Here is a 57671-nt window from a genome sequence, read left to right as displayed (position 1 = left end):
CGCGTTCGCGATGGTGCGGGCGGTCCGCGAGGTCCCGGCCATGACCAACACCTACGTCGAGGTGGAGGGCAAGCCGTCGGTGGCCAAGCCCGAGCACTTCGGGCTGGGGCTGGCGGTCGACGTCGCCAAGGACGACGGGACCCGCACGCTGCTCGTGCCGGTCATCCGGGACGTCGACACCCTCGGCTTCGAGGACTTCCTCCGGGCCTACGAGGAGGTCATCCGCAAGATCCGCACCGGCAAGCTCAGCCCCGACATGTTCGCCGGGGCGACCCTGACGGTGACCAACCCCGGGACGATCGGCACCGTGCACTCGGTCCCACGGCTGATGCCGGGCCAGGCCGCGATCCTGGGTGTCGGCGCCATCAACTACCCGGCCGAGTACCAGGCGGCCGACCCCGCCACCATCGCGCAGCTGGGGATCTCCAAGGTCATCAGCCTGACCTCGACCTACGACCACCGGGTCATCCAGGGGGCCGAGTCGGGCATGTACCTGCAGCGGGTGCACGAGCTGCTGCTGGGCGAGCACGACTTCTACGACGAGGTCTTCCAGTCGATGGAGCTGCCCTACGAGCCGGCGCGCTGGCGCACCGACTCGGGCGCGCTGGACGCCACCGACATCCTCCACAAGCAGATGAAGGTCGACCAGCTCGCCAACATGTACCGGGTCCGGGGCCACCTGATCGCCGACCTCGACCCGCTCCGCCAGGAGAAGGCGACGATGCACCCCGAGCTCGACCCGACCTACTACGGGCTGAGCATCTGGGACAACGACCGCGAGTTCCTCGTCGACGTGGGCAGCGGTCCGGTCATGAAGCCGCTCGGCACGATCATGGGCATCCTCCGCGACGCCTACTGCCGCACCATCGGGGTGGAGTTCGGCCACGTCCTCGACCCCCAGCAGAAGCAGTGGTGGAAGGAGCACCTCGAGGGGGTCGACGACGAGCCGTCGACCACCGACAAGCGCTGGATCCTCGACCGGCTGAACGCCGCCGACGCCTTCGAGTCGTTCCTGGGCACCAAGTACATCGGCCAGAAGCGCTTCGGACTCGAGGGCTCGGAGTCGCTCATCCCGCTGATGGACTCCCTGCTGGAGGCGGCCGCCGACGACGCCGCGGTCAGTGACATCGTGATGGGGATGGCCCACCGTGGCCGGCTCAACGTCCTGGTCAACATCATGGACAAGGACCTCGACAAGCTGTTCCGGGAGTTCGACGGCGACATCGACCCCGACACCGTGCAGGGCTCCGGCGACGTCAAGTACCACCTCGGCCAGGAATCCACCTACACCGCCCGCTCCGGCAACGAGCTGGCGCTGCACCTGCCACCCAACCCCAGCCACCTCGAGGCGGTCGACCCGGTGGTCGAGGGGATCGCGCGGGCGATGCAGGACACCTACGACGTCCACAGCGAGACCGGCACCTACCCGGTGTTGCCCCTGCTGCTGCACGGTGACGCCGCGTTCGCGGGCCAGGGCGTCGTCGGCGAGACCATGAACCTGTCGATGCTGCGGGGCTACCGCACCGGCGGGACGGTCCACGTCGTCATCAACAACCAGGTCGGCTTCACCGCCTCGCCCGAGGCCGCCCGGTCCAGCTTCTACGCCACCGACATCGCCAAGATGGTCCAGGCGCCGATCCTGCACGTCAACGGTGACGACCCCGAGGCGTGCGTCCGGGTCGCGAAGCTGGCCTTCGCCTACCGGCAGACGTTCCACCGCGACGTCGTCATCGACCTGATCGCCTATCGCCGGCACGGCCACAACGAGGCCGACGACCCGTCCTACACCCAGCCCGGGATGTACAAGATCATCGAGAACCAGCGTCCGGTGCGCAAGCTCTACACCGAGCGGCTGGTGCGGCGCGGCGACATCTCGATCGACCAGGCCGAGGAGTTCCTCGAGGACTTCGAGGAGAAGCTGCGCACGGCGTTCGACGAGACCCGCGCCTCCGAGGAGGCCGACCCCCCGACTGCCGCCGTGCCACCCGAGACCCGGGGTCCCCTGCCCCACGTCAAGACCGGTGTCGCGCGCGACCTGCTGGACCGGATCGCCTCGGCCCAGTTCGACCTGCCCGACGGCTTCACGCGCCACCCCAAGCTCGACCGGATCTTCGACAAGGCCAGGCAGCGCTACGACAAGGGCGAGATCGACTGGGGCCTGGGCGAGACCCTGGCGCTGGGCTCGCTGCTCGCCGAGGGCTTCGACGTCCGGCTGTCGGGCGAGGACTCGCGACGCGGGACCTTCTCGCACCGCCACGCCGTGCAGGTCGACTACGAGACCGGGGCGGAGCACCAGCCGCTCAGCCACCTGGACGAGGACCAGGGTCGCTTCTTCATCTACGACTCGCTGCTGAGCGAGTTCGCGGTGCTGGGCTTCGAGTTCGGCTACGCCACCGAGGCGCGCGACACGCTGGTCGCGTGGGAGGCCCAGTTCGGCGACTTCGCCAACGGTGGGCAGGTGGTCATCGACCAGTACATCGTGGCCTCCGAGGACAAGTGGAACCTGACCTGCGGCCTGGTCCTGCTGCTGCCGCACGGCTACGAGGGCCAGGGCCCGGAGCACTCCTCGGCCCGCATCGAGCGCTTCCTCACCCTCTGCGCCGAGGACAACATCCAGGTCGCCAACGCCACCAATGCCGCGCAGTACTTCCACCTGCTGCGACGCCAGATGCACCGCGACGTCCGCAAGCCGCTGGTGGTGTTCACGCCGAAGTCGCTGCTGCGTTCCCGCGACGCCTACTCCGACCTGGACGAGTTCGTCGAGGGCACCTTCCAGGAGGTCCTCGACGACCCCGCCTTCGTGGCGGGCGACCGCGACCGCGCCGACGTCGAGTCGGTGGTGCTCTGCTCCGGCAAGGTCGCCTACGACCTCATGGCCGAGCGCGACGAGCGCGACGCCGCCACCGCCGTGGCGCGGGTCGAGCAGCTGTACCCGTGGCCCGAACAGCAGGTCGCGGACCTGCTGGCCTCCTACCCGAACGCCCGCGACGTCGTGTGGGCCCAGGAGGAACCCAAGAACATGGGGCCGTGGGGCTTCGTCGACGGCCGCCTGTGGAACATCCTCAACGAGCTGCCGTCGCCCGAGTCCGGCGACCGCAGGCTGCGTCGGGTCAGCCGCGTGGCCTCCGCGTCGCCGGCCACCGGGTCGCACGTCGTGCACCAGCAGGAACTCGCCCAGTTGCTGGACCAGGTCTTCACCCTGCCCGAGCTGTCCGACGACTGAGTCGTCCACGTCGAGTGTGCGCTTCGCGGCCGCACGTGGCCGCGCGCAGCACACTCGACGTCCCGAGATGGAGAAGGATCGTTCGTGGGCACCCATGACGCACTGCCGGATCCACGCAACGCCGACGTGCTGGTGTGGATCAACGGTGAGTTGGTGCCGCGGGAGCGGGCCGTGGTGTCGGTGTTCGACTCCGGCTTCCTGGTCGGCGACGGCATCTGGGAGGGGATCCGGCTCCACGACGGCGGGTTCGCCTTCCTCGACCGCCACCTGGACCGGCTCTTCGGTGGCCTGGCCGCGACCCGCATCGAGCTCGGGATGTCCCGCGCGGACGTCGTGGCGGCGCTGCGCGAGGTGGTCGACGCCAACGAGATGGACGACGCCGTCCACGTGCGCCTGATGGTGACCCGTGGGGACAAGACGACCCCGTCCCAGCACCCCTCCAACCTGGTGGGCGGCCCCAACGTCGTCATCACCGCCGAGCACAAGGTCGCGGACCCGGGGGCCCGGGAGCGGGGGATCTCGCTGTTCACCGCGACCGTGCGCCGCCCGCCGCCCGACACCCTGGACCAGCGGCTCAACAGCCACTCCAAGCTGCACGAGGTCATGGCCCTGCTCCAGGCGACCTCGGCCGGGGCCGACGAGGCACTGATGCTCGACCCGACCGGCGCGGTGGCGACGTGCAACGCCACGAACTTCTTCTGTGTCCGTGACGGTGCGCTGTGGACCTCGACCGGGCAGTACAACCTGCCCGGCATCACCCGGGCCGTGGTGCTGGAGGTGGCCCGCGACGCCGGCATGGAGGTGCACGAGGCGCCCTTCACGCTGACCGACGTCTACGCCGCCCAGGAGGTGTTCGTGACCGGGACCTTCGGTGGCCTGACCCCGGTCGCGACGGTGGACGGTCGCGCGATCGGCCCCGGCGCCGCCCGCCCCGTCACGACCGACCTGCGGGCGCGCTACGACGCCGCGGTGGCCGCGTCGGCGGCGGCCGACGCCCGACGCCGGGCCCAGGCCGTGGCCCCGCGCAGCAGCGGTGGTGGCTGCCTCGAGGAACGGGCCACCTCGTGAGCGACGGGCAGACGGCGCGGATCTCGCTGTGGAGCGGGCCGCGCAACGTCTCGACGGCGCTGATGTACGCGTTCCGGTCGCGGTCCGACACCACCGTGGTCGACGAGCCGCTCCTGGGCCACTACCTGCGGGTCACCGGGGTCGACCAGCCCGCCCGTGACGAGGTGCTGGCGACGTTCGACCTGGACGGGGACCGGGTCGTGCGCGAGCAGTTGCTGGGGCCGTGCCCGACCCCGGTGCTGTTCGCCAAGAACATGGCCCACCACCTGGTCGACCTGGACGACGACTTCCTCGACGAGGTCCGCAACGTCGTCCTGACGCGGGACCCGCGCCACATGCTCCCGAGCCTGGTGCAGGGGATCCCCGACCCCCAGCTGTTCGAGACCGGTCTGCCCGGCCAGGTCGCGCTCGTTCGTCGCGAGCTGGCCGCCGGCCGGACACCTGTGGTGGTCGAGACCGCGACCCTGCTGGCCGACCCCCCGGGAGTCCTGGCCGAGGTCTGTCGACGCTGCGACATCCCGTGGGACCCGGCGATGCTGTCGTGGGAGGCGGGCCCCAAGCCCGAGGACGGTCCGTGGGGGGACTTCTGGTACGGGTCGGTCCGTGCGTCGACCGGGTTCGGGCCGCCCCGGACGAGCACCCGGCCTGTCCCCGACCACCTCGAGGACCTGCTGGCCGCGTGCGTCGACCTCCACGACGAGGTCACCGCCCACGCCATCGACCCAGCTGGAGCCTGATGCCCGCCGAGACTCAGGCCAGGTCGGAGCGCATGGGTGGGTCGGCGCCGACGCGGGAGACGGTGATGGCGGCGGCGCGGGCGGCGAGCTCGCCGATGGCGCCCAGCTCGTCGGTCTCCAGGGACTCCAGGGTCGCGCGATCGGTCACCTCGGCGTCGAGCAGCCCGGCGAGCACGCCGGCCATGAACGTGTCACCCGCGCCGACCGTGTCGGCGACCGTCGTCGCCGGAGCCGGCACGTCGACCCGGCCGGACGGGCCGGCCAGCGTGGCGCCGTCGCGACCCCGGGTGACGGCCACCAGTGCCACGCCACGCTCGAGCCACCGGTCGACCGCCTGGTCGATCGAGGTGTCCGGCAGGACGAAGTCGAGGTCCTCGTCGGAGATCTTCACGAGGTCCGCCACGTCGCACAGGTCGCGCAGGCGTGCCCGGGGCTCGGGTCCGTCACCATGCACCATCGTGCGGACGTTGGGGTCGCACGCGACCAGTCGGCGACCACCCTCGCGTGCCACCAGCGCGGCGGCCACCGCGCCCGAGTCGGGCAACGCCGCCGCCACCGACCCGACCTGGATCCAGTCCACGTCGTCGAGGTCGGCCGGCAGGTCGTCGAGGGTCACCACCCGGTCGGCGGTGTCCTCCCACAGGAAGCGGTAGACGGCGCTGCGGTCCTCGGCCAGGTCGACCAGCGCGATCGCGGTGGGTCGGTCCGAGCGCGGTGCACGATCGACCTCGACCCCGCCGGCCGCCAGGTGGTCGGCCAGCAGGCGTCCCCACCGGTCGGTCGACAACCCGCCAAGGAACACCGCTCGGTGGCCCAGGCGCCCCAGCGCGACGGCGATGTTCGCCGGCGAGCCACCCGGTGCGGCCCGGAAGGTGCGGTCGCCGTCACCCATCAGGTCGACCAGCGCCTCGCCCAGGACCGCCACGCCACTCATCGACGCCCTCCCGGCTGCGACGTGCACACGCCGTGCCTCACGCGTCCTCCTCCAGCACGACCAGGGCCGTGGTGTCGCGGCCGAGGGCGAGGTCGGTGCCGGTCACCGCGGCGTCGTCGCTGCTGGCCACGGCGAGTCGGCCGGTCCCGGGGAGGTCCAGGTGCGTCGCGGATCCGAAGTTGCAGGCCACCACGACGTCGCCACGCCGCAGCGCCAGGACGTCGTCACCGAGGTCGAGCCAGGCCACCTCGTCGGTCGCCAGCATCCCCACGAGCCCACGTCGTGCGGCCAGGAAGCGTCGCATGCGGTGCAGCGGCGAGTCCGGGTCACCCTCCTGCACGGTCACGGTGTCGTCGGCACCGCGGTTGCTCCCCAGCGGCAGCCAGGGTTCCACCTCGCTGAAGCCCAGGTTGGGCAGGTCGGGGTCCCACGGCATCGGGGTGCGCGACCCGTCCCGTCCGTCCTCGCGGTCGGCGTTGCGGGTCGTGATCGGGTCCTCGGCGTCCAGTCGGGCCACCTGGCCGTCGTCCAGGCCCAACTCGTCCCCGGCCAGCATGACCGGGGTGCCGGGCAGCGCGCCGACCAGGTGGAAGAACGCCATGGCCCGGCGCCGGCCGCGGTCGCCGCCACCGAACCGGGAGCCGGCACGGGGGTCGTCATGGGACGACTGGGGCCAGGCGAACCGGCCCTGGGCCACCTCCACGGCGCGTCGGAGCCGGGTCGCGACCTGGTCGCGGTCCCACGTGGTGTGCTGCAGCGGCAGGAAGAACGCGCGGTGGAGCCGGTCGTCGGTGATGTAGGTCGCGACCACGTCGGGGTCCGACAGGTAGACCTCCCCCAGGAGCAGGGCGTCGTAGGAGTCGGCGATCCGGCGCCAGCGTTCGTACAGCTCGGGGGTCTCGGGCCGTCCCATGTAGCCCGAGAACCGCAGGTCGGCCGCCTCGTCCGGCGGCAGGTCGGGGTCGATCTCGGGGATGTCGGTCCAGTCGGGGTCGGCCAGCATCCCCTGCGCGACGTCCACCCGGAACCCGTCCACGCCCCGTTCGAACCAGAAGCGCAGGATGTCGTCGAAGGCGTCGCGGACGGCCGGGTTGCGCCAGTCCAGGTCGGGCTGCTCGGGCAGGAACCGGTGCATGTAGTACTGGCCGGAGTGGTCGTCGAACTCCCAGGCCGGACCGCCGAAGACCGATTCCCAGTTGTTGGGTGGCCCCCCGTCCGGTGCCGGGTCACGCCACACGTAGAAGTCGCGGTACGGGGCGTCGCGACCCTGCCGGGCCGACCGGAACCACGCGTGGGTGTGGGAGGTGTGGCCGGGCACGATGTCCATCAGCATCCGCACGCCACGGGCGTGCAGGGCGTCGCGCAGTTCCTCGAACGCGGCCATCCCCCCCATGTCGTCGGCGATGTCGCGGTAGTCGGCGACGTCGTAGCCGTGGTCGAATCCCGGCGAGGGGTACACCGGGTTGAGCCACACGAAGTCCACGCCCAGGTCGGCGATGTGGTCGACGTGGGCCAGCACACCGGGCAGGTCGCCGATGCCGTTGCCGGTCGTGTCGGCGAACGAGCGCACGTAGACCTGGTAGCCGACGGTGTCGTCGTACCAGCGTCGGGGCGAGTGGGGGGCGGGCGCGGTGGCCGGGGCGTCCTGGGTCTGGTGCACGGATGTCTCACGGATCGTGGGGCGGCGGCGATGTTCCAACCTACTCGCCGGCACCGCCACGACCGGTTCGCTCCCAGCCCCTTCGTCAGGGGGAGGTGACGGCCTCGGCGGCACGGAGCAGGACGGTCGTGTCGCGGCCGATCGACACGCCGTCCCGGTCGTCGACGACCGCGTCGTCACTGCTGGCGACCAGCAGTCGGCAGCGCCCGACGTCGACCGTCGTGGACGGGCCGAAGTTGCACACGACCACGACGTCGCCCCGGCGCAGGCCCAGCAGGTCGGGGCCGAGGTCCAGCCAGGTCACGTCATCGGTGGCCAGCATGCCGGTCAGGCCGCGACGCGTCTCCAGCAGCCTCCGGGTCCGTTGCAGGGGCGAGCCGGGGTCGTCGCGCTGGTGCGCGACGGTGTCGGCCGCGGCGCGGTTGGCTCCCAGCGGGAGCCACGGCGTTCCGGTGGTGAAGCCCATGTTGGGACGCTCGGCGTCCCACGGCATGGGGGTTCGCGAGCCGTCACGGCTGGCCACCAGGGTCTCGCCCCGGCCACTCACGGGATCCTGGGCGAGCCCGGCGGGGATCAGTCCGTTCTCCAGGCCCAGTTCGTCCCCGGCCAGGATCACCGGGTTGCCCGGCAGGGTGGCCACGAGGTGGAGGAAGGCCAGGGCCCTGCGAGTGCCCGTCGCGCCACCCCCGAACCGGGTGGCGGCGCGTGGGTCGTCGTGCGAGGACTGGGGCCAGGCGAAGCGCCCACCGCCGGCGGCCACGGCCCCGACCAGCATCTCGGCGATCTCGTCGCGGTTCCACCCCGTGTGCTGCAGTGGCAGGAAGAAGGCCCGGTGCAGGAGGTCGTCCGACAGGTAGGCCGCGACCGCCTCGGGCGAGCTCAGGGCGACCTCGCCCAGCAGCAGGGCATCGTGGCGATCCGCGATCCGACGCCACGAGCGGTACAGGGCCGGTGTCTCCGGACGCCCCATGAACCCACTCAGGCGCAGGTCGTTGCCCTGGGCTCGGGGCATGTCCGGCGGGACGTCGGGGACGTCGGCCCATTCGGGGTCTGCCAGCAGCCCCTGGGCAACGTCGACGCGGAAGCCGTCGAGCCCTCGCTCGAACCACAGCGACAGGATGTCGTCGAAGGCCGCGCGCACGGCAGGGTTGCGCCAGTCGAGGTCGGGCTGGTCCGGCAGGAACCGATGCATCCAGTACTGGCCGGACCGCTCGTCGTACTCCCAGGCCGAGCCGCCGAACACCGACTCCCAATTGGTGGGCGGCCCCCCGTCGGGGGCGGGGTCGCGCCACACGAAGAAGTCACGATGCGGGGCGTCCCTGCCACGCCGTGCGGACACGAACCAGGGGTGCGCCGAGGACGTGTGGCCGGGGACCACGTCCATCACCAGCCGGATGCCGTTGTCGTGCAGGGCGTCGCGCAGTGCCTCGAATGCGGGCATGCCGCCCATCTCGTCGGCGATCGTGGTGTAGTCGCTGACGTCGTAGCCGTGGTCGAGCCCCGGCGACGGGAAGACGGGGTTGAGCCAGACGTAGTCGACGCCCAGGTCGGCGATGTGGTCGACGTGGGCCAGCACGCCCCCCAGGTCGCCGACACCGTCACCGGTCGAGTCGGCGAACGACCGCACGTAGACCTGGTAGCCGACCGCACCGGACCACCAGCCGGTCGTGGTCGTCGGCGGCGGGGGCGGGTCGTCCACGGCTCGTCCTCGTCGCTGGTCGAGGGCCTACCGTAGTGCTGTCGTGGCCGTCAGCGGGTCGTGAGCCCAGGCTCCTGCGACGACCGATCCACGTCCGATCCACGTCCCATCCTCGTCCGATCCACGTCCAGGGGGAGCGAACCCGGTGCCAGCCACCATCGACGACGTCGCCGCGCTGGCCGGCGTGTCCACGGCAACGGTGTCCCGGGCCCTTCGTGGCCTGCCCAACGTCGCCGTCGCCACCCGCGAGAAGGTGCAGCGCGCCGCCGACCTGTTGGACTACGTCGCCGACCCGGCTGCGAGTGCCCTGGCCGCGGGGCGGACCGCCACCCTCGGCCTGGTCGTGCCCGGGATGGGCCGGTGGGCCCATGCGCGGATGCTGGAGGTCGTGCAGGACCGGGCAGGGGCGGCCGGCTACGACGTCCTTCCGGTCACGCTGGCGTCCGCCGCCGCGCGCGAGTTCTTCCTGACCCGCCACCCTTTCCGACGGCGCGTGGACGGCCTGGTGGTCGCGGAGGTCCCGCTCGACGGCGCCGAGCTGCTCCGGCTCGGCGAGGGGCGGCCGGTCGCGGCGATCGGGCTGGACGCCCCGGAGGTCGACACGGTCGTCGCCGACGACGCGCGCGGCATCGCCGAGGCCACGACCCACCTGCTGTCGCTCGGCCACGTCGACATCGCCTTCATCGGCGGCGGCAGCAGTGATGCGCGGCTGGTGGCGCCGGCAGCCCGCCGCTCGGCGTTCACGTCCACCCTGGCGACGGCCGGCATCGAGGAGGTGGTGCACCGGGTCGTGGAGTCGCAGGCCTCGTCGACCGGTGGCGCCGCCGCGCTGAGCCTGCTGCTGGACGAGGTCGACCCGCCCACCGCCGTGATCGTCGCGTCCGACGAGATGGCGCTCGGCGCGATGGAGGTCGCCCGGTCGCGAGGACTCGACCTGCCCGGTGACCTGTCGGTGGTGGGCGTCGACGACCAGCCGGTCGCCCAGTTCGTGGGGTTGACGACGGTCCACCGCGACGTCGCCCGGATGGCCGCCCGGGCCTGTGACTGGGTCCTCGAGCGACTCGACGGCTCCGACGTCCCCGCTCGCCACGAGGTCGTCGCGACCTCCCTGGTCAAGCGGGGCTCCACCGCGCCACCACGCACTCGCTGAACGGGGCCGGGCACGCGCCGCGACGTGGGCAACCCGGTTCTGCAAGCGCTTGCATGAAAGCCCTTGCATTCCCGGGCAGCGGACTGCACGCTGCAGGCACACGAACGAGTCCGTCCACGTCCCAGCCGCGACCAGGGAGTTGCCATGGCCAACGTCGAGTTCCGCGACGTCAACAAGTACTACCCGGATGGCTACCACGCCATCACCGACCTGACGATGAGCATCGACGACGGCGAGTTCGTCATCCTCGTCGGCCCGTCCGGCTGCGGGAAGTCCACCGCGCTCCGCATGGTGGCCGGCCTCGAGGAGATCACCAGCGGGGAGTTGTTGATCGGCGACCAGGTCGTCAACGACATGACCCCGAAGGAGCGGGACATCGCGATGGTGTTCCAGTCCTACGCGCTGTACCCGCACATGACGGTCGCCGAGAACATGGGCTTCTCGCTCAAGCTCTCCAAGACCCCCAAGGACGAGATCGACAAGCGGGTCAACGAGGCGGCCGACGTCCTCGGGCTGGACGAGCTCCTGCATCGCAAGCCCAAGGCCCTGTCGGGTGGACAGCGCCAGCGGGTCGCGATGGGGCGGGCGATCGTGCGCCAGCCCAAGGCCTTCCTGATGGACGAGCCCCTGTCCAACCTCGACGCCAAGCTGCGGGTGCAGATGCGGGCCGAGATCGCCGCGCTGCAGAACCGGCTGGGTGTCACGACCATCTACGTCACGCACGACCAGGTCGAGGCCATGACGATGGGCGACCGCGTGGCGGTGCTCAAGAAGGGCGTGCTCAGCCAGGTCGACTCGCCGCAGGCGCTCTACGAGAACCCCGACAACCTGTTCGTCGCCGGGTTCATCGGGTCCCCGGCCATGAACCTGGGGGTCGTCGACGTCGTTGAGGGGAGCAGCAGCCCCGTGGCCATCAAGATCGGTGGCAGCACGCTGGACATCCCCCAGGCGGCGCTGGAGAAGTACCCGGGAGTCACCGATCGGGTCGGCAGCGACGTCGCCGTGGGGCTGCGGCCCGAGCACTTCGACCGCGAGACCGGTGACGGCGTCAGCAACCGGATCGACGACCTCGAGGTCGAGCTGGTCGAGATGCTGGGGGCCGAGATGCTGGTGCACCTCAAGACCGACGTCCCGCCGGTCATCAGCGAGCAGATGCGTGCCGCACTGGACGACGACGACGCCTTCGAGGAGCTGGAGCGGCAGGCCAAGGCCGGTGGCCAGACCTTCGTCGCCCGGTTCGAGCCGGGTGCGCCGCCCAAGCTCGGCTCCAAGATCTCGGTCGGGTTCCGCACCGACCGCGCCCACTTCTTCGACCGCGAGTCGGGACTCGCACTGCGCTGAGCCACCTGGCTGCGCCCCGGGTCCTCCGGGGCGCAGCGATGGATCGAGCGACCCCGCCATCGTCGTGGGCGGCCCATTCGGGTCGCCCACGAGCCGTTCTCGGCCATTTTCGCAAACCCCTTCCTTCCGGCCAGTGTCCGACTACCGTCGTCGCAGGTGGGTGGCGTAACGCAGGAACGGCCTGTGCCCGCCGCCCCCGTGCAGGAGGACGAACGATGAAGCTCAGGTCACGACTGGCAGTGCTCGCCACCGTCCCGATCGTCTTGGCGGCGTGCAGCATCAACGTCTACGAGGAGGGATCCTTCGCCGGCGGCGGAGGCGGCGGCGGCGGCGAGGGCGCTGCCGTCAACCAGGAGCCGGACACGGGCGAGATCGCCATCGCCGGAGCGGCCTCGGGTGACGAGGCCAATGCCATCCAGGGCGTGATCGACGAGGGCGTCAACGACGTCCAGGACGAGTTCACCGCCACCTACACCGGGTCGGACTCGTTCGAGCAGAACGTGATCATCCAGATCGAGGGTGGCACGCCACCCGACATCGGGTTCTTCCCGCAGCCCGGGACCGTCATCGAGCAGGCCGCACAGGGCAACGCCATCGCGCTGGAGGACATGGGCTTCGACATCGCCGACCTGGAGGCCCGCTTCGGTGAGTACCTGATGTCGCTGGGCGAGTACGAGGGCAAGCACTACGGGATGCCCGACACCGTCAACTTCAAGAGCGCCATCTGGTACAACGTGCCGGCCTTCGAGGATGGCGGCTACGAGATCCCCGAGACCTGGGAGGACCTGATCGCGCTGTCCGACCAGATGGTCGCGGACGGCCAGACGCCGTGGTGCATCGGCACCGGGTCCGAGGCTGCGACCGGGTGGCCGGCCACGGACTGGATGGAGGACATCGTGCTCCGCCAGGCCGGCACCGACGCCTACGACGCCTGGGTCGCTGGTGAGCTGCCGTTCTCCTCGCCGGAGATCACGGCCGCGGCCGAGTCGTTCGGGGACATCATCTTCACCGAGGGCTACGTGTTCGGCGGCGCCGAGAACATCTCCAGCACCGACTTCCGGGACGCCCCGGACCCGATGTTCAACGACCCGCCGAACTGCCTGATGCACCGCCAGGCGACGTTCATCCCGGCGTTCTTCCCCGACGGGGTCGTGCCCTTCGAGGACTACGACTTCTTCCCGTTCCCGACCATCGACGGCAACGAGGGCGTCCTGATGGCCGGCGGCCTGGCGGCGATCTTCAGCAACCGCCAGGAGATCGTGGACTTCTTCGACCTCTACACGAGCGCCGACGTGCAGTGCCTGTACGGCAAGCAGGAGAACACCACGACCATGGGCGCCAACGTGGACGTCAGCCCGGACTGCTACACGCAGAACGAGCTCATCGGCCAGGCCTCGATCCCGCTCGCAGAGGCCATCGCCGCCGGGACGGCGCGCTTCGACGCCTCCGACCTGATGCCGCCGGCGGTCGGTTCCGGTGAGTTCTGGAACGGGATGAACGAGTACACCAACGACGGTCCGGACAACCTCGAGCAGGTGCTGGCCGACATCGACGCAGCCTTCCCGTCCGACGGCGGCGGCGGTGGCGAGAGCGAGGCCCCCTCCGAGAGCGAGGCCGCCTCCGAGAGCGAGGGATGACCCCGACGACGAGGAGCGCTCACCAGAAAGGTTCGTCATGTCCGACGTGCTGAGCCCGCAACAACAGGCGGGGACCGACGAGGAAGAGGTCTACCGACCTCCCGGTCCTCGCCGTGGCAGCGGGATCGTGGTGTTCATCCTCGCGGTGATCGCCGCGGTCGCGATCCCGGCCCTGTTCTTCGTCGCACTCGAGGCCACCTTCGAGTTCATGGAGAGCCAGAACCTCTCCCCGATCCTGACCGGCTTCGTGGCCATCCTGATCGCCGTCTTCGGCGTCTTCGGGGTCTACACCGCCGTCGACCTCGCGATCCGGCGGTTGCCGGGGACACTCAGCGAACGGGTCCGGCCCTATGCCTGGGCCGGCCCGGCCGTGGTCATCCTCCTGATCTACCTCGTGTACCCGGCGGTGAACACCATCCAGCTGTCGTTCCTCGACGCGACCAGCACGAACTTCGTCGGCTGGGCCAACTACGAGTACGTGTTCACCGATCCGGCCATGCTGCGCTCGCTGCGCAACACCCTGGCCTGGATCTTCGTGGTCCCGGTCTCCGCGGTGGCGATCGGCCTGGGCTTCGCGGTCCTGGCCGACAAGCTGCGCCGGCTCGAGTCGCTCGCCAAGTCGATGATCTTCCTGCCGATGGCGATCTCGTTCATCGGTGCGGGGATCGTGTGGCGGTTCGTCTACGCCTTCCGGATCGAAGGCTCCGGTGAGCAGATCGGGATCCTCAACGCGGCCTGGACGAGCCTGGGCAACGCGCCCGTGGACTGGCTGTCCATCAACGGGTGGAACAACCTGCTGCTGATGGTCATCATGGTCTGGCTGCAGACCGGGTTCGCCATGGTGATCCTGTCGTCGGCCATCAAGGGTGTCCCGGAGGACATGCTCGAGGCCGCTCGCATCGACGGTGCGACCGAGGTGCAGGTCTTCTGGCGTGTCGTGGTGCCCAACATCATGTCCTCGATCGTCGTGGTGTTCACGACGATGGTCATCGGGGTGTTGAAGGTGTTCGACATCGTGTGGGTCATGACCGGTGGCCAGGACGGCACCGAGGTGATCGCCGAGCGGATGATCCGCAACATGTTCACCTTCCGCGACTTCGGCCGGGGGGCCGCCATCGCCGTGTTCATGTTCATCGCGGTCATCCCGATCATGATCATCAACATTCGCCGGTTCCGCGAGGAAGAGAGCATCCGATGAGTGCGACTTCCCCTCCCGTGGAGGACACCCAGTCCGGCAAGGGCATCAAGGGCACCGAAGGTGGCGTGACCAACACGGGGTCTCGCAACCTCGTCCGGGTCATCGTGCTGGTGATCGTGTTGATCTGGCTGATCCCCGCGATCGGCCTGCTGATCACCTCGCTGCGGACCCCCGCCGCGATCGAGTCCAGTGGCTGGTGGACCGTCTTCGCCTCGATCGGGGACACCAGCCAGTGGACCCTGCAGAACTATCGCGAGGTGCTCGAGTCCAACGGCTTCGCCGGCGCGTTCCTCAACACGCTGGTCGTGTCCGTCCCTGCGACGATCATGCCGATCGTCATCGCGACCTTCGCGGCCTACGCCTTCAGCTGGATGGAGTTCAAGGGCCGGTTCCTGATGTTCGTGTTCGTCGTGGCACTGCTGGTCGTGCCACTCCACGTGGCGCTCATCCCGATCCTGCAGCTGTACAACGGCGGTCCGCTGTTCGACGTCAGCTGGCTCGCACCCGTGGTGTCCTTCCTGACGCCGTGGGAGGTGGTGACCGTCGAAGTGGGCATCCCGTTGGATCTCAACGGGACCTTCCTGGGCGTGTGGCTCGCACACACCGGTTTCGGCCTGCCGCTGGCCGTGTACCTGCTGCGCAACTACATCGGATCGCTGCCGTCCGAGCTCATGGAGTCGGCCCGGATCGACGGGGCCGACCACTACGCGATCTTCACCCGGCTGATCATCCCGCTGTCGGTGCCGGCACTGGCCAGCTTCGCGATCTTCCAGTTCCTGTGGGTCTTCAACGACTTCCTCGTGGCGCTGGTGTTCCTGGGTGAGACCGCCGACGTGCGGGTCCTGACGATCGCCCTGAACGCCCTCAACGGACAGTTCCAGAACTCCTGGCACCTGCTGACGGCGGGCGCGTTCATCTCGATGGTCCTGCCCATGGTGGTCTTCTTCAGCCTCCAGCGCTTCTTCGTGCGGGGCATGACCGCAGGGGCGGTGAAGGGCTGAAACCTGGCGCCTCGTCGACGCGTCGCTGGGCTGGCATCAGCCTGGCGACGCTCGTCGTCGTGGTCAGTTTCTGGACCACGGCGTACGGACTGACCGTGCTGACCAGCGGGCTGCCCAACGGCGGCGGCGAGGAGCAGCAGGTCTCGACCGGGCTGCTCGCCCTGGCGGTGGGCCTGTCGTTGGTGCCCGCCGCCATGGCCGCCGCCGCGTTCGTGTCCCGCCGCGACGACCCCTTCATCGGGGTGCTCGCCGGCATGGGCCTGGCGGTGGCGGTCGGCCTCCCGACCCTGCTGTTCCGCAACCCGGTGGCGTCATTGATCGTCGGCTATTCGGCGGGAGCGGTCGTGGCGGTCTCCCGCCCCTCCGGCACGAGCTGGCACGCCCGGGCCGTGGCCGCCGCGGTCGTCTCGGTGATCGCCGTGGTCGGGATGTCGGTCGCGTTCGTCCCGACGGCGGTCATCGCCCCGGCGTTGCCGTTCACCGCGGCCGGCGTCGGTGACCTGTTCGCCAAGCGTGATCCGTGGGCCGAGGACGGCGACTGACCGGTACTTCCGACGCCCCCGGCACCCGTGGCACCGGGGCGTGACGGAAGGTCCCCGGGAACCGCTGCGTTGTCCGGCGTGGCAGCCGGCGTGGCAGGATCACGATGGACCAGCGCGATCGTGGAGGCTCTCCAGCAGGGCGTGCGCGCGGCGACGAGGACGTGGGCCCGCCCGGCACGGTGTCGATGGTGGTCGGGGACGCCGGTTCGGAACCGCCGGTGGAGCGCGACCCGCGGCCACGAGGGCGCGTGGGACGCCTGGGACGGCTGGGCGTCGTCATCGCCACGGTGGCCGTGGTCGCGGTGGTCGCGGCGCTCGGACTGTCGCGACAGCGCGCCGACCCGGTCGGACCACCCGGCGCCCCGACCGCGCCCGTCACGTCGCGCTGGTCGGTGGTCGTCGAGGGGGCGTCGGCGGTCGTGCCCGGCACACCTGGCCGGGCGACCGTGGGGCCCACGCTCGAGGTCGTCGACGGGGTCGTGGTCCACACCCTGCGCTCGCGCGTCGGGCAGGTGACGGCCGTGGTCCAGCGGTCCACGGCGACCGGCCAGGTCGGTTGGCGGCGCGACATCGACAAGGGCGTGCAACCGGTCGTCGTGGCGTCGTCGGGCGTGGTCTCCGGGCCGTTCGGCCGCTGGCTGACGGCTCGCAACGGCGACCGGGGGCTGGTCGGACTCGCGGTCGCGGACGGGACCGACCTGTGGGAGGAGCCGGTCGGTGCGGACTTCGCCGGGTGGGTGGACCCGAGCGGATCACTGTTCGTGTCGGGCAACAGGCGCTGTGGCTTCCTGGATCCCGCGACCGGGCTGCCGCTGTTCGTGGAGCCCGGGCGGACCTGCGTCCCCGCGGCCCAGGGCCTGGCCCTCGACTCGCCCGACGGGTGGACCGTCCTGGACACCCACGGCCAGCGCGTCGCGGTGGTGGACCCGGCCGGCGTCGCGCCCCGGGTGGTCCGCCATCGCGTGGTGGCGACTCGTGGGCAGGACGTGCTCGTGATCACCCGTGACGGGCGGGAGACGACCATCCCCGGGCCACGCCTCGACCGGTTCGCGGACACGGCCGTCGACGCCGGCCACGTGGCCGCCTTCGCCGGGGTGGAGCAGTACGTGATCGACCTCGACACGCCGGGCCTGCTGGGACCGTTCGCCCCGTCCGCCGTCCCTGTCGTGGTGGACGGCGACGTCCGGGTCGTCGACGACGGATCGTTCCCGGTGCCCGAGCTGGTGGCCTCCGGCACCTGGTCACGCTCGCCCGACGCCAACGTCGTGCGGGTCCTCGATGGTGACGGCAGCGTCCTGGCCACGCGACGGATGGTGCTCGCCCCACCGATGCTGGCGACCGCGGACGGGGTCCTGCTCTGGGAGCAGGTGGGGACGGACTGCACGCTGGGGCTGTACGGCTACGACGACCTGGAGCCCGTCTGGGAGGTGTCGTTCCGCGGCACCCCCCTGGCGGGCATGGCCAGCTCGAGCGACCTGGTGGTCGCGTCCTACCTCGACCGACGCGGCCGCGTCCGACTGGTCGGCCTGGGAGCGGCCTGACCCGAAATCACGTGGTGCCCGAGGGCGCGTCCCCCCCGTCCTCGGCACGGCGCGGGCCGACGACCGGCAGCCGCTGGCGACCGGTCGACGGGGCCGGGCCCAGGCCCAGTTGGCGTCGCAGCGCGCCCCCGAGGGCGCCGATGCGCTCGGGGGCGAGTCGGTACAGGACGTAGTGGCCGTCGCGCTCGGCCGCGAGGATCCCGGCCCCCGCCAGGGTCTTGAGGTGTCGTGACACCGACGACTCCGACAGGCTCAGCAACTGGGCGAGCTCGGTGGTGGACCGGGGCTCGGTGGCGACCAGCCGGCTGATCTGCAGCCGGGTCTCGTCACCCAGCGCTCGCAGCCCGGCCGCGACCTCGCTGTCGCTGGGCTGGCGCTGCTCCGGGGACTGCAGGGCGCGGATCGGGTGGATGATGGCCACCGACCACGGCGGGTCGATCTCGACGGCGACCCGCGGCCAGCCGTAGACGGTCGGGACCAGGCTCAGCCCACCCCGGGCGGCAACGTCCACGGTGACGTCACGACGCTTGTCCAACACGATCGCCCAGCCGTCGGGGTCCCACGTGGCCTCCGGGACGAGCTCGTCCACCAGCGCCCCGGGCCCGCCGGAGACCAGGAGCCGTGAGCCCTCCGCGATCTCGGCGTCGAGGCGATCCTGCACGCGCGACCACTCACGGGCGAACGCCTCGTCCCAGTAGCGCCGAAGCATCGTCGCGATGCGTGTCCGGATCGCCGCCGGGTCGACGAAGGCGGCCGCCAGCACGTCGGCCTGGCGCTCGTCGACCACCCGCGCGCGCTCGAGGACCTGGTCCTGGAACCACGACTCGTGGACGGCTGCCGGGGTCGGGTCACCGCTGAAGGCGACCGACTGGGTCGCGCAGTCCCATCCCCCGAACGGCATGGTCAGCTCGAACAGCACCACGTCGTCGTCGAAGGTCTCGATGCGGTGGAGCTCGTCGTCGATCGTGGGGTGGTCGCCGGTCAGCCCGACCTCGAACACGCCCGGGAGGTAGTCGCGGAACGTGAACGACAGGAGCTCGATCTCGGCACGCAGGTCGGGGGACAGGTCGCGCGTGCTGCGTGACCAGGGCAGGTGCATGGGATGGCGCTTGGGATCCACGACGGCGCGCAGCGACAGCGCCGCCTCCATGGCCGGCGAGTAGGCGAACCCGACCTGGCCGAAGACCTGGCCCGGTGGGAAGGCGAGGCGAAGTGTCATGTGGGGATCCTCCTCCGAGCCCGCCGAGAGAGCTTTGATTCGTACTTTGGCGAATCAATTGATCTTGCGATCCTAGCAGGTCACGCTCGATCCAACGAGCAGAGGAGAACGCCATGCACCCCGAACACAGTGCGATGATGAGCCGACTGGTCATGGAGGAGCGCCACCGCGAGGCGTCGGCGTGGCGCCTGCAGGCGATGGCGCGACCCGCCACGTCGGCGGCCTGGCGGGCGCGCCTCGGTGACCTGCTGGTGCGTGCCGGGACCCGCCTGGGGGAACACCGGGCCATCCCGGCGGCGCGGCGGGCGTGACCGCTAGATTGACATCGATGTCATGTTCGCCGATCCGACGCCGAGGGCCCGGTGGCACTGCACTTGTTCGCCCGGACCGGGCACCCCGACTTCCTCGACCTGCCGTGGGACGAGCCCCTCGACGAGTGGGACGACCCACGGCTGGTGGACATCCCGGCCGGGCTGCACCGACACGTGGTGCGCTTCGTCCGCTACGACCAGGGCCTGTACGTCTTCAAGGAACTGCCGAAGCGATACGCCGAGCGTGAGTACCGCTTCCTCACCTTCCTCCGGGAGGAGGGCGTGCCGGTGGTGAAGGCGGCCGGGGTCGCGACCGACCGGCACCGCGACGGCGAGCCGCTCGAGTCGGTGATCATCACCAAGCACCTGCCGTACTCGCTGCCCTACCGACTGCTGTTCTCCCGACGGTCCACCCACGACCTGGTCGACTCGATGCTCGACGCGCTCGTCGACCTGCTCGTGCGCATCCACCTCGTCGGGTTCATGTGGGGGGACTGCTCGCTGTCCAACACCCTGTTCCGCCGGGACGCCCGTCGGCTGGCCGCCTACCTGGTCGACACCGAGACGGGCGAGCTCCACCCCAACCTCACCGACGGCCAGCGGGGCTACGACCTCGACCTCGCGATGGAACGCACGGCCGGCGAGCTGCTCGACCTCGAGGCCCAGGGGCTGGTCCCGGACGGGCTCGACCCCGTCTGGTTCGGCGACCAGCTGCTCGAGCGCTACACCCACACGTGGGACGTCCTGACCGCCCAGGAGACCTTCGCGGCCTCGGATCGTGACCGCATCCGGGCACGTCTCAACGCCGTGAACGCCCTGGGCTACGACGTCGGCGAGGTCGAGGTGTCGGCCGAGGACTCGGGTGCCGAGAAGCTGCGCATGGCGCTGCACGTCGTCGAGCCCAACCGGCACCGGCGACTGCTCTTCGAGCGCACCGGACTGCGTGCCGAGGAGTCCCAGGCACGGGTCCTGCTGGCCGACATCGATGGGTACGGAGCCTGGCTGAACGAGACCTACGGCCACGACCTGCCCCGCGACGTGCTGGACCGTCGCTGGTACCAGGACTCCTACCTCAACGCCCTGTCCCGTGTTCCCGACGACCTGTGGGGTCGTCGCGAGGGCCCCCAGATCTTCGCGGAGTCGCTCGACCACTGGCACTGGATCATGGGCGAGCAGGGTCGGGAGATGCCCTTCGAGGAGGGCGTCGACGACTACGTGCGCGAGATCCTCGCGCCGGCCGAGGTCGAGGAGGTGGTGTCGGCCGAGGATGCCTTCACGGCACCCGACCCCGAGACGGGCCCGCTGCCGATGCCGGACGAGGGCCCCTGAGGCGGGGTTCAGGTGCGGGTCGAACGCGACGGCTTGCCGGTGACCAGGGCGATCACGATCCGCACGAACGCTCCGAGCAGGATGCCGACGGCCACCAGCGTCACGGGCAGGAACCACGCCCGCGCCGCCTCCGTCTCCGGCAGGACGGTCTCCCAGCGGGCACGGGGCTCGTCCGGGCTCGCGGTGGTGCCGATCCGGTCCCACGATCCCGGGGTGGGGGAGGTCACGGCGACGGTCGGCTCGCACGGCTCGCCCCGGGTCAGCGTTCGGACGTGCCGCCCACCCTGGCGATCGAGCCACAGCACGTAGCACTCCGGTCCTGCCTCGGCGGTGAAGGCCACGAGCGTCTCCGAGACCCGGGCCGCGAGCACGCCGTCGACCACCTCGTCCGGCTCGTCGGTGAGCGTGACGTCCTCCGACACGACCACCTGCCATGCCGCCTCGAGCTCCTCCGTGACGGCCAGGGCGCGCTCGTACTGGGGGTTCGGCACGGTCCGCAGGAGGGTGGCCACCGTGACGACGAGGCTCGCGACGACGATGATCACGGTGTCGCGCACCAGATCGCGTCGCCGGATCCGCTGCTGGCTGACCTCGAATGCGCGGAACGTCCCGGGCTCCGGCCCCTCCCCGCTCACGGGTCTGGGCGGGATCTCGCCCGGATGCCGTCGGCGGTGGCGGCCGGGGTCGATCGCTGGCCCTGCCCGTCGCCCAGTCGACCGGCCACGACGTCGACGACCGTGTCCGGCGCCTCCTCCTGGGGCGTGTGGCCCGTCGGAACCTCGACGAGGTCCGCGTCCAGGGCGGCCGCCGTGCGCTGGTTCCAGCGGGGGCGGATCGTGCGGTCGTGCGTGCCCGCGACGACGGTGACCGGGACGTCGATGGCCCCCAGGCGACCGTTCAGCCGGGGCGGTTCCTCGACCGTCATCACCGCCCAGATGCCGGCCGCCCAGCCGGGCAGGCGGGTCGGGTCGCGGTAGGCGGCGACGTCGTCGGGACCGGCGGTGGACGAGTCGACCCACCCGCCGGCGACCCGTTGGAGGTCGATGTCGCGTGACAGCCGATCGACCAGCGGCCGGACCGCCCGTCGCACCGGCGCGGTCCGCAGCAGCGGTCGCAACGGTGGCGGCATGCCGACGTCGCCGGTGAGGGCCGGTGACAGCAGGACCAGCCCGTCGACGCCGTCCGGGCGGGCGATGGTCGTCTCCAGGGCGAGCGTGCCCCCCATCGACGATCCGACGACCAGCACTCGGTCCATCCCCCGCTCCGCGGCAACGGCACGCGCCGCCTCGGCCGCGAACCGGCGGGTGTAGACCTCGGGGCGTCGCCCGGGTGCGGGTCGTTCGGTCCAGCCGAAGCCGGGACGATCGACGGCGATCGCGTGCACCCCGCGGTCGCCCAGGCCCTGCAGCACCCGCCGCCAGGTCGCGACGTTGCCGTAGAAGTGGTGCAGCAGCAGGACACCGGTGTCGCCGTCGACGGCCGATCCGACCTCGGCAGCGTGGATCGCCACCCCCTCCACGTCGGTGAAGGACGTCCTGATCCCTTCCAGGGCGGGCGTTGGTCGGTCCATCACGAAGGACTCCTCGGGTGGAGGTGGGCGCGGCGGGTCGCCGGGGGTTCGGGGACGGCCCCGTCGGGGGATTGGTCAGGGCAGGTCCTGCGGTGTCCAACGAGCGATGGCAGGGTCGTTGTTCCGGGCGTCGGACGGTCCGACCCGGAGGACGGAGGCACCTGTCCCCGGTGGTAGCGTTTCGTGCATGAGCACACGCCACATCCTCGTCGCCGTCGCCTGGCCCTACGCCAAGGCGCTCCAGCACCTCGGCCACTTCGCCGGTGCCTACCTGCCGCCGGACATCTTCGCGCGTTACCACCGGATCGCCGGCAACGCCGTGCTGATGGTGTCCGGTGCCGATGCGCACGGCACCCCGATCACCGTGGCCGCGGACGAGGACGGGGTCGAGCCGTCCTCGATCGTCGAGCACTTCCACCCGCTGATGCTCGACCAGTGGGAGCAGCTGGGCATCGACTTCGACCTGTTCACCACCACCATGACCGACAACCACCGCGAGGTCACCTGGGAGCTGTTCCGGGGACTGCACGACGCCGGCCTGGTCGTCTCGGAGGTCACCGACCAGTACTTCGACCCCGAGAAGCAGCGCTTCCTCCCCGACCGCTACGTGGAGGGCACGTGCCCGGTGTGCGGGTACCCCGACGCCCGTGGCGACCAGTGCGACAACTGCACCTCGACCCTGGACCCGACCGACCTGATCGATCCACGGTCGACCCTGTCGGGAGCGACCCCCGAGCTGCGCCAGACCGAGCACTGGTTCATCGACCTCCCCGGGATCGCCGACGAGCTGGCCGAGTGGCTCGAGGGTCGCGAGGACTGGCGGCCCCACGTCATCAACTGGGCCCGTGGCTTCGTGCGCTCGGGCCTGCAGCGCCGCGCCATCACCCGCGACCTCACCTGGGGCGTGCCGATCCCGCCCGAGTACGACACGCTGGGGGAGGGCAAGCGCATCTACGTCTGGTTCGAGGCCGTGATCGGCTACCTGTCCGCGGCCCGCGAGTGGGCGGCCGGGACCGACGACCCGGAGGCGTGGCGTCGCTGGTGGAACGACGACGCCGAGTCCTACTACTTCGTCGGCAAGGACAACATCCCCTTCCACGCGGTGTTCTGGCCCTCCTACCTGCTGGGCTACAACCGGGCCGACCGCGATCGGGATCTCAACCTGCCCACCGACGTCCCGGCCAACCAGTACGTCACGTTCAAGGGCGAGAAGGCGTCGACGTCGCGCGGTGTCGGCACGCTCGTGCTGGACTACCTCGACACCTTCTCCGCCGACCAGCTGCGCTTCGCGGTCGCCCGCCACCTGCCCGAGCTCAACGACGCGGACATCACCGAGGAGGACCTGGTCAAGGTGGCCAACGACGAACTGGCCAACGACTGGGGCAACCTGGTCAACCGGGTGCTCACGATGACCCGCAAGCACTTCGACGAGTCGGTGCCCGAGCCCGCCGACCTCGACGACGTCGACCGGGCCCTGCTCGCCGAGGTCGAGGCCCGGCTCGCGGCCGAGGCCGCCGCCATCGAAGCGGTCGAGCTGCGCAGCGCCGTGCAGGAGGCGCTGGGCCTGGCCCGCGCCGCGAACGCCTACCTCAACGCCCGTGAGCCGTGGCGGACCCGCAAGGACGACCCGGTCCGCACCGGGACCACCCTGTGGGTGGCGCTGCAGGCGATCGGTGCCGGCACCGTCGCGTTCGCGCCGTTCACCCCGTTCAGCGTCGACGTCCTGCGCGGCTGGTTGGGACTCGGGCCGGTCGTGGAGGGTGGCTGGCAGCGCCCCGAGGTCGTCGCCGGCACCCCGATCAGTGAGCCGGAGGTCCTGTTCCCCAAGCTCGAGGTCGACCCCGCGTGAGCCGCGCGTCCCTCAGGGGACGACGAGATCACGGCCGATCCCCGACAGGTCGGGGACACCGGCCAGGCGCATGACGTGGTCGAGCTCGTCCACCAGCAGGTCGAGCACGGCAGCGACACCGTCGGCACCGTCCACCGCCAGGCCCCAGAGCACCGGACGCCCCACGCCGACCGCCGTCGCGCCCAGCGCCAGCGCGACCAGGACGTCGACCCCGCGACGGATCCCGCCGTCGAGCAGCACGGGCACCTCGGCGCCGACCGCGGCGACCACGTCCTCGAGCGCATCGAGACTGGCGATGGCGCCGTCGAGCTGGCGGCCGCCATGGTTGGAGACCTGGACGGCGGCCGCCCCGGCGTCCACGGCCCGGCGGGCGTCGTCGCCCCGCAGGATGCCCTTCACGACCACCGGCAGGCCGTACCCCGCCAGCCAGGCGACGTCGTCGGGGCCGACCGGGCCGACGTGCCCGACCTCGTCGACCTGGTCGACCTCCAGGCCGGTGAGCGCGGCGAGGTTGACGGCCGCGGCGGCGGTGGGGAAGCCGGTGCGGCCGCGGCGCAACGCGGCCTCGCGGCGACCCCGGGTCGCCAGGTCGGCCGTCAGGACGAGCGCCTCCGCCCCGGCCTCGACGGCCGCCGCCACGAGCGGCTCCCGATGGCGGTGCTCGCGGGGGAGGTACAGCTGGAACCACCACGGGCCGGCCGCGGAGGCCACGTCGCCGAGCGGCCGGCTCGACGACGTCGACACCGTCATCGTGGCGTCCGCGCGACGTGCACCCCGGGCCGTGGCGACCTCGCCGTCGGCATGCAGCAGTCCGTGTCGGGCCGTCGGGGCGACGAACACCGGGTGCACCCAGTTCCGTCCCAGCACCGTTCTGGAGGTGTCCGGGTCGGCGTCGCCGGCCAGCACGTGCGGGCGGACGCGGCGGCGGGCGAAGGCCGCCTCGTTGTCGGCCAGGGTGCGACCGTCCATCGCGGGCTCCGCCACGTAGTCGCGGGCCTGCTCATCCATGCGGTCGAGGGCCTCGACCGCCCAGTCCTGCAGGCTCACACGCACGTCGTGCCTCCCGTCGCTCGTTTCAGAGTGTGCAGGGCCGGCCGCTCGCTCGCAGGGCACTGGCCGACCGGCCCGGCGACGACCGTCCGGGTCGGGAATGCCCTGCCACTGGCCGCGCGTTGCGCCGGGCACTTGCGCCACTTCTTGTCCATGCTTTTGCCGAGATGCTCCTGATGTCACCGAATTCCGCTCCACCCTCCCCGACCGCCACGTCGCGACCGACCCGCCCGATGCCCGGTCGGGTCGAGTTCGTCGCGATGATGTCCCTGCTGATGGGCCTGATCGCCATCGGCATCGACCTGATGCTGCCCGGCATGGCCGACATCGCCGCCGATCTCGGGGTCGCCGACTCGACCGGGGTCGCCGGGATCGTCACCACCTACTTCCTGGGACTTGCCGTCGGGCAGCTCCTGTGGGGTCCGCTCGCCGATCGCTACGGCCGCAAGGTCGCACTGAACCTCGGCCTGTTCGTGATCGTGGCCGGTGCCCTTGCCTCGGCCGTCGCGCCCAGCCTGCCCGTGCTGCTCGCGACCCGGTTCGCGTGGGGCTTCGGCGCGTCGGCTGCTCGTTCCACCACGCTCACCGTGGTTCGGGACCGCTACCGCGGGGACCGCATGGCCTCGGTGATGTCGCTGATCATGAGCGTGTTCATCCTCGTGCCGGTCGTGGCGCCCACCATCGGCGCCGGGGCGCTGGCCGTGACCTCGTGGCGTGGCCTGTTCGTCGCCATCGCCGTGGCCGCACTCGTCGAACTGGTGTGGTTGCGTCGTCTGCCCGAGACCTTGACCCCGGAGCGGGTCCGCTCGCTCGCGCCGCGCCAGGTCGTCGGGTCGATGAGCCTCGTGTTCGCCAACCGGGTGACCATCGGCTACCTCCTGGCACTCACCGCGCTGACGTCGGCGTTCACCGCCTGGATCTCGCTGGCCGAGCCCGTGATCATCGGCATCTACGACATGGAGACGGCCTTCCCGTTCCTGTTCGGGGCACTCGCCCTGAGCATGGCGGTGGCGTCACTGGGCAATGCCCGCGTGGTGGAGCGGGTGGGTGCGCGTCGCCTGGTCCGGCTCGTGCTGGCGCTCTACTGCGGCGTCACGCTGGTCCTGGTGGCGGTCGCCGTCGCCAGTGGAGGTGTCCCGCCGCTGTGGGTCCTGGTGGTCGGCATGGCGAGCATCCTGATGTGCCACGCCTTCCTGCAGTCCAACGCCCAGTCGCTCGCGATGGACCCGATGGGCGAGGTCGCCGGGGTCGCCTCCGCGCTGATCGGTGCGATCTCGTTGGGCGTGGGCACCGTGCTGGGCACGGTGGTGCAACTGCTGTTCGACGACACCATCACCCCGATCGCGGTCGCGTTCGCGCTGTCGGGCTTCCTGGCCGCGCTGTTCGCCCGGTGGGCCGAGTCGACCCGGGACCCGGCCGACGGTGGCCCCGAGGCCGACGACGACCCCGGGCATGCTGACGACACGGTGGCGACCACCGACGACGTCGCCCCCGCCCCGCCCGTCGTCGCGGCCTCCACGCCGGCCCCGGCCACCGCGCCGTCGTCGACCGGCTGAGTCGTCGGGTCGGTCGGGCCGGGTCCGGACCGACTGCCGGGTCCGTGCACGTTCGTGCCGGGGGTGCTGGCTAGGGTGTCGCACATCATGACGACACCTGGCACCCCCGACCCTGCGCCGGAGCCCGTTCACGGGCGTCGTCCCGCGGCGATCTGGCTGGTCGTCGTCCTCGGCATGGTCCAGGGCCTGTTGCTCCTGCTGGTCGGCCTCGTCCTCGTGGTCCTCCGCGGTGACGTCGACCTGGAGGTGACGGGGACGGATGCCGAGACCGTCGCCGTGGGCCTGGGACTCGTCGCACTCCTCCTGGGCCTGGGCCAGATGCTCGCCGCGTTCTTCCTCGCCCGGGGCGGGCACGGTGCCCGGGCGCTCTTCGGTGGCGTTGCCGTCCTGCAGATCGGCGTCGGGGTCTACTCGACCGTCGCCCTGCGGGACTTCCAGGTCACCGCGATCGCCCAGTTGGTGGTGTCCGTGGGCATCCTGTGGCTGTTGTACGGGGCGGCGTCCACCGACCGGTTCTTCGCCACATGAGTGGGGACGGGAGCCTGAGCACGGTGCCGGTCGACGAGGTCGACAGCCGCGAGGGCATGGGCGAGCGGGACATGACCGGGGACGTGCCGCTGCTGGGTGTTCCCTGGGCGGACCTCTGGAGCCCCGACACGCTGCGAGGCCTGGTCCTGTTCGTCCTGGCGGTGGCGGTCCTGCTGTGGCCCGAGCGCAGTGACCAGGTCCTGGCCAGGCTCGCCGGGGTGGGCCTCGGGGTGATGGCGGTGACGCTGGCCGTCGACCTGGTGCGCCACCGGGACCGGCGGACCTTCCGGCGCATGCTCTCCCTGGGCGTGTCCCTCGGCCTCGCCTCCGGGCTGATCATCCATCCGAGCCAGTCGTTGTCGACCGCGGCCCAACTGGTGGGCGGGCTCCTGGTCGCCCTGGCCGTGCTGGACGTGGTGCTCGTGGGCACCAGGCGCCGGACGGGCTCCTGGTTCCTGGTCCGCGCCGGTGCCCTGCTGGTCGTCGGGGTGATCCTGCTCGTGTGGCCGGACGCGTCCGTGGTCGCGGTGCTGTCGATCGCCGCCTTCCTGACGGCCGCGGTCGGCCTCATCGAGGTGCTCACCCCGGCCTCGTCGATCGTGCGTGACGTCGGTGGCTCGGGGCGACCCGGGACACGGGCCCTGGCATGGATCAGCCAGCGGCCGGACCTGGCCGAGGACCGTGACGTCCTGATGGACAAGGTCTACTTCGAGGGTGAGCAGGCCCCGACCCGGTACGTGCGGTGGGTCGCGCTGATGACGTTCGCATCGATCATCGCCTCGATCGGCGTGGTCGTCGAGTCGACCGCGGTCGTGATCGGCGCGATGCTGATCGCGCCGTTGATGACGCCGCTGATGGGGCTGGCCATGGCGGTGCCGATGGGATGGCCCCGTCGACTCCGACGCAGTGGGGGCATCGCACTGTCGGGGATCGCCCTCGCGATCGGGATCGGCGCCCTCGTCGGGGGCGTGATCCCGCGGGCCGTCGACGTCACGAGCAACACCGAGATCCTCGCCCGGATCTCCCCGACCCTGGTGGACATGGGCATCGCCGTGGCGGCCGGGGCAGCAGGTGCCTACGCGCTGGCGCGGCGTGACGTCTCCGATTCGCTGCCCGGCGTGGCCGTGGCGATCGCCCTGGTGCCCCCGTTGACCGTCGTCGGGCTGTGCTGGCAGCAGGCCGCATGGTCCGCCGGCAACGGGGCGCTCCTGCTGTTCACCACCAACGGGCTGGCGATCGTGCTGGCCGGCGGGGCCGTGTTCGTCCTGGTCGGGGCGGCGCCGCTGGAGCGGGTGTCGGCGTCACAACACCGTGTCCGCACGGTGTTGACGGGCTTCGCCTCCGTCGGGATCCTGGTCGTGCTCCTGCTCGGCCTCAACGGCGCCGAGATCACCCAGCGCGAGGCGACCCGAGCACAACTCGACCAGGTGATGGCCGACTGGTCGTCCGAGCACGAGGACTACCGGGTCAACGAGGTGCGGGTGTCACCCGAGGACGGCACGATCACCATCGACCTGGCCGGGCCCGGTGAGCCACCCGGGCTGGACGCCCTGGCGAGCGACCTGCGAGCCGTCTCCAGCGACGCCCACGAGGTCCAGGTCACGTGGGTGCCGCTGGAGCGCATCGTCATCACGGACTGATCGTCGGTCACCGGCCGGGCCGAGGAGGCTCCGGCGGCGGCGCGGTCGCGTGGGTTCGACTAGGTCGTCTCGGCCGACACCAGCACGAGACCGTGCCCGGCGAGGTTGACGTCCTCGGTGTGGGCGACGTCGAGGTCCGAGGTCCACGCGACCAGTGCCGACGTGGTGACGTCGATCCCGCCGACCGAGGACAGTTCGAGGATGCCGCCCGGCGCCGTGACGGCGACCCAGCCGCCGCCGGACATCGCCGTGGCGTCGTAGCCGACGATGCCGTCGGGGGCGGCCGTGCGGTCCAGGCCGCCGCTGTGGGCGAGCAGGGCGTCGTTGCGCACGGTCAGGCCGCCGGGTGACACTTCCAGCACCGCCACGGCCTGCCCGCCGGCCGCCACGTGCACCTGTCCGGTGCCGGTGACGTCGAGCGATCCGGGGTGGGCACTGTCGGTCGCGGTCACGCCCGACGAGTACGCCACGACGCTGCCGTGACGCACGACGACACCCGGGCCCGCGTCGATGCTCACCAGGCCGGGCTGGTCCACGATCGGCAGGTCCACGTCACCGGTCGAGGAGACGCCGTCATCCGAGTCGGACCCGATGGTCGAGGCGGCGGCCGCCCCGGCGGCAGCGCCGGCACCTGCCGTCGCCGCGTCGGTCCCGGTGCTGCCCCAGGCGGGCTCCTCGGACGTCGCGGTCGTCTCGCTGCCACCCCAGTCGGAACCGGTGTCGCCTTGTCCCCACGACGGGGTCGTGTCCTGTTGTTGGTCACCCCAGCTCGACTGCTCCTGCTGGCCACCCCAGCCGGCATCCTGCTGGGTCGTGGTGTCCTGCGTGCCCCACGACGCCTGCTGGTCACCCGACTGGGACTGGGACTGGGCCTGCTGGCCACCGCCGTCCAGCGGGTCGGTCGACATGTTCCCGGACTGGTCCGCGACGTGCTCGGTCCACTGCTGGCCGTCCCAGTAGCGCTGGGCGTGGCGGCTGAGGGGGTCGGGGTGCCATCCGGCAGGAGGGTTGGCCATCGGTGCGTCCTTGAACGTGGGAGGTGCACGGTAGTTGGACGCTCGGGAGGTTGTCTCGTGCCCTGTCGACCACGCGGTCACCGATCGCGCAGCCCGCGCAGGTCGTCGTGGTTGCCCGGTGGGGGGTTCGGGCCGGGGACCGGGGCGGGACTGGTGACGTCGCGGCCGGTGCAGTCCCAGCAGAACCAGGCCACCCGGACGCCCGACGGTGCCCACTGCTCCCCGCGCCCTGCCTCGCGAAGGGTCGAGGTGTGGATGGCCTCGAGGTCGGTGCTGCCGCAGAGTCGGCAGGTGGGGGTCGTGTCCCGGTCGAAGACGGTGTCGCACCTCCTACAGGTGATCACGATCCGGTCGTCCCGGCGCGATCCGGACAGGTCGTCGTCCTCGCCGCACCGAGGGCACCTGACCAGCGGCACGGCCACCTCCTCCGGGATCGCGTCCGGTTCGGACCCTACCGACAGGCCGGTCGGGGTCGGCCGGGCACGCCGGGGTTTCGCACAGGGCGCGGCCTCCTACGATGACCGCATGTCGCCGCCACCCTCGCCACGTCCCGCGGAGCCCGGCCGTGCCTGACGTCGCGAGCCGCGTGGAGACCTGGGCGCTGCCCGACCCGCATGCCGACGGTCGTCTCGCCGACGCGCGTCGTCTCGTCGTGCGCACCGTGGTCGACACCTTCGACGACCGCGTCCCCGGGCTGGCGGCCGAGATGGCCTTCTACATCGTGCTGTCGCTGCCGCCCCTGCTGCTGGTGGTGCTCGGCTCGGTCGGATTCGTCGTCGAGGGTCGTCCGGAGGCCGACGTCGCTGCCCTGCAGGAGGCCATCACCGATGCGCTGGGCACCTTCCTCACCCCGGAGACGGTCGCGCAGGTGCTCGAGGGGCCGGTCGCCGCACTCCTGCGGGACGGACGCAGCGACATCGTCTCGCTGGGCATCGTGCTGACCCTGTGGTCGGCCTCGCGGTCCACCAACGTGGTGCTCCGCACGGTCGTCATCGCCTACGACGTCCCCGAACAACGCGCCGCGTGGCGACGACGTGGGCTCGCCTTGGCGATGACCCTGGCGGGGATCGCCACGGCCGTGGTCGTGCTGCCGCTGCTGGTGATCGGGCCCGACGTCGCCCGGGACCTGCTCACCCTCGTCGGGCTCGACCCGGGGCTGGCGAGGGTCTTCCCGGTGCTGTACTGGACGGGGGTCGCCCTGCTGGCGGTGTCCGCCCTGACCTGGCTCTACCACGTCGCGCCCGGCTTCACGACGCCGTGGCGACGCGACCTGCCGGGAGCCGTCCTGGCCTTCGTCGTGTGGGTCGGGTCGAGTGCCGCCGTGCGCGTGTACGTGGCCGAGTTCGCCGGGTTCACCGGGGGCGACTTCCGGGGCCTGGCCGCACCCCTGGTCCTGCTGGTGTGGGTCTACGCCAGCGGGATCGCCGTCCTCCTGGGCGCGGAGTTCAACGCCGAGATCGAGAAGCTGTGGCCGACCCCGGACGGGCCCTACGACCACACGGCCGACGATCGGCGCGGTGACCCTCCCTCGGCCGCGCCGGACACCGTGGACACCGGTTCTGCCGTCGACGCCTGAGGACTGCCATGGAGCCCGACCCGATGCGCCGACTGGACGCCCGGCTCGCCCGGGCCCAGCGTGACGCACGCGTGCCCTCGTTGGCGGCCGGGGTCGTCCTGGACGGCCACCTGGCGTGGGCCGGCGGCGCCGGCCACGTCGACGGTCGGCCGGGCGGGGCCGCGCCCGACGAGACCACTGCCTATCGCATCGGGTCGATCACCAAGACCTTCACCGCGGTGCTCGTCCTGCAGGAGCGCGACGCCGGTGGTCTGGACCTGGACGACCCGGTCGGTGACCACCTGGGGGACCTCGACGGGCACCCGGTCGGCGACCTGCGCCTGGCCGAGCTGCTGTGCCACGGCTCGGGGCTGCGTGCCGAGCCGGCTCCACCGTGGTGGGAGCGGGCTCCCGGGCGGTCGTGGGACGAGTTGCTCCCCGACCTGCTCGCGGCCGGTTCCTGCCCGGCGCCACGCGGGACCTTCCACTACTCCAACGTCGGGTACGCGGTGTTGGGACGGGTCCTGGCGACCCGGTCGGGTCGGTCGTGGGACGAGCTGTTGGCCGACCGCCTGCTGGCACCCCTGGGCATGGACCGCACCACCAGGATGCGGTCCGATCCGTCCGCCCGACCGCTGGCCGTGCACCCCCATCGCGAGGTGCTGTTGGAGGAGCCGGACGTCGACACCGGCGCCATGGCCCCCGCCGGCCAGTCCTGGTCGACCGTCGCGGACCTCGGTCGGTGGTGTGCGTTCCTCGCCGACCCGGACCCGGACGTGCTCGCCCCGGCGACGCTCGCCGAGATGGCCCGTCCCCGGACGGTCGCGCTGCTGGACCCGCCGCTCGCACACGGTCTCGGCCTGCAGGTGGTGCACCGGGACGGCCGGACCATGGTGGGCCACGGTGGTTCGATCCCCGGGTTCGTGGCCACGCTGTTCGTGGACCGCGACGACCACGCCGGCGTGGTCGTGCTCGGCAACGCGACCCACGGCTTCGACGGCGAGCTCGCGACCGACCTGGTGCGCCTGGCGCGATCCGTCGTCCCACGCACCGGACCGACGTGGACGGCGCAGTCCGACACGACACCGGTCGACGAGCTCGTCGGCGACCTCGTGGGCACCTGGTACTGGGGGCCCCGGCCGCTGACCGTGCGGGCGGAGGCCGGCGGGCGGCTGGTCGTCGACCTCGGCCAGGCCACCCGGGACACCGTCCTCGACCACGTGGCGGACGAGCGCTGGATCGGTCGTGGCGGCTACTGGGACGGGGAGCCGGCCCGGGTCGTGCGCGACGACGACGGTCGGGTCAGCCACCTCGACCTGGGATCGTTCGCCCTCACGCGGCACCCCTACGCACCTGCGGGTGCGGTGCCGGGCGGGCGGTCCGGCGACTGGGGCGACCCGGACAGGTGACGGCCCGTCCACGACGGCGCCCCCGGCAGGAATCGAACCTGCGCGCTCGGTTTAGGAAACCGACGCTCTGTCCACTGAGCTACGGGGGCCACGGCGTCGCCCGGGAGCGGGCGGCCGGTGTCCCGGGAATCGTAACGCCGGGCAGGACCGGGCAACGGTCGGCGACCCGCGTCGGAGCCGTACCGTGGGCCGTCCACCGACGGACCGGAGTGGTCGTGGTCACGCGCATCGCCAGCATCGACCTGCGTCGCGTCGACGTGCCGGCCGGCGTGGCAGCCGACGGGACGGGCGTGGACGAGGTGGCGGCCTTCGGCGAGACCTTCAACGGCTACGCCTGGGGTGGGGGACCGCACGTCCTGGGTCCGCGGGTGGAGTCGGTGCATGCCGCATGGCAGGACCACGGTGACCTGCCCGGGGACGTGGACCTGCTCCGTGCCTGCCTGTTCCACTGGACCCGTGCTCGCCGCCATCGCATCGACCCGCCCCTGACCGACCACGATCGGGCATGGACCGACGCCCTGCTGGAGGCGATCCGCGGCCTCGTGCCGGGCTGACCGTCGCGGCGGGTCGGTACGTCACGAACCGGTGTGCAACTGGTTGTGAGAATCGTTCCTGATCGGGCTCGATCACCGGAATTCGACCGAATCGGTCCTCCGGGGCGGGGGGCTCGAAGGGCTACGATGGCGCCCTGTCCCATCGCCGTCACAGGACGACGTCCCATGAGTCGTGACCACCAGCACGCGCCGCCGGTCAGCGCCGGCGGCCGGCACCGCCGTGCCCTGGTGTGGTCGCTCGCGCTGCTGCTGGCGTTCTTCGTCGTGGAGCTGGTGGCGGGCCTGCTGACCGGGTCACTGGCCCTGCTGTCGGACGCCGGCCACATGCTGACCGACGTGCTGGGACTGGGCATGGCCCTGGCGGCGATCCAGGTCGCGATGGGTGGGTCACGCAGCGACCAGCGGACCTTCGGGCTGTACCGACTGGAGATCCTCGCAGCGCTGGCCAACGCGGTCCTGCTGTTCGGCGTGGCGATCTGGGTGCTCGTCGAGGCGGTCAGCCGCCTGCTCGACCCGCCCGAGCTTTCCGGCGGCACCGTGCTCTGGGTGGCCCTCGGGGGGCTGGTGGTCAACCTGGTCGTGTTCCGACTGCTCCATGCCGGCAGTCGCGAGTCGCTCAACCTCGAGGGTGCCTACCTCGAGGTGCTGGCGGACCTGCTGGGATCGCTGGCCGCCGTGGTCACCGGACTCGTCCTGGTGTTCACCGACTTCACCCTCGTCGACCCGCTGTTCGGGATCGCGATCGGCCTGTTCGTGCTTCCCCGGACGTGGATGCTGGGTCGCAAGGCGCTCCGGGTCCTGGTCCAGGCAGCCCCCGAGCACGTGGACATGCCGGCGGTCACGCGCGACCTGGCCGGGATCGACGACGTGGTCGGCGTGCACGACCTGCACGTGTGGACCCTGACGTCGGGCATGGAGGTGGCCTCCGTGCACCTGTCGCTGGCCCACGTCGGGGCGTCCCACGACGTGCTGCACGACGCCCAGGACATCCTGCGGGACCGGCACGGCATCGGCCATGCCACCGTGCAACTGGACCCGCCGGACCACGCCGGCGATGCCTGCGACGACTGTCTCGCGCCGGCCTGACCCGTTCGCGGCCGACGGGTCCATCCCTGGCCGTCCGACCGGGTCAGGCGACGGCCGCCACCAGCATCGCCGCGAACTGGTCGGCGCCGGGTCGGTCGATGATGTGCACCCCGTCGGGGGTGAACCACTCGGCGTGTCCACTGCTGGTGCCGTACCAGTCCACGAGTGTGGCGTTGTCGTGGTTCGCGACACCGCTGGCCAGGGCCCTGTTGACCTGGTCCTGCCAGCGCAGGGGCACCCGGACGTTGACGAAGAGCACCCGGCGGTCCGGTCCGGTCACGTCCATCACCCGGTCCACGAACCCCTTCGGTAGGGGGCCGTTGCTGCCGGAGTGGATGACCACGGTGGGTGCCAGGTCACCTGCGTCCGCCCGTGCCGCCACCAGGTCGACCAGTTGGTCACTGGTCCGCCCGACGTCGGCGTCCACCACCGCACCGTCGATCGCGTCCTCGATCTCGGGGACGGCGCCGGCCATCACGCTGTCGCCGAAGGCCGACACCTGCTCCTCGGCGTCGTCCTCAGCACGTTCCTCGACCGGCGCGGCGCTGGGCGACGGCGCGCCGGCGGCCTCGGTCGGGTCGGGGCTCGCGTCGTCGGCCGTGGTGGCGCTGCGAGGCGTCGGGTCGTCGGGCGACAGGCTGGGCGCCGGGGCGGGGTCGTCGGTCGTCGGTCCGGGAGCGCGATCGTCCTGGGCGCTGGCCATCGCCAGTGCGGAGGCGTCCTCGGCGACGGGGTCCACCATGGGGACCACCAGCAGTCCGATCGCGGCCAGGGCGACCGTGGCGAACCCGCCCGCCACCACGGCGCGGCGCCGGCCGACCGGGACGCGTGGAGTGGCGTCGACCTGCGGATGGCGGCGGTGCACGCGGCGGAACCTGGTCTCGACCAGGCGGTGGCTGGCCTCGGCCAGGACGCCAGACAGGACGAGTTGCAGCGCCAGCAGCCGCCACCCGTCGAGTGCGACGTCGACCTGGGGCCGGGTGAAGACCATGACCGGCCAGTGCCACAGGTACAGCGCGTAGGACCGCGACCCCAGCCACTGCAGGGGGCGGGTCGACAGCGCCCGGGCGACCACGTTGTCGGGGTCCGCTGCGGCGACGACCAGCAACAACGACGCGATCGAGACCAGGAACAGCCCGCCGCGGTACAGGAACGAACCGAACTCGTCGACCTGCCAGAACGCCACGCCGAGCAGGCCGAGTGCGACCATGCCGACCCGGGTCAGTGCGACGCGGTGCAGGCCGGAGATCGGGCGCGAGGGGTGCCACAGCACGGCCCCCGCCGCTCCGAGCAGGAGACCTGCGGCGCGGGTGTCGGTGCCGAAGTAGATCCTGGACGGGTCGGCACCGGGCACGTACAGGACCAGGGTGATGAACAGCGAGACGAGGGCGCCGACGACGCTCAGCGCCAGCAGTCGCCGGCGACCGCCACTGCGCAACGCCACCAGGGCCATGATCGGCCACACGAGGTAGAACTGCTCTTCGACGGCCAGTGACCACAGGTGGCGCAGCGGCGACGGGCGCCCCATCGAGGCGAAGTAGGACTGCTCGCTGAGGACCAGGAACCAGTTGTAGACGTAGGACAGTGCCGATGGCAGCTCGCGGAAGAACCGCGCGATCTCCGCAGGGTGGAACAGCACCAGCACGAAGACGCCTGCCAGCAGGGCCCAGGCGGCGGGCAGCAGCCGTCGCGCACGGCGGATCCAGAACGAACGCAGCGAGATCCCTGCGTCACGGGCGAACTCGGCCAGCAGGAGCGACGTGATCAGGTAGCCGCTCAGGACGAAGAAGACCTCGACACCCAGGAAGCCGCCGGGCATCCAGGACACGCCGCCGTGGTAGAGCAGGACCGCGACCACCGCCAGTGCGCGGACACCGTCGAGCCCCGGCCGGTGACCGAACGAGGTCGGCTGTCGCGCCAGCAGGCGAGGGGTGGTGTCGGACACGGCGGGGCCAGCATGCGAGGATCGGAAGGGGCTCGGGGCGTCGGCCGGGGGCCCGCCGGACGTCGGCGATGCGGTCGCGACGGGCGCGCCCACGGCTTCACGTGATCGTACGCGCCGGGCGCTCTGGCAGATGGGACGCTGGTCGTCCGGCCGGCCGGCTCCGACGCGACGAGGCCCGGTCGCGTGGACCGGGCCTCGTGGTGTGGGAGTGGCGACCGCCGATGGTCACTCGACGTCGCTGGAGTCCTCGTCGGTCTGGACGGTGGAGGCGTCGGCGGCCCCCTCGGCGACATCCACCAGGTTCTGGATCTGTTCGCGACCGAGCTCACCGGAGGTGCGGGCCACCACGTTGCCCTCGGCGTCGGTGACGACGAAGAACGGGTAGCTGGTCAGGCCGTAGGCCCCCGCGATGTCGTTGGCCTCGCTGTCGAGGATGACCGGGTGGGTCCAGTCCTCGCGGTCGAGCCACGTCGACGGGGGGTAGTTCGGCTGGTTGGCGTCCTGGGCGGTCACGACGGCGGTGACGTTGACGTTGTCGGGCAGGCCCGAGGACCACTCGTCGACCAGCAGCGGGGTCTCGGCCTGGCAGTGCGGGCACCAGTGTGCGAGGAAGACGAGGATGTTGGCCTCGCCCTCGGTGAGCAGCGTGACCTCGTCGGCCGCGAAGTCTTCGCCGGTGACCTGGGGCGCCGCCATGCCCAGTGCCTGGTCCTCGCCGGGGTTCTGCGCGTTGAACTGGGGCAGGGCCTCGCCCTCGACGGTGACGTCGGCCGACTCCTGGACGGCGTTGGCGGCAGGCGTGTTGCCACCCGAGCCGAACACGAAGTAGGCGGCGAGCCCGATGACGGCCACGATCACGCCGATGCCCATCAGGGTGGTCAGGTCGAGGCCGGAGGAGGACTTCTTGGTCGGTTCGGCCGCACGTCGTGTCTGGCCGGAGCGGCCCTTGACGGGGCGGGTCTCGTTGCTCATGGTGTGGTTCCTCGTGACGGGCGGGTCAGCGCCGGACCGGCGCGTCGGTCGTGTCGGCCAGTGGTTCGGAGGGAGCGGCTGCCAGGATGGCGACGATCGCGATGAAGGCGATGCACGCCATGGTAGGGATCGTCGCGAACCCGAGTCCCTCGACCCAGATGAGCGAGCAGGGATTGTCGGGATCGCAGGAGTTCGAGCCGGTCAGCGTCGGGATCCGCTGGGTCAGCAGCTGCCAGGCCCCGATCGCGGCCCCCGGGGCTGCCAGGGCCAGGACGTAGGGGCGCACCGACAGGTCGCGCCTCACCGCCGCCAGCGTCAGCACGATCGCCGAGGAGTACATCAGGATGCGCTGCCACCAGCACAGCAGGCAGGGTTCGAAGTGGAACACGTCGCTCATGACGAGCGATCCGGCGGTCGCGCCCACCGCGATCGCGGCAGCGACCACCAGTGACGTGTGGGCGTCCAGGAGGGGCCGCCCCCGGAGCCGCTGGACCACGACGGCGATCGCCATCAGTGCGGCCGCGATGGCCAGGACGGCCATCGCGTTGGCGAAGTCGGGCGCGTTCATCGGTCCTCGAGGACGGCGTGCGGGTCAGCGCAGCTTGCGGCCGACGGTGTGGAGCACCCCGGAGCTCACCTTGAGCCCGAAGCCGACGACGGTCTCGGTGGTGTCCAGGGCGAAGTTGACGGGCCAGGGGAGGTCGGCCGGCAGGGTGATCGGGCCGAACTGGCGTCGCTCGACCGCGTCGGCGAAGTCGCGATCGGCGCGCGCCGTGGCGTCCCCGGCACGCTCGGACGTCGTGGCGACCCGGTCGGTGGCCTCGTCGAGGGTGTCGGTCGCCGTCTCGCCGGCTCGACTGGCGGCGGCCTTGGCCGCCGTGGCGGACCGGTCGGCGCGTGCCGCGACCTTCGAGGTCGCCTGCTTCGCGCGGGTCCCCGTGGCCGAGGCGGCCGTGCGCGTGGCGGCGGCAGCCTCGTCGGTGCGGGTCTTGGCGGCCGTCTTGGGGCTGGCCTCGACGGCGGCGGCCTGGATGCGCGTGGCCAGGACGGGACCGACGCCCTTGACGGCACGCAGGTCGTCGGTGCTGGCGGCGGTCAGGTCCTTCCACGTCGGGAAGGCGTCGGCGAGCTCGGAGGCGAGCGACGGGCTCACGCCGTCGACGGTGGCGAGGTGGTCGGTGATGGTGCGCATGGATGACCTCGAGGTGGAGGAGGAGGTGGCAGCGCCGGATCCCGGACGCACAGGGTATTGCGTCTGGTCACCGCCGAAGGACACGTGGGCTCGTCCGACCGGGAGGGTCAGGACTTGACGAGGCGGGTGATCGCCTGCATCGCCTCGTCGACCTTCTCGGTGGACCCCGAGCGGACGTCGTCGGCGACACAGTGGCGCACGTGGTCGTCGAGCAGGAGGAGCGCGACGTTCTCGAGCGCCTTGGTCGCGGCGGAGACCTGGGTGAGGACGTCGATGCAGTAGGTGTCCTCGTCGACCATTCGTTGCAGTCCCCGGACCTGTCCCTCGACGCGCCGGAGGCGGGCGAGCACCTTGGCCTTGTCCCCGAGGTAGCCGGGTGGGTGGTGGTGGCTGTCCTCGTCGGACCGGTGCTCGGTGGGCGGAGTGGTGGAGGTGGTCATGGCCGTGGTCCCTGCATCGTCGATCCGGTGTTGCAACAATACCCCGAGGGGGTATACGGTCGCAACCCGGAGGCGCACGCCGTGCGGGCGGACACCCGACGACGCCACCGACGCCAGACCGAACGCCAGACCGAACGCCAGACCTGGAGGGCCATTCCCATGGAGACCACGACCATCGACGTTCCCGAGGTGCACTGCCAGCACTGTGTCCGTTCGATCGAGGGCGCGCTGGTCCCGATCGACGGCGTCTCGTCGGCGTCGGTCGACCTCGAGGACACGTCCGTGACGGTCACCTGGGACCCCGCGCGTGCCAGCCGCGACGACCTCGTGCGCACCATCGAGGACCAGGGTTACGACGTCCCGGCCGGCTGACGGCCGTGGACTTCCACGCCGTCCTCCCCGGCCAGCACCGCACCGATCCGACCTCCCCCAGGACCTCCCCCAGGACCTCTCATGGCCAGCACCGACGCCACCGCCACCGCCTCCCGCCCCGCGCGGGAGGTGCCGGACCGTGAGCTCGACTTCGACGTCGAGGGCATGACCTGTGGTTCCTGTGCTGCCCGGGTGCAGAAGATCCTCGACCGCCAGGACGGCGTCGTCTCCGCCGAGGTGAACTACGCGACCGGGCGGGCACACGTCGGCGTCGTCGACGGCGTCGAGGCCGCCGACCTCCGGGCCGCCGTCGACCGCATCGGCTACGGCCTCCGCGAGCACGTCCCGATGCCGACCCCCGACGACGCGGCCGATCGCGAGGTCGCCCGGTGGCAGCGCCGCCTGTGGATCGCCGGGCCCCTCGGACTCGCCGTCCTGCTGCTGGCCATGACCCCCGTGGGTGATCTGCTCGCCCCGGACGCGCGTGCCTGGGTCGTCGCCGGACTCGCCACGATCGTGCAGTTCGTCGCCGGCTGGCCGTTCCTGGTCGAGGCGGCCCGTCGCGCGCGACGCCGCACCGTGAACATGGACACCCTCATCGCGCTGGGAACCCTCTCGGCCTGGGGCTGGTCGGTGGTCCTGCTCCTGCAGGGCAGCCACGAGCACTACTTCGAGTCGGCCGCGCTCATCATCACCTTCCTCGTCCTCGGCCGGTGGCTCGAGGCCCGGGCCAAGCGACGGGCGGGGTCGGCCCTGCGGTCCCTGCTCGAGCTGGGGGCCCGGCAGGCCACCGTGCTGCGGGACGGCGCCGAGGTCCAGGTCCCCATCGAGCAGGTCGCCCCGGGAGACCGGGTCCGGGTGCGCCCGGGCGAGAAGGTGCCGGTCGACGGCCAGGTCGTCGAGGGTGCGTCCTCGGTCGACGAGTCGATGCTGACGGGCGAGTCCCGGCCCGTGGCCAAGGAGGTCGGCGACCGGGTCGTCGGGGCCAGCCTCAACACCACCGGGACCCTCGTGGTCGAGGTCACCGCCGTCGGCGGCGAGACGATGCTCGCCCAGGTCGTGGCCATGGTCGAGCGGGCCCAGGCCGGCAAGGCCGACCTGCAGCGTCTCGCCGACCGCGTGTCGATGGTGTTCGTGCCGACCGTCATCGCGATCGCGCTCGTGACCCTCGTCGGCTGGCTGGTGGTCGGGGGTGACGCGTCCGAGGCGGTCGCGGCCGCGGTCGCCGTCCTGGTGATCGCCTGCCCCTGCGCCCTCGGACTGGCCACGCCGACCGCGATCATGGTCGGGACGGGCCGCGGCGCCGACCTGGGCATCGTCATCAAGTCCATCGAGACGCTCGAGCAGGTCCGCGAGGTCACGACGGTGGTCTTCGACAAGACGGGGACCCTGACCCGTGGGGACATGCGGGTCGTCGAGGTCGCCATCGCGGACACGGATCGCGTCACCGCGTTGGCCCGGGCCGCCGCGGCCGAGACCGGCTCCGAGCACCCGGTCGGCCGCGCGATCGCCGCGGCCGCCGACGACCCGGACGCGGTCGGCCACGGCACTGCCGCCGTGGTCGAGGCGTTCACCGCCGTGCCGGGCCAGGGCGTGCGCGCCAAGGTCGACGGAACCGAGGTCGTCGTCGGCCGGGCGAGCCTGCTGGCCGACCACGGGCTCGACCTGCCGGACACGCTCGTCGATGCCGCGCGGTCCAGTGAGCAGCGGGGCGAGACGGCCGTGTGGGTCGGCTGGGACGACGCGGCCCGGGCCGTGCTCGGGGTGGCCGACAGCCTCAAGGACGCCGCGGCGCCGACGGTGGCGGCGCTGCGGAGCCGCGGCCTGGAGGTCGTGCTGCTGACCGGGGACAACCGTGCGACGGCCGAGGGCATCGCCGAGCAGGTCGGCATCGACCGGGTCCGGGCCGAGGTCCTCCCCGGCGACAAGCAGGCCGAGGTCGTGGCCCTCCAGGAGGCCGGCGAGGTCGTCGCCATGGTGGGCGACGGGATCAACGACGCCCCCGCCCTGGTGCAGGCCGACCTCGGCATCGCCATGGGCACCGGCACCGACGTGGCGATCGAGTCCGGTGACCTGGCCCTGCTCGGCGGCGACGTCGGGTCGGTCGTGACCGCGATCGACCTGTCGGCTGCCACCTACCGCACCATCATCCAGAACCTCGGCTGGGCCTTCGGCTACAACGTCCTGGCGATCCCGGTGGCCGCGCTCGGCCTGCTCTCCCCGACCATCGCCGGCGCTGCCATGGCGCTGTCGTCCGTGTCGGTCGTCCTGAACTCCCTGCGCCTGCGGAGGTTCGCGCGATGACTCCGAACGACCACCACTCCCATGACGAGCACGCCGACCATGACGACGCCGGTGGCCACGGCGGTGGCCACGGCGACCACGCCGAGATGTTCCGTCGGCAGTTCGTGCGCTCGCTGTGGCTCGCGATCCCCATCATCCTGACGTCGCGGATGATCTGGATGTGGTTCGGGGTCGAGCTGCCCGACAACGTCCTGGTCGATGCCGTCGGGCCGGTCCTCGGCACGATCCTGTTCCTGGACGGGGGACGGGTCTTCCTGACCTCCGGCTGGCGCGAGCTGCGGGATCGCTCGCCCGGGATGATGGCCCTGATCGGCATGGCCATCACCGTCGCCTTCGTCGCGTCGTGGCTCAGCGAGTTCGGGGTCCTCGACCTCGAGTTCTGGTGGGAGCTCGCCGGGCTGATCGTCATCATGCTGCTGGGCCACTGGCAGGAGATGAAGGCGATCGGGCAGGCCCAGTCGGCGCTGGACAGCCTCGCCGAGCTGCTGCCCGACGAGGCCGAGTTGGTCACCGACGACGGCACCCGCACGGTCGCGGCGTCGGAGTTGTCGGCCGGTGACGTCGTGCTGGTCCGCCCCGGCGCGGCCGTCCCGGCCGACGGCACGATCGTCGACGGCGAGGCGGAGTTCGACGAGTCGATGCTGACCGGCGAGTCCGCGCCGGTCGCCCACGGTCCCGGCGACGAGCTGGTGGCCGGGTCGGTCGCTGCCGGCTCCGCCGTCCGGGTGGAGGTGACCGCGACCGGTGACGACACGACGCTGGCCGGCATCCAGGCGATGGTCCAGGAGGCCCAGACCTCCCGGTCGCGCACCCAGGTGCTGGCCGACCGGGCCGCGGCGGCCCTGTTCTGGTACGCCTCGATCGCCGCGCTCGTGACCGCCGTGGTGTGGCTCCTGCTGGGCCAGCCGGACCAGGCCGTGACCCGCACGGTGACGGTCCTGGTGATCGCGTGTCCCCACGCGCTGGGACTGGCCATCCCCTTGGTGGTGTCGTTGTCCACGGCCATGGCCGCCCGACGCGGGATCCTGGTCCGCGACCGGCTGGCCCTCGAACGGATGCGCCAGGTCGACACCGTCCTGTTCGACAAGACCGGCACGCTGACCGCCGGCGACCACCGGGTCACGGACCGGGTCGTGGTCGACGGGTGGGACGACGACGAGGCGCTCGCCCTGGCCGCGGCCGTCGAGTCGGACTCCGAGCACCCCCTGGCCCGCGCGATCGTGGCGGCTGCCGCCGACGCCGGGATCGCCGTCCCGGAGGCCGGCGACTTCCGGTCCATCGCCGGCCGCGGTGTGGCCGCGCAGGTCGACGGCCGGCGCGTCGCCGTCGGTGGGCCGTCCCTGCTCGACGAGGAGTCGCTGGCGGACAGCGCCGGGACCCGCGAACTGGGCGAGGTCACGGACGGGTGGCGGGACCGCGGCGCGGCGGTCCTGCACCTGGTCGTCGACGAGCAGGTGGTCGCCGCCCTCGCGCTGGAGGACACGATCCGGGACGTGTCGGCGAGTGCCGTCGCGGGCCTGCACGACGCCGGGATCCGCGTGGTCATGGCCACCGGCGACGCACCGCAGGTCGCCGACCACGTCGCCGACGCGCTGGGCATCGACGAGGTCCACGCCCAGGTCCTGCCCGAGGACAAGGAGCGCCTGGTCGCCGACCTCCAGGACGATGGCGCCACCGTGGCGATGGTCGGGGACGGGGTCAACGACGCCCCGGCGCTGGCCCGGGCCGACGTCGGGCTCGCGATCGGGGCCGGCACCGACGTGGCGGCCGCGTCGGCACACATCGTGCTGGCCTCCGACGACCCCCGCAACGTCGCGGTCGTGCGGCGCCTGTCGGCCGCCTCGTACCGCAAGATGCAGCAGAACCTCGCCTGGGCAGCCGGCTACAACGTGATCGCCGTGCCGCTGGCCGCAGGGGTGCTCGCCCCGATCAGGTTCGTGCTGCCCCCGGCGGTCGGGGCGATCCTCATGAGCCTGTCCACGATCATCGTCGCGGCCAACGCGCAACTGCTCCGTCGGGTCGACCTCGACCCGGACGAGGTGGCCGGACCCGGTGACGGCGGACCCGGCGACGGCGAACGCCCAGCGGGTGACCACCGTCCCGACGATTGCGAGCCCGCGACGGCCGCTCGGCGTCCGAGTCCGGCGGGCACCGCGTGAGGGGCGCGACGACCACCCGTGTCGCCGGCCCGGTGGCGCTCGTGGCGACCTTGGTGCTCGCCGCCTGTGGCACGGACGCCGCCGCACCGGCCGACCGCGACGACGTCGGTGCGCGCGTGTTCGCGGCGAACTGCGCCACCTGCCACGGCCCGGACCTGGGTGGCACCGACCGCGGTCCGCCCCTGCTGCACGAGTACTACCTGCCGGACCACCATCCCGACGTGGTGTTCGCGACGGCCATCGCCAACGGGGTGCAGGCGCACCACTGGGACTTCGGACCGATGCCGGCCATCGGGGGCCTGTCCGACGACGAGGTCGCGGCCGTCGTCGCCCACGTCCGCGACGAGCAGCGCCGCGCCGGCCTGATGGAGTGACCCCGCCGGCCTCCTCGAGTGAGCCGTCCGCCTGACCGTCGAGTGTGCGTCCCGCTCCCGCGGGCTGCAGCGATCCGCACACTCGACGGGGATGGGGCCACGTGGCGTGCACCCTAGGATCGCGGGCATGCTCCCCACCGTCGACGCCACCCGGTACACCACGCCGTTGCGCGAGGGCGGGTCGTTGCCCGGCATCGTCGAGGCGACCGACCTCGGCACCTACGTCGCCAAGTTCCGTGGGGCTGGCCAGGGACCGGCCGCGCTGGTGGCCGAGGTCGTCGTGGCGGGTCTCGCCCGCCGACTGGGGCTGCGGGTGCCGGACCTGGTCGCCCTCGAACTCGACCCGGGCATCGGCCGCCTCGAGCCCGACCCCGAGATCCAGCACCTGCTCGTGTCCAGTGCCGGCACCAACCTCGGTGTGGACTGGCTTCCCGGGTCGGTCGGGTTCGAGCCCGCCGGGTTCGACGTGGACCCGCTGGAGGCTGCCCGGGTCATGTGGTTGGACGCGTTGACCGTCAACGTGGATCGCACGTGGCGGAACCCGAACCTGCTGGTGTGGCACGGCGACCTGTGGCTGATCGACCACGGTGCTGCGCTGGTCTGGCAACACCAGTGGCCACCCGCGTCGGGGGCGGCGACGCGACGCCTCGAGCTGTCCGACCACGTCCTGGCCCCGTTCACCGCCGACCTCGCCGACGCCGACCTCGCCGCCGTGGACCAGGCCCTGGCGACGCGGGTCGACCCGGGGGTGCTCCACGACGTGCTGGCGGACGTCCCGACCGCGTGGCTGGACGACCTGGAGGGTCCGGACGAGGTCGAGCGTGCCCGCGCGCGTCACGTCGAGGTGCTGGCCGCGCGGCTCGCCGAGCGGGAGCCGTGGCGACCGAGCCGCGCGCCCACGGGGGAGGTCGGGCGATGATCGGGACGCCGGTGCCCTACGAGTACGTGGTCGTGCGGGTCGTGCCCCGGGTCGATCGTGGCGAGTTCGTCAACGTCGGGGTGCTCCTGCACTGCGGTGCCGCGGACTGGTTCGGCGGGAGACTCGCCGTCGACCCCGACCGGGTCCGCGCGCTCGACCCCGACGTCGACCTGGCGGGGGTCGCCGCGGCACTGGAGGCCGTGCGGCGAGTCACCGAGGGCGAGCAGGATCCGGCCATCCCGGCCGCGGCCGGGCCGCCCGGTGCGAGGTTCCGATGGTTGGCCGCACCGCGCAGCGCGATGGTGCAGCCCAGCCCGATCCACACCGGCCTCACCGACGATCCCCTGGCCGAGCTCGAGCGCCTGTTCACCGACCTGGTGGCCTGAACCCCGCGTCGAGTGTGCTGTTCCCGGCCGTCCGTGGCCTCGATGCGCACACTCGACGGGCCTGGTGGGACCGGCCGGGGCCTGGAGGGGTCAGCGAGTGGGGTAGGGGGTGAGGAGCTGGTCGACGGGGGCGAAGTCGTCGGTCAGGACCCGGGCGTCCCCGACGAAGTCCTCCAGGGTGACGCCGTCGACGGTCGAGCCCTCGGTCCACAGCGCCTGCTCGTCGTCGCCCCGGGAGGTGTTGCGGGCGAGCATCTCGGTGACCGGGAGCGGCTCGTCGGACCCGACCAGGATGAAGTTGCCGCCCGACTCACCGGTCAGCCGCTCGGGCGGGGCCAGGACGGCGACGTGGTCGAACACCGCCGCGAGGGTCGCGAGCTCGGCACGGGCGAAGCCCAGCGGTTGGTAGTCGATCATGTTCAGGGCATACACCCCGCCGGGACGGAGGACGTCGTGGATGGCGGTCACGAACTCCTCGGTGGCCAGGTGCCACGGGACCGACACGCCCCCGAAGGCATCCCCGATCACCAGGTCCTGGGATCCCTCCGGGACCTCGTCCAGGCGCAGCCGGGCGTCGCCGTGCAGCACCTCGACGTCGGGACCGGGCTCCCACGCCAGTTCCTCGACCGCGATCTCGGTCATCAGGGGGTCGAGCTCGAGCACGGTCGACTGCGTGCCCGGTCGGGTCTCGCGCAGGTACCGCGGCAGGCTCATCCCGGCCCCGCCGACGTGGGTGACGTCCAGCGCCTCGCCCTCGGGCGCGATCGTCGCCAGCACGTCCGACATCGTCTGGGCGTAGGTGAACTCCAGGTGCGTCGGGTCCTCGACGTCGACGTAGGAGTGACGCAGCGTGTCCAGCCACAGGACCCGTCCGGTCGATCGTTCGGGGTCGACCTCGACGCGGGCACAGAAGTAGGCCGACTCCTGCTCGCACGGGTGGGCGGCGGCGAACGACAACGCGCCGGCCGCGACCAGGACGACCAGCATCCCGGCGGTGGGGCGGGTGAGGTCACCGTCGGGGTCGGCGTCGCGCCGCAGCCAGACCCACAGCACCAGTCCGCCGAGCACCAGCAGGCCGCCCAGCCAGCGGATGATCGGCCGGGTCGGCCAGGCGGCGACCAGGATGAACCCGGTCGTGAACGTGCCCATCAGTGCCCCGACCGTCCCGACCGCGGACAGCCATCCGACCACGCGACCGGTGTCTGCCAGGTCCGACAGCTGCAGCTTCACGACCATGGGCGTGACCGCGGACAGGATCGCCGAGGGGATGAAGAAGCCGGCGAAGGTCAGGATCACGATCACCGAGGGGGTCGCCCCCTGCATCGACGATCCGAGGTAGTCGATCACGGGGATGGACAGCAGGCCCAACGCGCCGCCCAGCACCATGGTGGGTCCCAGCATGACCCGTGGGTCGTAGCGGTCCGCCAGCCGCCCGCCGAGCCAGGACCCGGCCGCGATGCCGGCGAGGATGGTGCCGATGATGCCGGTGAACGACTCCAGCGTGACCCCGACGTAGGGGGCCATGAGTCGACCGGCGAGCGTCTCGAGGACCAGCACGGCACCGGACGAGACGAAGACCAGGAGGGCGGCGAGGAAGGCAGGCATGGCCGCCGAAGGTACCCCTCGGCCACCGCCCTCCCGGTCGAGGGTCAGCCGGCGAGGAGGTCGTCGAGCTGCTCGTAGCCCTGGTTCACGCCGTCCTCCATGCCACTGGCCAGGAAGGCGTCGCGGTCGGCGAAGCTGTCGACCAGCGAGGTGGCCTCCAGCCGGGTGCGCCCGTTGCCGAGGTCGGTCAGGACCAGTCGCTCGAGCGCGACGTGGTCGGGCATGCCCTCGAACGTGAACGTCTGGACGATGGTGTGGTCCTCCGGTCGCACCTCGTGGAAGGAGCCGTGGAAGGCGTACTCGTCGTCGCCGCGGCCATGGACGTAGCGGTACTCGCCCCCGGTCCGGGCGTCGAAGCGGTCGATGCGCATCTCGACGTCGCGCGGTCCGAGCCACTGGGCGAGCAGGTCCGGATCCACGTGGGCGCGGAAGACCTGGTCGGGAGTGGCGTCGAACTCGCGGACGATCCGCACCAGCGGGACGTCCCGGTCGGCGGTGATGGTGGTCTCGGGGTGGGTGGTGGTGGTCATGGGGTGGTCCTGTCGTCCGGGTGGTCGTGCGTGGTCGTGGCCCGCTCGGCGAGCGGCGTCGAGGACGGGTCGTCGGGCATCGACGCCAGGACGGCGTCGAGCCGGCGGTAGCGCTCCTCGGCGAGGCGCCGGTGGCGCTCCAGCCACGTGGTCAGCAGGCCGAACACGTCCGCCTCGAGATGTGCCGGGCGTCGCTGGGCGTCGCGCGTGCGACTGACCAGGCCGGCCTCCTCGAGCACCTTGAGGTGCTTGGAGATCGCCTGGACGGTCACGTCGTGCGGCTCGGCCAGCTCGGTCACGGTCGCGTCGGCCTCGGCCAGGGTCGCGACCATGTCTCGCCGGATGGGGTCCGCCAGTGCGGCGAAGACATCGGAGAGGCGGTCGGCCGTGGTCATCGTGGCTCCGTGGGTCGTTCGTGTTCAACCAGTTGGTTGAATGAACGGTACGACCGAAGCTGCCCGTTGTCAACCGTTCGGTTGAATACGCGGAGCCATGTCGTCCGTCGGGCTGCGTGGGGCGGACCGACCCCCGGGCACCTGCGGACAGCGCCGCGACGTGGTGCACTGGTGGCCCGCCACCAGGAGCCGTCCATGACCCCGTCCGACCTGCTGCAGGACCACGTCCGCCGGATCCTCGCGACGGCCACCCGGGTCAGCCACGAGCTGCCCGACCAGGCCCTGGGGTGGCGGCCCGACCCGCAGTCCAACAGCGTGGGCTGGCTGCTGTGGCACGTGGGCCGGGTCCAGGACGACCACGTCGCCGAGGTCGCCGACGTCGAACAGGTCTGGGTGACGGGCGGCTGGGCCCGGCGCTTCGGGCTGCCCGACGACACGATGGACACCGGGTACGGCCACGACCCCGACGACGTGGCGGGCGTGCAGCCCGGGAGCTCGACCGTCGTCGTGGACTACCTCACCGAGGTCACCGAGCAGACCGTCGCCCTGCTGGACACCGTGACCCCCGAGGACCTCGACCGCGTGGTGGACGACTCGTGGGACCCACCGGTGACCCTGGGCGTCCGGCTGAACAGCGTGGTCGCCGACAACTGGCAGCACGTCGGCCAGGCCGGCGAGGTTCGCGGACTGTGGGAGCGCAGCTGAACCAGCGCGATCGGGCCCCGCGCCCGTGACCGCGGTGCGCCGGCCCACGATCGACGACAGGACGACGATGACCTCCCGACGAGGCCCCGACGACCGGTCGGGCTGGGAGTTCTGGATCGACCGGGGCGGCACCTTCACCGACGTGGTCGCCCGACGACCCGACGGTGGCGTGCTGGCGCACAAGGTCCTCTCCGAGGGAGGCGACGAGGACGCGGCCGTCCGGGGCATCCGTGACCTGCTCGGTCTCGTCCCCGGCGAGGAGCTGCCGTCCGAGCGGATCGCGAGCGTGCGGATGGGCACGACCGTGGCGACGAACGCGTTGCTCGAACGACGTGGGGAGCCCACCCTGCTGGTGGTCGACGAGGGCTTCGCCGACGCCCTGCGGATCGGCTGGCAGGCCCGGCCGGACATCTTCGCCCGCGAGATCGTGCTGCCCGAACTGCTCCACGACCGCGTCGTCGAGGTGACCGCCCGGGTCGCCGCCGACGGCACCGAGCTCGCCCCGCTGGACGCCCAGGACGTGCGCGCCCGGCTCGCCGCCGCCCACGACGACGGCCTGGACGCGGTGGCGGTCGTGCTGCTGCACGGCTGGGCCCACCCGGCGCACGAACAGGCGATCGGCGAACTCGCCCGCGAGGTCGGGTTCTCCCAGGTGTCGTTGTCGCACGAGGCCAGCCCGCTGATGCGCCTGGTGCCGCGAGGCGACACCACGGTGGTCGACGCCTACCTGTCGCCGATCCTCGGTCGCCACGTCGACCGGGTCGCGTCGACGCTCGGCGACGTCCGCCTGCACTTCATGCAGTCCAGTGGCGGCCTGGTCGGGGCCGAGCACTTCCGGGGCAAGGACGCGATCCTGTCCGGCCCCGCCGGTGGCGTGGTCGGCATGGCGCGCACGGCCCGGGCCGCGGGCTTCGACCAGGTCATCGGCTTCGACATGGGGGGGACGTCGACCGACGTGTCGCACTTCGCCGGATCGTTCGAGCGCCAACTGCAGACGGAGGTCGCCGGGGTGCGCCTGCGTGCGCCGATGCTGGCGATCAACACGGTGGCCGCCGGTGGCGGCTCGATCCTGCACTTCGACGGCAGCCGGTACCGGGTGGGGCCCGACTCGGCCGGGGCCGACCCGGGACCGGCCAGCTACCGCCGTGGCGGACCGCTGACCGTGACCGACGCCAACGTCATGCTCGGCAGGATCCAGCCGGACGCGTTCCCCCACGTGTTCGGCCCCGACGGCGACGCCTCGCTGGACCGGGAGGTCGTGGTCGAGGCGTTCACGCACCTGGCGGACCGGATCACCGAGGCCACCGGCGACGATCGCTCGCCCGAGCAGGTCGCCGCGGGCTACCTCGACATCGCCGTGGCCAACATGGCGAACGCGATCCGCACGATCTCGGTGGAACGCGGCCACGACGTCACCGAGTACGCGCTGGTGACCTTCGGTGGGGCCGGGGGCCAGCACGCCTGCGCCGTGGCCGACCGGCTCGGCATGTCCGCCGTGCTCATCCACCCGCTGGCGGGGGTCCTGTCGGCCCACGGGATGGGCCTGGCCGACGTCACCGCGATGCGGGAGCAGGCCGTCGAGGAGCCCCTGGACGAGGGGGTGCTCGAACGTCTGGACGACCTCGTGGACCGGCTCACGGTCGACGCCCGCGCGGACCTCGACGACGACCTGCCGGACGACCGCGTGTCCACCTCCGTCGACCTGCTGCTGCGCTACGCCGGGTCCGACACCACGATCGCGGTCCCGCGTGGCCCGGTCGACCAGATGGTCGCGGCCTTCGAGACCGACTACCGACGCCAGTTCTCGTTCCTGCAGGACGCCGGCCTGGTCGTGGAGGCGGTCGAGGTGGAGGTGGTGGGCGCCGCGGGTGCCGACGAGCACGCCGTCGCCGCGGGGCTGGCCGCGGTCCGGGCGGAGCGCCCCGCCGACCCGTCGGCCACCGGGCCGGAGGGCATGACGGCGCGGATGTTCGTCGACGGGGCGTGGCAGGACGTCGCCCTGGTGGCTCGGGAGGAGGTCGTGGACGACGTGACGGTGGACGGGCCGGCCGTGGTCACCGAGGACACCTCGACCACCGTGGTCGAGCCGGGTTGGCGCGCGTCGGCCAACGACGTCGGCCACCTGGTGCTGGAACGGGTCGCGGCACGCAGCGGCACGGTCGACCTCGACACCGCGGTGGACCCGGTGCTGCTGGAGGTGTTCAACAACCTGTTCATGGCCGTCGCCGAGCAGATGGGCGTGGCACTGCAGCGCACCGCCCACTCGGTCAACATCAAGGAGCGGCTGGACTTCTCCTGTGCGATCTTCGACCCGGACGCGAACCTGGTCGCCAACGCGCCGCACATCCCGGTCCACCTCGGATCGATGGGCGAGTCCATCCGGGTCGTGGCCGAGGCCAACGCCGACACGATGCGCCCCGGCGACGTCTTCGCCCTCAACAACCCCTACCGGGGCGGGACGCACCTGCCGGACGTGACGGTGGTGACCCCGGTGTTCGACGAGGCGGGTGAGGAGCTGCAGTTCTACGTGGCGTCACGCGGCCACCACGCCGAGATCGGGGGGATCACGCCCGGCTCGATGCCGTCGTCGTCGCGCCACATCGACGACGAGGGCGTGCTGTTGGACAACTGGCTGCTGGTGTCGGACGGCGAGATCCGCGAGGACGCCACCCGCGAGCTGCTCGCGTCCGCGGTGAACCCGTCCCGCGACCCCGACGCCAACCTGCTCGACCTCGCCGCCCAGGTCGCCGCCAACGCCACGGGCGTGCGCGAGCTGCGGGCGATGGTCGACCACTTCGGGCTGGACGTCGTGCATGCCTACATGGACCACGTGCGGGCGAACGCGGCGGAGGCGATCCGGGGCGTGATCGACACGCTCGAGGACGGCGCGGTGACCTACGAACTGGACGACGGAGCCTGGATCTGCGTGGCGATCACGGTCGACCACGACGCCCGGCGGGTCCATGTCGACTTCACCGGGACCTCCGAGCAGCGACCCGGCAACGCCAACGCGCCCTCGTCGGTCGCGATGGCCGCCGTCCTGTACGTGTTCCGGACCCTGGTGGCCGACGCGATCCCGCTCAACGCCGGCTGCCTCGAGCCGATCGACGTGACGATCCCCGACGGCTGCATGCTGGCACCGACCCACCCGGCCGCGGTCGTGGCGGGCAACGTCGAGACCTCGCAGGCGGTGACCGGCGCCCTGTACGCCGCGCTCGGTGCCCAGGCCGAGGGCTCGGGCACGATGAACAACGTGACGTTCGGCAACGACGACCACCAGTACTACGAAACCGTCGCGAGCGGGTCCGGCGCCGGGGAGGGCTTCGCCGGGACCGCGGCCGTGCAGACCCACATGACCAACTCGCGCCTGACCGACCCCGAGGTGCTGGAATGGCGTCATCCCGTGCGGGTCGAGTCGCACGCCATCCGCACCGGGAGCGGTGGTGACGGACGGTGGCGTGGTGGTGACGGCGCGGTCCGACGGATCCGGTTCCTCGAGCCGATGACGGTGTCGATCCTGTCCAGCCATCGTCGTGTGCCGCCCTACGGCATGGACGGCGGGTCGCCCGGGGCGTTGGGTCGGCAGTGGGTCGAGCATCCCGACGGGAGTCGGACCGAGGTGCACGGACGCGACCAGGTCGACGTCGCGCCCGACGACGTGTTCGTCGTCGAGACCCCCGGAGGCGGTGGCTACGGACGGCCCGGCGACGCCTGACTCAGGTCGGGGCGTTGGTCCCGAACCGCAGGCGGTTGCCGTCGGGGTCGGTGACGGAGAACTCCCGCATGCCCCACGGCTCGACGACCACGGGGGTCGGGGAGGCACCCAGGGCCACGAACCGGTCGTGCAGGGCGTGCGGGTCCTTCACGTGGGCGTACAGACCGGCGCGGCTGCCACCGTCCGCCAGGTCCGCGACCTGCCGCAGGTGCCACACCTCCCGGCCCCGGTCGGTGACGAAGGCGTAGCCGCCGCCCTCGTGGGCCTCCACGTCGAACCCCAGGAGTCGGTGGAAGGCCATCGCCCGCTCGAGGTCGGCCACGGGAAGCTCCGGCTGCACGGCACGGACCACGCCACGTCGATGCACGGCCACTCCTCTCCGACCTCGCCGACGCTACCCATCCCGGACCTGCCGGGGGCGTCGCCACGCCGGACCGGCGACCCCGACGGCGATAGGGTGGAGACCATGGACCTTGGTCTCGCCGCAGCGGTGTGGCCGTGGGTGTGGCTCGCGGTCGCGATCCTGTTCGCCGTCGTCGAGGTCACCATCCTCGGTGGCTCGATGGTCCTGTTGCCGTTCGCCATCTCGGCCTTCGTCTCGTCCGTGATCGCCTTCTACGACGCACCGATCGTCGCCCAGTGGCTGGTCTTCGGCGCCGGCGGCGCGGTCCTGTTCGCCGTGTTCGCCCGGTGGGCGTCGATGGTCCGCACGGGCAACGTCCTGCCGGTCGGCGTCGGTGCGAACCGCCTGGTCGGACGCACGGCGATCGTCACCGAGCCGATCGGCCCGGTCGACCACGGCCCGGTCGGTCAGGTGACGGTCGACTCGGAGGTCTGGGGCGCGGTCAGCACCGTGGACGTGGCGATCGAGGCTGGCGCGAAGGTCACGATCGTCGACCTGCAGGGAACCCGGGTGCTGGTCGAGCCCGCCACCGTCGACGACACGGGAGCTCGCCAATGATCTGGCCCTTCGCCATCGCCGCGATCGTCATCCTCGGGATCGTCTTCCTGGGGCTGGCCGTCAAGATCGTGCGGCCCTACCAGCGTGGCCTGGTCGAACGGCTCGGTCGCTACAAGACCACCAAGGACCCGGGCTTCAACCTGATCATCCCGTTCATCGAGACGATCCAGCTGATCGACATGCGTGAGCAGGTGGTCGACGTCCCGCCCCAGGAGGTCATCACCGAGGACAACGTCGTGGTCTCGGTCGACGCCGTCGTCTACTACGAGGCCACTGACCCGAAGCGACTGGTCTACAACGTCGCGGACTTCTACAACGCGATCATCAAGCTGGCCCAGACCAACCTGCGCAACCTGATCGGCGACCTCGAGCTGGACCGTGCCCTGACCTCGCGGGACACGATCAACACGCGGCTGCGTGACGTGCTCGACGTCGCCACCGACAAGTGGGGCGTGCGGGTCGTCCGGGTCGAGATCCAGCGCATCGACCCCCCACCGGAGGTCGTGTCGGCGATGCACGCCCAGATGCGTGCCGAGCGCGATCGCCGCGCCACCGTGACCGAGGCCAACGGCTACCGGGAGGCCGCGATCGCCCGGGCCAACGGCGAGAAGGAGGCCGCCGTCCTGGCGGCCGAGGGTCGCAAGCAGGCGGCGGTGCTGGACGCCGAGGGTGACGCCCGGGCCATCGAGCTGCGTGCCGACGCCGAGAAGCTGCGCCTGGCGCGGGTCGGCGAGGGCGAGGGCGAGGCCGCACTGGCCCGCCTGACCGGCATCAAGGAGGCCGGGGCGGACCAGGCGGTGCTGACCGTGGAGTACCTGTCGGCGCTGGAGGAGATCGGGGACGGCCGCGCGGGGGGCTTCCGATCCCCGATCCGGCCGCGCGCGTGGAGGACGTGCCGCCACCACGTGACCTGTCGTGAGGAGGGCCGACGCCCCGCCGGCCGGGTGGTACCCCGACCCGGTCGGTGGCGCGCGCCTGCGGTGGTGGGACGGGCTGGACTGGACCGACGACCGCGCTGCCCCGCCGCATCGTGGGGTCGAGGTCCCGGTGGCGACGGCCGACGGGGAGCCGGTGGCTCCGGCCGAGGCCGCCAGCCGGGCGGCGCGGCAGGTCGCCGGGAGTGCGTCGTCCGGGGTCGGGCGCCAGGCCACCCAGGACATCATGACCGAGGTGCGCAAGGTCGCCCGCAGCGAGGTGGACCGCGCGACCGACGCCGTCCGCGAGCAGGCCCGCGACGCCCAGCGGCGGATCGAACCGCTGATCAGCCAGTACGGGACCAGCCTGCTCCGCTGGATCAAGATCGCCGTGGTCGCCGCGTTCGTGCTGCTGGTGCTCTGGTTCGTCCTGCAGGTGGTCTCGCGTGCCAGCATGATGGAGTGGATCGTGGACCGCGTGGACTCGGTGCTGGACGACTCGGCCACGACCGGCGCCGGGCTCGGCCTTCCACCGGCCTGAGCGACGCCCGGGCGATCCTTGCCGTGGACTGCGCCGCCTGCTAGGAACGACTCCGGGCCGCGGTACTCGCCACGGCACTCGACGGTGGCAGGCCGGGGCCGAGGCCACACCGGGAGGAGATGCGGATGTACGAGCAGCGACCCGTGGCCCCCGGCCTGGACCGGCCGGCCACCCGCGCCTGGACCCCGGCAGTCCTGGGCACCGTATCGGTCGACACCCGGGTCACGCGCTCGGGCGGCGACGGTGGTCCCGGTCCCGGCTGGTGGTACGTCGTGGTCGACGAGTGTGGTGACGAGCGCTGCCAGGTCACGGTCGATCCCTGGCCCGGCACCGACGAGCAGGGACGGCTGCGCTTCGACCCGGACGTGGGGACCGTCGACGTGACCATCGACCGAGGCCTGCTCGCCGCGCTGGCCGCCCTGGCCCGGCGTCGCCAGTCGGCCCCGGCCCCGGACCGGCCGATCCGCGTCGGGGACGTGTTCGCGGTCCACGACGACCTGGTGCGCTGGCTCCTCGACGACCCGGTGGAGGCATCGGCCTGGATGACCGATCCGACCCGACCGCCGTCGGCGGCGTGGGCGGACGACCCCGGGTTCGCGTGGTTCGCGCGGGCCGCCGGGCACTCCGACGGGCGGACCATGCGATCCGACGCCCGGGACCTGGCGGGGCTGTTGGCCGACGTGACCGCGAACGCACGCACCCTGGCCCACGCGGCCGCGGACGAGGCGGCGACCGGCGTGCTCGACGCCGGTGACCTCGACCAGCTCGGACTGCGGGTCCGGGTCGACGGCCAGCGGCTCGACGACGCCGATGGACCGGCCGGGGGAGGGGCCGCCTGATGTCGGCGATCAGCCCGCTGCCCAGCGACGGCCTGGACGATGCGCCCTCGTTCGTCGAGGCGGTCACCGACGAGGACCTGCTCTACTTCTGCGCCAACGTCGGTGACGCCGACGCCCAACTCCTGCTCCTGCCACCGCGACCGCCCCACGCCACCCGGCGGGCCATCGTCGTCGACGCCGGTCGGAGCGGAAAGATCGAGGGCCTGCTGGCGCTGGCGGTGGACGCGGGGTGGCTGCCGACGACCGCCGACGGCTCCCTGGCCCCCGACGCGATCGCCCTGGTGGTCGCGACCCATCCGCATGCCGACCACATCCGAGGACTGTCCGGCCTGCTGGCCTCCCACGGCCACGCCGTCAGCGAGTACTGGGACTCGGGGTACTTCCACCCCAGCCGGGGGTTCCACGACCTGATGGGGCAGATCTCCGGGTTGCCGCACCTGCTGTACGCCCAGCCCACGAGCGGTTTCCGACGCTGGCTCCACCAGACCCGCATCACCGTGCTGGCGCCGGCGATCCACCTGCGGAACCGGTACGACACCTACGGGGTCGAGGTCAACTCGGCCTCGATCACCCTGCGGCTGGACTACCCGGCGCCGCGGGTGCTCCAGCGTGACGAGGACCGGGTCCTGGTCGACCACGAGAACGCCGTGAGCATGATCCTCGGTGGCGATGCACAGACCGATTCATGGGCCCACGTGGCGACGGACTTCCCCGCCCTGCACGCCCACGACAACGCGGCGGCCGAGGCGATCGGCGCCGCGACCGGCATCGACCACCTGCGGGCCGACGTCCTGAAGGTGCCGCACCACGCGTCCAAGCACGGCATCAACCTCGAACTGATGGAACGGATGTCGCCGAAGGTCACGCTGGTGTCCAGCACCGACCGCAGCCCGCAGTACAACTTCCCGCACGCCGTCACCCAGGACATCCTGCGTGAGGCACTGGAGCCGACGATGGGACTGGGCACACCGCGCAGCGCCGACCACGACCTGGGGCTGTTCTACACCGCGGATCGTGACGCGGCGGGGCGGGCCCTGGGCACCATCGCCATGCGGCTGCGACCCGGCACGCGTGACCTGTGGCGACTGGGCGACGAGCCCGGCGACCTCAGCTTCGACCCCGCCACTGCCCGCCGCTGGCGTGGCCGTTGACGACGGCTGGCCCTGGCGGGTGTGGACGTTCTGAGCGCAGCGAGGAACTCCAATGCACCCGGGCGTTGGTCAGCCGCAGCCCGGCGGTGTCGGCGGGTGCTCAGTTGCCGTTGGTGGACCAGTGCCAGGCCTCGGACGGCAGGTTGTGGAAGCCGTACCTGCCGGCGTTGTCCCACAGCCAGTCGAACGCCCGGTTCCCGTGGCACGACGAGGCGCTGGAGGGGAAGCACAGCGTGGCGCCGTTGTAGGAGAAGTCGACCGCCAGGCCCTTCTCGTGCATCGACGAGCCGGGAATCGCCGTCGGCACGCGGCACGAGGACGCGGGCGAGCTGTAGACGTCGGGGCAGCCGTTGGCGATGCGCAGACGTGCGGTGGTCTCCGGCGACCGGTAGCCGCCCCCGCCGAGCACGATCCCGTCGCCGCGGGCGGCTTCGAGCAGGCGACGGAGGTTGTCGGCGATCGATGCGTCGACCGTGATTCCGCCGACCGTGGCGAGGCTGCCCGAGTACGAGACCGAGACCGACCCGCCGGACGACGAGCCGGACGAGGAACTCGAGCTCGACGACGAGGACGTGGAGGACGACGAGGACCTGGACGACGACGACCTGGACGACGCGCGCTCCTCCTCTTCCTCCTCTTCCTCCTCGGCCGCCCGGCGTGCGGCCGCAGCGGCGGCTTCCGCCTCGGCCTCTGCCGCTGCTTCCGCTTCTGCCTGGGCTTCCGCCTCGGCCTGGCGCCGGGCCTCCTCCTCGGCCTCGCGTCGGGCCTCCTCGGCCCGTGCGTCAGCGGCTGCCTCGGCCTCGCTGCGTGCCTCGGAGGCGCGGGCGTCGGCCGCGGCCTGGGCGGCGG

Annotated in this window: 51 protein-coding genes, 1 tRNA gene and 1 pseudogene (1 of these 53 running past the window's edge); 33 read left to right on the top strand and 20 right to left on the bottom strand. The window is 72.0% G+C overall.

The window, feature by feature from the left end:
• The 3 genes from KR546_RS00260 to KR546_RS00250 all read left to right on the top strand — a co-directional run.
• Positions 1-3223, top strand: the 3' portion of a protein-coding gene (locus KR546_RS00260) for a multifunctional oxoglutarate decarboxylase/oxoglutarate dehydrogenase thiamine pyrophosphate-binding subunit/dihydrolipoyllysine-residue succinyltransferase subunit (RefSeq protein ID WP_238442692.1). Its footprint begins 401 nt before the window's first position; only the last 3223 of its 3624 coding nucleotides appear in the window; the start codon falls outside the window, past its left edge; the stop codon is at positions 3221-3223.
• 84 nt (positions 3224-3307) lie between these two features.
• Positions 3308-4291: an aminotransferase class IV gene (locus KR546_RS00255; protein ID WP_238442691.1), complete on the top strand. Its 984-nt coding sequence runs from the start codon at positions 3308-3310 to the stop codon at positions 4289-4291.
• Entirely contained in the window at positions 4288-5028 is a 741-nt protein-coding gene (locus KR546_RS00250; protein WP_238442690.1) for a sulfotransferase-like domain-containing protein, read from the top strand. The genes KR546_RS00255 and KR546_RS00250 overlap by 4 nt, the downstream gene beginning before the upstream one ends.
• A gap of 13 nt (positions 5029-5041) precedes the next feature.
• Here the strand turns inward: KR546_RS00250 and KR546_RS00245 are convergent, their stop codons facing one another.
• From KR546_RS00245 to KR546_RS00235, 3 genes are all read right to left on the bottom strand, one after another.
• Positions 5042-5962: a carbohydrate kinase family protein gene (locus KR546_RS00245; RefSeq protein ID WP_238442689.1), complete on the bottom strand. Its 921-nt coding sequence runs from the start codon at positions 5960-5962 to the stop codon at positions 5042-5044.
• 37 nt (positions 5963-5999) lie between these two features.
• Positions 6000-7622 carry an alpha-amylase family glycosyl hydrolase gene (locus tag KR546_RS00240; protein ID WP_238442688.1) on the bottom strand — a complete coding sequence of 541 codons (1623 nt, stop codon included), beginning with the start codon at positions 7620-7622 and terminating at the stop codon, positions 6000-6002.
• Between the two features lie 85 nt (positions 7623-7707).
• Positions 7708-9321 (bottom strand): alpha-amylase family glycosyl hydrolase, encoded by a 1614-nt coding sequence (locus tag KR546_RS00235; protein ID WP_238442687.1) that lies wholly within the window; start codon positions 9319-9321, stop codon positions 7708-7710.
• 145 nt (positions 9322-9466) lie between these two features.
• On the opposite strand from KR546_RS00235, the gene KR546_RS00230 reads away from it, so the two are divergent.
• From KR546_RS00230 to KR546_RS00200, 7 genes are all read left to right on the top strand, one after another.
• Positions 9467-10471, top strand: coding sequence for a LacI family DNA-binding transcriptional regulator (locus KR546_RS00230; protein ID WP_238442686.1), 1005 nt, complete (start codon positions 9467-9469; stop codon positions 10469-10471).
• Positions 10472-10615: 144 nt separating this feature from the next.
• On the top strand, positions 10616-11812 hold the full coding sequence (locus tag KR546_RS00225) for an ABC transporter ATP-binding protein (RefSeq protein ID WP_238442685.1): 1197 nt from the start codon (positions 10616-10618) through the stop codon (positions 11810-11812).
• Positions 11813-12027: 215 nt separating this feature from the next.
• A complete protein-coding gene (locus KR546_RS00220) occupies positions 12028-13449 on the top strand; it encodes an ABC transporter substrate-binding protein (protein WP_238442684.1) in 1422 nt (473 codons plus the stop codon).
• Positions 13450-13486: 37 nt separating this feature from the next.
• On the top strand, positions 13487-14647 hold the full coding sequence (locus tag KR546_RS00215) for a carbohydrate ABC transporter permease (RefSeq protein WP_238442683.1): 1161 nt from the start codon (positions 13487-13489) through the stop codon (positions 14645-14647).
• Positions 14644-15648, top strand: coding sequence for a carbohydrate ABC transporter permease (locus tag KR546_RS00210; protein WP_238442682.1), 1005 nt, complete (start codon positions 14644-14646; stop codon positions 15646-15648). Before KR546_RS00215 ends, KR546_RS00210 begins: the two co-directional genes overlap by 4 nt.
• A gap of 59 nt (positions 15649-15707) precedes the next feature.
• Positions 15708-16190, top strand: a complete 483-nt coding sequence (locus KR546_RS00205; RefSeq protein WP_238442681.1) for a hypothetical protein — start codon at positions 15708-15710, stop codon at positions 16188-16190.
• Between the two features lie 248 nt (positions 16191-16438).
• Positions 16439-17731: a hypothetical protein gene (locus KR546_RS00200; protein ID WP_238442680.1), complete on the top strand. Its 1293-nt coding sequence runs from the start codon at positions 16439-16441 to the stop codon at positions 17729-17731.
• Between the two features lie 7 nt (positions 17732-17738).
• Here the strand turns inward: KR546_RS00200 and KR546_RS00195 are convergent, their stop codons facing one another.
• Positions 17739-18950 carry an ArsR/SmtB family transcription factor gene (locus KR546_RS00195; protein WP_238442679.1) on the bottom strand — a complete coding sequence of 404 codons (1212 nt, stop codon included), beginning with the start codon at positions 18948-18950 and terminating at the stop codon, positions 17739-17741.
• Positions 18951-19063: 113 nt separating this feature from the next.
• On the opposite strand from KR546_RS00195, the gene KR546_RS00190 reads away from it, so the two are divergent.
• Both KR546_RS00190 and KR546_RS00185 read left to right on the top strand, forming a co-directional pair.
• Complete coding sequence (locus tag KR546_RS00190; RefSeq protein ID WP_238442678.1) at positions 19064-19261, top strand: hypothetical protein; 198 nt, start codon at positions 19064-19066, stop codon at positions 19259-19261.
• 51 nt (positions 19262-19312) lie between these two features.
• The gene (locus KR546_RS00185) at positions 19313-20590 is read left to right on the top strand and encodes a DUF4032 domain-containing protein (RefSeq protein ID WP_238442677.1); all 1278 of its coding nucleotides are present in this window, start codon (positions 19313-19315) and stop codon (positions 20588-20590) included.
• An 8-nt stretch (positions 20591-20598) separates the two neighbouring features.
• On the opposite strand, the gene KR546_RS00180 is transcribed toward KR546_RS00185, so the two are convergent.
• On the bottom strand, positions 20599-21147 hold the full coding sequence (locus KR546_RS00180) for a hypothetical protein (protein WP_238442676.1): 549 nt from the start codon (positions 21145-21147) through the stop codon (positions 20599-20601).
• A 74-nt stretch (positions 21148-21221) separates the two neighbouring features.
• A complete protein-coding gene (locus KR546_RS00175) occupies positions 21222-22160 on the bottom strand; it encodes an alpha/beta fold hydrolase (protein WP_238442977.1) in 939 nt (312 codons plus the stop codon).
• Positions 22161-22347: 187 nt separating this feature from the next.
• On the opposite strand from KR546_RS00175, the gene metG reads away from it, so the two are divergent.
• Entirely contained in the window at positions 22348-24009 is a 1662-nt protein-coding gene (metG, locus tag KR546_RS00170) for a methionine--tRNA ligase (protein WP_238442675.1), read from the top strand.
• A gap of 12 nt (positions 24010-24021) precedes the next feature.
• Here metG and KR546_RS00165 read toward each other — a convergent pair whose 3' ends face one another.
• Positions 24022-25062 (bottom strand): alpha-hydroxy acid oxidase, encoded by a 1041-nt coding sequence (locus KR546_RS00165; RefSeq protein WP_238442674.1) that lies wholly within the window; start codon positions 25060-25062, stop codon positions 24022-24024.
• Positions 25063-25292: 230 nt separating this feature from the next.
• Between KR546_RS00165 and KR546_RS00160 the strand changes: the two genes are divergently transcribed.
• From KR546_RS00160 to KR546_RS00150, 3 genes are all read left to right on the top strand, one after another.
• A complete protein-coding gene (locus tag KR546_RS00160) occupies positions 25293-26615 on the top strand; it encodes a multidrug effflux MFS transporter (protein ID WP_238442673.1) in 1323 nt (440 codons plus the stop codon).
• Between the two features lie 87 nt (positions 26616-26702).
• Entirely contained in the window at positions 26703-27143 is a 441-nt protein-coding gene (locus KR546_RS00155) for a hypothetical protein (RefSeq protein WP_238442672.1), read from the top strand.
• On the top strand, positions 27140-28783 hold the full coding sequence (locus KR546_RS00150; RefSeq protein ID WP_238442671.1) for a DUF389 domain-containing protein: 1644 nt from the start codon (positions 27140-27142) through the stop codon (positions 28781-28783). Before KR546_RS00155 ends, KR546_RS00150 begins: the two co-directional genes overlap by 4 nt.
• 59 nt (positions 28784-28842) lie before the next feature.
• Here KR546_RS00150 and KR546_RS00145 read toward each other — a convergent pair whose 3' ends face one another.
• On the bottom strand, positions 28843-29799 hold the full coding sequence (locus tag KR546_RS00145; RefSeq protein WP_238442670.1) for a DUF2510 domain-containing protein: 957 nt from the start codon (positions 29797-29799) through the stop codon (positions 28843-28845).
• Between the two features lie 77 nt (positions 29800-29876).
• Positions 29877-30215: a hypothetical protein gene (locus tag KR546_RS00140; protein ID WP_238442669.1), complete on the bottom strand. Its 339-nt coding sequence runs from the start codon at positions 30213-30215 to the stop codon at positions 29877-29879.
• A 149-nt stretch (positions 30216-30364) separates the two neighbouring features.
• Here KR546_RS00140 and KR546_RS00135 point away from each other — a divergent pair, with 149 nt between their 5' ends.
• Positions 30365-31375, top strand: coding sequence for a YihY/virulence factor BrkB family protein (locus KR546_RS00135; RefSeq protein WP_238442668.1), 1011 nt, complete (start codon positions 30365-30367; stop codon positions 31373-31375).
• 8 nt (positions 31376-31383) lie between these two features.
• A complete protein-coding gene (locus KR546_RS00130) occupies positions 31384-32763 on the top strand; it encodes a serine hydrolase domain-containing protein (protein WP_238442667.1) in 1380 nt (459 codons plus the stop codon).
• Positions 32764-32780: 17 nt separating this feature from the next.
• On the opposite strand, the gene KR546_RS00125 is transcribed toward KR546_RS00130, so the two are convergent.
• Positions 32781-32852, bottom strand: a tRNA-Arg gene (locus KR546_RS00125).
• Between the two features lie 126 nt (positions 32853-32978).
• Between KR546_RS00125 and KR546_RS00120 the strand changes: the two genes are divergently transcribed.
• Together KR546_RS00120 and KR546_RS00115 are read left to right on the top strand one after the other, a co-directional pair.
• Positions 32979-33317: a hypothetical protein gene (locus KR546_RS00120; RefSeq protein ID WP_238442666.1), complete on the top strand. Its 339-nt coding sequence runs from the start codon at positions 32979-32981 to the stop codon at positions 33315-33317.
• 165 nt (positions 33318-33482) lie between these two features.
• Positions 33483-34403 (top strand): cation diffusion facilitator family transporter, encoded by a 921-nt coding sequence (locus KR546_RS00115; RefSeq protein ID WP_238442665.1) that lies wholly within the window; start codon positions 33483-33485, stop codon positions 34401-34403.
• Positions 34404-34446: 43 nt separating this feature from the next.
• On the opposite strand, the gene KR546_RS00110 is transcribed toward KR546_RS00115, so the two are convergent.
• The 5 genes from KR546_RS00110 to KR546_RS00090 all read right to left on the bottom strand — a co-directional run bounded on the left by KR546_RS00110 (position 34447) and on the right by KR546_RS00090 (position 38952).
• Positions 34447-36348, bottom strand: coding sequence for an acyltransferase family protein (locus KR546_RS00110; RefSeq protein ID WP_238442664.1), 1902 nt, complete (start codon positions 36346-36348; stop codon positions 34447-34449).
• Between the two features lie 225 nt (positions 36349-36573).
• Positions 36574-37320 carry a TlpA family protein disulfide reductase gene (locus KR546_RS00105; RefSeq protein ID WP_238442663.1) on the bottom strand — a complete coding sequence of 249 codons (747 nt, stop codon included), beginning with the start codon at positions 37318-37320 and terminating at the stop codon, positions 36574-36576.
• Positions 37321-37345: 25 nt separating this feature from the next.
• Complete coding sequence (locus KR546_RS00100; RefSeq protein WP_238442662.1) at positions 37346-37888, bottom strand: disulfide bond formation protein B; 543 nt, start codon at positions 37886-37888, stop codon at positions 37346-37348.
• A 24-nt stretch (positions 37889-37912) separates the two neighbouring features.
• Complete coding sequence (locus KR546_RS00095; RefSeq protein ID WP_238442661.1) at positions 37913-38512, bottom strand: helix-hairpin-helix domain-containing protein; 600 nt, start codon at positions 38510-38512, stop codon at positions 37913-37915.
• Positions 38513-38619: 107 nt separating this feature from the next.
• A complete protein-coding gene (locus KR546_RS00090) occupies positions 38620-38952 on the bottom strand; it encodes a metal-sensitive transcriptional regulator (RefSeq protein WP_238442660.1) in 333 nt (110 codons plus the stop codon).
• 159 nt (positions 38953-39111) lie between these two features.
• Here KR546_RS00090 and KR546_RS00085 point away from each other — a divergent pair, with 159 nt between their 5' ends.
• From KR546_RS00085 to KR546_RS00060, 6 genes are all read left to right on the top strand, one after another.
• On the top strand, positions 39112-39324 hold the full coding sequence (locus KR546_RS00085; protein ID WP_238442659.1) for a heavy-metal-associated domain-containing protein: 213 nt from the start codon (positions 39112-39114) through the stop codon (positions 39322-39324).
• Positions 39325-39405: 81 nt separating this feature from the next.
• Complete coding sequence (locus KR546_RS00080) at positions 39406-41628, top strand: heavy metal translocating P-type ATPase (RefSeq protein ID WP_238442658.1); 2223 nt, start codon at positions 39406-39408, stop codon at positions 41626-41628.
• On the top strand, positions 41625-43787 hold the full coding sequence (locus KR546_RS00075) for a heavy metal translocating P-type ATPase (RefSeq protein WP_238442657.1): 2163 nt from the start codon (positions 41625-41627) through the stop codon (positions 43785-43787). The genes KR546_RS00080 and KR546_RS00075 overlap by 4 nt, the downstream gene beginning before the upstream one ends.
• A gap of 41 nt (positions 43788-43828) precedes the next feature.
• Complete coding sequence (locus KR546_RS00070) at positions 43829-44161, top strand: c-type cytochrome (RefSeq protein ID WP_238442656.1); 333 nt, start codon at positions 43829-43831, stop codon at positions 44159-44161.
• 127 nt (positions 44162-44288) lie between these two features.
• A complete protein-coding gene (locus tag KR546_RS00065) occupies positions 44289-45080 on the top strand; it encodes a HipA family kinase (protein ID WP_238442655.1) in 792 nt (263 codons plus the stop codon).
• Complete coding sequence (locus tag KR546_RS00060; protein ID WP_238442654.1) at positions 45077-45466, top strand: DUF3037 domain-containing protein; 390 nt, start codon at positions 45077-45079, stop codon at positions 45464-45466. The genes KR546_RS00065 and KR546_RS00060 overlap by 4 nt, the downstream gene beginning before the upstream one ends.
• Before the next feature lie 90 nt (positions 45467-45556).
• On the opposite strand, the gene KR546_RS00055 is transcribed toward KR546_RS00060, so the two are convergent.
• From KR546_RS00055 to KR546_RS00045, 3 genes are read right to left on the bottom strand one after another with little or no spacing between them, the layout of a single operon-like run.
• Entirely contained in the window at positions 45557-47071 is a 1515-nt protein-coding gene (locus KR546_RS00055; RefSeq protein WP_238442653.1) for a fused MFS/spermidine synthase, read from the bottom strand.
• 44 nt (positions 47072-47115) lie between these two features.
• Positions 47116-47601 carry an SRPBCC family protein gene (locus tag KR546_RS00050; protein WP_238442652.1) on the bottom strand — a complete coding sequence of 162 codons (486 nt, stop codon included), beginning with the start codon at positions 47599-47601 and terminating at the stop codon, positions 47116-47118.
• The gene (locus tag KR546_RS00045) at positions 47598-47996 is read right to left on the bottom strand and encodes an ArsR/SmtB family transcription factor (protein ID WP_238442651.1); all 399 of its coding nucleotides are present in this window, start codon (positions 47994-47996) and stop codon (positions 47598-47600) included. Before KR546_RS00045 ends, KR546_RS00050 begins: the two co-directional genes overlap by 4 nt.
• A gap of 195 nt (positions 47997-48191) precedes the next feature.
• Here KR546_RS00045 and KR546_RS00040 point away from each other — a divergent pair, with 195 nt between their 5' ends.
• Positions 48192-48701 (top strand): mycothiol transferase, encoded by a 510-nt coding sequence (locus KR546_RS00040; protein WP_238442650.1) that lies wholly within the window; start codon positions 48192-48194, stop codon positions 48699-48701.
• A gap of 67 nt (positions 48702-48768) precedes the next feature.
• Positions 48769-52416, top strand: a complete 3648-nt coding sequence (locus KR546_RS00035; protein WP_238442649.1) for a hydantoinase B/oxoprolinase family protein — start codon at positions 48769-48771, stop codon at positions 52414-52416.
• Between the two features lies 1 nt (position 52417).
• On the opposite strand, the gene KR546_RS00030 is transcribed toward KR546_RS00035, so the two are convergent.
• Positions 52418-52783, bottom strand: coding sequence for a bleomycin resistance protein (locus KR546_RS00030; RefSeq protein WP_238442648.1), 366 nt, complete (start codon positions 52781-52783; stop codon positions 52418-52420).
• A 99-nt stretch (positions 52784-52882) separates the two neighbouring features.
• Here KR546_RS00030 and KR546_RS00025 point away from each other — a divergent pair, with 99 nt between their 5' ends.
• From KR546_RS00025 to KR546_RS00010, 5 genes and pseudogenes are all read left to right on the top strand, one after another.
• A complete protein-coding gene (locus KR546_RS00025; protein WP_238442647.1) occupies positions 52883-53377 on the top strand; it encodes an NfeD family protein in 495 nt (164 codons plus the stop codon).
• Positions 53374-53946, top strand: a pseudogene (locus KR546_RS19870) (SPFH domain-containing protein); the annotation flags it as partial. The gene KR546_RS00025 and the pseudogene KR546_RS19870, both read left to right, overlap by 4 nt.
• A gap of 346 nt (positions 53947-54292) precedes the next feature.
• Complete coding sequence (locus tag KR546_RS19865; protein ID WP_420804227.1) at positions 54293-54832, top strand: DUF2510 domain-containing protein; 540 nt, start codon at positions 54293-54295, stop codon at positions 54830-54832.
• A 125-nt stretch (positions 54833-54957) separates the two neighbouring features.
• Entirely contained in the window at positions 54958-55671 is a 714-nt protein-coding gene (locus KR546_RS00015; protein ID WP_238442645.1) for a hypothetical protein, read from the top strand.
• Positions 55671-56822 carry a ComEC/Rec2 family competence protein gene (locus KR546_RS00010; protein ID WP_238442644.1) on the top strand — a complete coding sequence of 384 codons (1152 nt, stop codon included), beginning with the start codon at positions 55671-55673 and terminating at the stop codon, positions 56820-56822. Before KR546_RS00015 ends, KR546_RS00010 begins: the two co-directional genes overlap by 1 nt.
• 100 nt (positions 56823-56922) lie before the next feature.
• Here KR546_RS00010 and KR546_RS00005 read toward each other — a convergent pair.
• A partial coding sequence (locus KR546_RS00005) for a M15 family metallopeptidase (RefSeq protein WP_238442643.1) occupies positions 56923-57671 on the bottom strand: 749 nt, incomplete at its 5' end.

Source organism: Salsipaludibacter albus, from assembly GCF_019798055.1.
GTDB lineage: Bacteria > Actinomycetota > Nitriliruptoria > Nitriliruptorales > Nitriliruptoraceae > Salsipaludibacter > Salsipaludibacter albus.
Note: the sequence above shows the minus strand (reverse complement) of the source record. Positions and strands in the feature narration are given on the sequence as shown.

Excerpts from the sequence above, each read along its gene's own strand:
- KR546_RS00245 (WP_238442689.1), bottom strand. The coding sequence starts at position 5,962 with ATGAGTGGCGTGGCGGTCCTGGGCGAGGCGCTGGTCGACCTGATGGGT.
- KR546_RS00225 (WP_238442685.1), top strand. The coding sequence starts at position 10,616 with ATGGCCAACGTCGAGTTCCGCGACGTCAACAAGTACTACCCGGATGGC.
- KR546_RS00220 (WP_238442684.1), top strand. The coding sequence starts at position 12,028 with ATGAAGCTCAGGTCACGACTGGCAGTGCTCGCCACCGTCCCGATCGTC.
- KR546_RS00215 (WP_238442683.1), top strand. The coding sequence starts at position 13,487 with ATGTCCGACGTGCTGAGCCCGCAACAACAGGCGGGGACCGACGAGGAA.
- KR546_RS00210 (WP_238442682.1), top strand. The coding sequence starts at position 14,644 with ATGAGTGCGACTTCCCCTCCCGTGGAGGACACCCAGTCCGGCAAGGGC.
- KR546_RS00195 (WP_238442679.1), bottom strand. The coding sequence starts at position 18,950 with ATGACACTTCGCCTCGCCTTCCCACCGGGCCAGGTCTTCGGCCAGGTC.
- KR546_RS00190 (WP_238442678.1), top strand. The coding sequence starts at position 19,064 with ATGCACCCCGAACACAGTGCGATGATGAGCCGACTGGTCATGGAGGAG.
- KR546_RS00175 (WP_238442977.1), bottom strand. The coding sequence starts at position 22,160 with ATGGACCGACCAACGCCCGCCCTGGAAGGGATCAGGACGTCCTTCACC.
- metG (WP_238442675.1), top strand. The coding sequence starts at position 22,348 with ATGAGCACACGCCACATCCTCGTCGCCGTCGCCTGGCCCTACGCCAAG.
- KR546_RS00160 (WP_238442673.1), top strand. The coding sequence starts at position 25,293 with ATGCCCGGTCGGGTCGAGTTCGTCGCGATGATGTCCCTGCTGATGGGC.
- KR546_RS00155 (WP_238442672.1), top strand. The coding sequence starts at position 26,703 with ATGACGACACCTGGCACCCCCGACCCTGCGCCGGAGCCCGTTCACGGG.
- KR546_RS00150 (WP_238442671.1), top strand. The coding sequence starts at position 27,140 with ATGAGTGGGGACGGGAGCCTGAGCACGGTGCCGGTCGACGAGGTCGAC.
- KR546_RS00145 (WP_238442670.1), bottom strand. The coding sequence starts at position 29,799 with ATGGCCAACCCTCCTGCCGGATGGCACCCCGACCCCCTCAGCCGCCAC.
- KR546_RS00130 (WP_238442667.1), top strand. The coding sequence starts at position 31,384 with ATGGAGCCCGACCCGATGCGCCGACTGGACGCCCGGCTCGCCCGGGCC.
- KR546_RS00115 (WP_238442665.1), top strand. The coding sequence starts at position 33,483 with ATGAGTCGTGACCACCAGCACGCGCCGCCGGTCAGCGCCGGCGGCCGG.
- KR546_RS00105 (WP_238442663.1), bottom strand. The coding sequence starts at position 37,320 with ATGAGCAACGAGACCCGCCCCGTCAAGGGCCGCTCCGGCCAGACACGA.
- KR546_RS00100 (WP_238442662.1), bottom strand. The coding sequence starts at position 37,888 with ATGAACGCGCCCGACTTCGCCAACGCGATGGCCGTCCTGGCCATCGCG.
- KR546_RS00095 (WP_238442661.1), bottom strand. The coding sequence starts at position 38,512 with ATGCGCACCATCACCGACCACCTCGCCACCGTCGACGGCGTGAGCCCG.
- KR546_RS00090 (WP_238442660.1), bottom strand. The coding sequence starts at position 38,952 with ATGACCACCTCCACCACTCCGCCCACCGAGCACCGGTCCGACGAGGAC.
- KR546_RS00085 (WP_238442659.1), top strand. The coding sequence starts at position 39,112 with ATGGAGACCACGACCATCGACGTTCCCGAGGTGCACTGCCAGCACTGT.
- KR546_RS00080 (WP_238442658.1), top strand. The coding sequence starts at position 39,406 with ATGGCCAGCACCGACGCCACCGCCACCGCCTCCCGCCCCGCGCGGGAG.
- KR546_RS00075 (WP_238442657.1), top strand. The coding sequence starts at position 41,625 with ATGACTCCGAACGACCACCACTCCCATGACGAGCACGCCGACCATGAC.
- KR546_RS00065 (WP_238442655.1), top strand. The coding sequence starts at position 44,289 with ATGCTCCCCACCGTCGACGCCACCCGGTACACCACGCCGTTGCGCGAG.
- KR546_RS00060 (WP_238442654.1), top strand. The coding sequence starts at position 45,077 with ATGATCGGGACGCCGGTGCCCTACGAGTACGTGGTCGTGCGGGTCGTG.
- KR546_RS00055 (WP_238442653.1), bottom strand. The coding sequence starts at position 47,071 with ATGCCTGCCTTCCTCGCCGCCCTCCTGGTCTTCGTCTCGTCCGGTGCC.
- KR546_RS00050 (WP_238442652.1), bottom strand. The coding sequence starts at position 47,601 with ATGACCACCACCACCCACCCCGAGACCACCATCACCGCCGACCGGGAC.
- KR546_RS00045 (WP_238442651.1), bottom strand. The coding sequence starts at position 47,996 with ATGACCACGGCCGACCGCCTCTCCGATGTCTTCGCCGCACTGGCGGAC.
- KR546_RS00040 (WP_238442650.1), top strand. The coding sequence starts at position 48,192 with ATGACCCCGTCCGACCTGCTGCAGGACCACGTCCGCCGGATCCTCGCG.
- KR546_RS00035 (WP_238442649.1), top strand. The coding sequence starts at position 48,769 with ATGACCTCCCGACGAGGCCCCGACGACCGGTCGGGCTGGGAGTTCTGG.
- KR546_RS00025 (WP_238442647.1), top strand. The coding sequence starts at position 52,883 with ATGGACCTTGGTCTCGCCGCAGCGGTGTGGCCGTGGGTGTGGCTCGCG.
- KR546_RS00015 (WP_238442645.1), top strand. The coding sequence starts at position 54,958 with ATGTACGAGCAGCGACCCGTGGCCCCCGGCCTGGACCGGCCGGCCACC.
- KR546_RS00010 (WP_238442644.1), top strand. The coding sequence starts at position 55,671 with ATGTCGGCGATCAGCCCGCTGCCCAGCGACGGCCTGGACGATGCGCCC.